The following is a 56,454-nucleotide window of genomic DNA, read 5'->3' on the forward strand; positions in this document are numbered from 1 at the left end:
AGTGCCACCGTCCCTCCAAAAAACGTCGAAGCTCAACGCTGAAACGTAAAGCGCATCCCGAAGGGACAGCGAGGGGAGAACGCCACCATCTCTCCACGCACCGCTTTTGAGCGCCGGATGGAAGAGCCCCGAGTCTCCATTCCGTAAGGAAAGGAGACGAGAAGGGCTGCTCCTTCACAATATGTAACTTTACCCAACTTAACTTGGTGCATCCTCCAATAATTGCGGGTGTCCAGAGGGTGCAACCCTTGGGGTCCTCCCCTTCGGGGAGGATTTAGGAGGGGCCCCACCCGAAGGCTCAAAAAAAATACCCCCCGAAAATCGGGAGGCCAAGGAGATATAAAAAGGTTAGAATTAACAATTTAATTGGATTGACTCTATTATAACCGATTTATTTTAATTTGTCACAGGGGCAGGGATAGCAGAAATGCATTCGTGGCAAACAATTTTTCCTTTGAAGTAGGTAACGTTCTCGGCGTTGCCGCAGAAAATGCAGGCGGGCTCGTATTTTTTCAGCATGATCCGCTCACCGTCAACGTAAATTTCCAGTGCATCTTTTTCACCAATACCCAGCGTACGGCGCAGTTCGATCGGAATGACAACCCGTCCCAGTTCGTCTACTTTTCTTACAATGCCAGTTGATTTCATCATAACAATCGTTGCTCCTCTCAATAATCAAAAAATGTCATCATTCGACAATCTTCTCTGTTTTATGGTACTCATAATACCAACCATTCCCAAAACAGTCAACCTGTTTTTAGCAGATGAATTATAGTGAGTGGGCACACTTCTTATGATTGGCGCTGTATTCTAATCCGAAGCAGATCATTTGCAGGTTATATTCTAAATGTCGAATTGGAAAATGAAAAAACGTATTTTTCGACAAAAAAAGAGGTTTTCTACTTTTCTTACTCTAATCAGAACCTGATAGGGTGAACAAAAAGGAGCTGATTCCATGCAGCAGCCGCTGTCCGAAGAAAAAGTATTCAAAGATCCGGTTCATAATTATATTCATGTGCAGGATGCGATTATTTGGCGTCTGATCAACACTGAGGAATTTCAGCGGCTGCGCCGCATCCGGCAGCTTGGCACAACCTTTCTTACCTTTCATGGGGCTGAGCACAGCCGGTTCTCCCATTCCTTAGGAGTTTATGAGATCACTCGCCGAATTATTTCCCAGTTTGAGCGAAGCGGGTACAAGGATTGGCTTCCGGAAGAGGGGCTGCTCACCCTGTGTGCGGCGCTGCTCCACGATCTGGGACATGGACCTTTCTCTCACTCGATCGAAGAGGCTTTTGAGATGGATCATGAGGACTGGACGTGCCGGATTATTCTGGAGAACACAGGAATTACTGAGATTTTGAAGGAAGTGTCGGAAGATTTTCCCGAGAAAGTCTCCTCCGTAATCTCCAAAAAGTATGAGCATGACATTGTTGTCAATCTCGTGTCCAGCCCGCTCGATGCAGACCGGATGGATTATCTGTTGCGAGACGCTTATTACACCGGCGTTAACTACGGCACGATCGACATCGACCGGATTCTGCGTGTGCTTCGCCCTTACAATGGAAGAGTGGTTGTCAAGGAATCGGGCATGCATGCGATTGAAGACTACCTGATGTCGAGATATCAAATGTACTGGCAGGTTTATTTCCATCCGGTGACCCGGAGCTCGGAAATCATTCTGCGGCAGGTATTCCGCCGGGCGAAGCAGTTGTATCTAGAAGGGTACGCCTTCCGTTTCATGGTGGAGCCTCTGACCGATTTGTTCGGGGGAGACATCCAGGTGCAGCAGTATTTGAAGCTGGATGAGGCGCTCGTGCAGGCGGCTTTTATGCAGTGGACCGGAGAGCAGGACGATCTGCTCAGTAACTTGTGCAGCCGTTTTATTCATCGTAAACTGTATAAATATGTAGAAATGGAGAGCCTCGATCTGGAGACTATCGACGAGATCCGCACAAGTTTCGCCTCGGCCGGGCTTCATCCGGAATATGACCTGGAGGTTGATTTTCCAACAGATCTTCCATATGATGTCTTCCATCCGGGAGAGGGCTTTCACGGCAAGCAGATTCTGCTGCTCGACCGCCAGGAACGGCTTCGCGAAATCTCTGAAGTGTCGGATATTGTGCGCTCGATCAGCGGCATTCACCGGGGGCGTTATCACCTCTATTACCCACAGGATAAGCTGAATGAAGCACGTTCCCGGCTTCCAAAATCGATACGTGAAATTTTTGATTTGACTTAAGTCATTATGCACTGAAAGGGGATAATGGATATGCAGCTTTTCGACACTCACACTCATTTGGATGCTCCGCAATTCGACGGCGACCGCGAGGAGACAATTGCCCGCGCCGTTGAGGCGGGAGTGACCCGGATGGTCAATATAGGGTTTAACCGCGAGACGATTCCCACGACTATGAAACTGGCGGAGACGTATGATTTCATCTACGCGGCTGTGGGCTGGCATCCTACGGATGCGATCGACATGAAGGATGAGGATCTGGACTGGATCGCTTCTCTGTGTGCCCATGACAAAGTGGTGGCAATCGGAGAAATAGGGCTGGATTATTACTGGGATACGTCACCTAAAGACATACAGCACAAGGTGTTTAGACGGCAGATCGGACTGGCGCGGGAACTGAACATGCCAATTGTGATTCATAACCGGGATGCGCATGAGGATGTGGTTCGGATTTTGCGAGAGGAGAAGGCTTCGGAGGTCGGAGGGATTATGCACTCGTTCTCGGGGAGCTGGGAGACGGCTAAAATTTGCCTGGATTTAGGCTTCAATCTCTCCTTCGGGGGACCGGTTACATTCAAGAATGCAAGAGTGCCCAAAGAGGTGCTGGCACAGGTTCCGCTCGACCGTCTTTTGATCGAAACGGACTCCCCGTATTTGACTCCACACCCATATCGTGGGAAGCGAAATGAGAGTGCACATGTCAGATTGGTGGCAGAGGCTGCAGCGGAAATTAAAGGAATAGAATTGGAAAAATTGGCTGAAATTACGTACGCGAACGGACTGGAACTATTTGGAATTAAGTGAAAACGGGAGAAAATCGGCTAAAAAAGTGAGCATGAACGAAGGATTAAAGAATTTTAACGAAAAAACAAAGGATTATTACAATAAATTAACCAAATTTTTGCGCAAATCTGGTTGAAACAACCTTTACAACATGCATCGAAACAGGATATCATCGTTTCAGTGCAGTGAGCTGTTGGTAATACAGAGACAGCTGCTGATTCATAGATCGTCTCGCTGAGTCTCCGTATGGAGAACGGGGGAACCAATACCGCCCTGACGAATGATTCTGTACTTCGGGTACACATCGATGTCGTCGCCATGGCCGTATTTGATTTCTTCACGTGGTCTTTGGGGTGAATGTGAAGGCAGCCGCCATGAGCGGTTGACCGGAGCTAGGGCGTCTCTCTTTCGTCCGAACCCGACAGCTAACCCCGTAAGCGCAAGTAAGAGAGGCAACCTCGTGCTTTGGCCGTCTATTCGGACATCCCAAGAAGCCACGAAAGAGTCCTCTGCCATTAGGCTCTTTATCAAGGCTTCTTTTTGTTTGGATTAAACGGATTCCTGTCCATGAACTGTTATATAACAGTTTGTCGGCGAAGGAATTGGCAAAGCCGGGCAGGCGATTTATGAAGCAGGATGCGAAGCCTCGCCATGTATCGCGTCCTGTGACAATCTCTAGTAGCAGGGTTGAAATCGATCTGTTCAAATTACGATTTTTTTACGATTTCAGCCGGGCTATGTAAGGAGGATGTAGAAGATGGGCGTATTCCAACCAGAAGTATCCCATGATTCACAATCATCCAGCAGGTTTAATGCATTACGGTTACGATTGGAGCACTTCAATCTCCGCGCTTGGGCGCTCGCCGGCGTAATCGGAGTAGCTGTAGCGCTGCTTATTATGCTGTATGTATACTCTCAGAGCAGCAAGCAAATCACTTTAGTCATAGACGGTCAGGTTCGCTCGCTCGAAACCCGTGAAGATCTGCTGGGCGAAGCGCTCGCCGCAGAGATGATTTCGCTGAAGCCCTATGATCAATTATCGGCAGGATTGGGCGACGAGATTAGTGATGGTGATCAAATCATCATCAAGCGGGCCAAAGAATTTACCCTGACCGAGAGCGGCACAACGCATACGCTCTATACGACCGAAGATACGGTCGGCCAGGCGATCAAGAACAGTGGGATTACCCTAGGGACCCACGACAAAATCTTTCCTTCGCTAGACTCCGCAATTACCGCCGACACGGAAGTCAAGGTGCTCCGCATCAACAAGCAAGTGGTGCAGCGGACGCAGAACCTGCCTTACCGGGTCATCAAGACGGCGGACCCTTCCCTGTATGTGGGAGATGTACGAGTAGCACAAGCAGGTAAACCGGGCGTCATGATCCAGCATATTGAGAAGACTTACCAGGACGGCAAGATGGTCTCGATGCGCATGATCGGCAAAGAAGTTCAAACGGTGACCAAGGATAAAGTCATTGCCGTTGGAACGAAAGCCAAGCCTCAACCCGCAGTAGCGAAAGTAAGCACTATCCCAACAAACACGATCAAACAGACCAGCGCTAAGATCAGTGCCAAGAGCAGCAATGTTGTAACAAAAGCCGGCGTGGATTTTGAGTACAAGAAAATAATCAAGAATGTGTCGATGACCGCCTATTCGTCTGAGGAGCCGGGCATTGGAACGCGTACTGCATCCGGAACCCGCGTGACGGAAGGACGGACCATTGCGGTCGATCCCGATGTCATTCCGATCGGCTGGTGGGTATATATCGAGGGGCTGGGATTCCGCCGTGCGGAAGATACCGGCGGTGCCATCAAAGGCAATAAGATCGATGTCTACTACGACTCCTTGAGCCATGCGCTTAACTTCGGGCGCAAAACACGGACCGTCTATGTCATCGGACCGGTTAAACCGGAGCTTGACTAGACCGCAGTAATCCCTTTTGCAAATTAGGCGGCAATACGCTATAGTGGTGTAAGCTCGCCCTGTATAACAAATTTAGCCAAAAAGAAGAGGAGCGAATCCTCTTCTTTTCTTTTTTTAAATAAAAAAGTATAAGCTTCGTGCTGAAAATTGAACTTTACAGGTTGTTGCATCGGCCAGGAGCAGGATGAGGCATCCGGGAGGAATACGGTAGGAATGATTAAGGAATTAATAGTGGTTGAGGGTAAAAACGACACGGCTGCCGTCAAGCGCGCGGTCGATGCCGACACGATTGAAACGGGCGGCTCGGCTGTTGACCGCCGCGTGATCGCCAAGATTGCGCTGGCCGCTGAACGGCGGGGGGTCATCATTCTGACAGATCCCGATCATGCGGGAGAGCGGATACGCAAAATCGTCTCGTCGAAGGTGCCAGGCTGCAAGCATGCGTTTATCCCGGAACGGGATGCCACCGACAAGGGCGATATCGGGGTGGAGAACGCGTCGCCCGAGGCGATCCGCCATGCGCTTGCGAATGTGCATACCGAGTTTGAAGGGGCGCCGATAGTGATTGGCATGGACGATTTGATCGCGGCGGGACTGATCGGCCATCCGAGCGCTGCCGAACGCCGAATGGTGCTGGGCAACATTCTGGGCATCGGGTATTGCAACGGTAAGCAGCTCTATAAGCGCCTCGCGATTTTTCGCATCACACCGGAAGAATTCGGGGACGCGCTGAGGCAAATGAATCAGGGAGGGCACACCCAATGAACGGCAGAGAAGAGATTTCGTCCCCCAGACGGACCAAAGAGATTATTGCCGCCCACGGCTTCTCTTTCAAGAAGAGTCTGGGCCAGAATTTCCTGATTGACCAGAATATTTTGAATAAAATCGTGGACGCCGCCGGTTTGGGCGGAGATACTGGGGTACTCGAGATCGGCCCAGGGATCGGCGCTCTGACAGAGCGCCTCGCCAAGGAAGCCGGAGCCGTAACGGCGGTGGAGATCGACCAGCGGCTGATCCCGATCCTGTCGGATGTGCTCGCACCCTACCCACATGTCAAGATCCGGCACGGCGATGTGCTGAAGGTGGATCTGCAGCAGCTGTTCGCCGAGGACTTCTCTGGAGTCGAAAGGGTCAGCGTCGTTGCCAATCTGCCTTACTATGTGACCACGCCGATTCTGATGAAGCTGCTGGAGGAGAAGCTGCCGCTGGCGAACATCGTGGTTATGATCCAGAAAGAAGTGGCAGACCGAATGGCGGCATCACCGGGAGGCAAGGATTACGGAAGCCTGAGCATTGCGGTCCAATACTATAGCGAGCCGGAGCTGATCTGTACGGTTCCGCATACGGTGTTCATTCCCCAGCCGAATGTGGAGTCGGCCGTCATCCGGCTGAAGGTAAGAGAGCGTCCGCCGGTTGAGGTGAAGGACGAGAACCATTTCTTCGAGGTGGTTCGGGCTTCCTTCACGCAGCGGCGCAAGACGATCTCCAACAATCTGAAGGCCCGTTTCTTTCCCAAGGAGGGCCGGGAGCGGCTGGAGGGGCTGCTCGCTGCGGCGGGGATCGAGCCATCCCGCCGAGGCGAGACGCTAAGTCTGGCGGAATATGCGCGGCTTAGCGATGTGCTGCTTGAAGCGGGCATTTCCTGAAAAATGAGAACCAACCGGTCTCTTAGCCCATACGATGGGAAAGAGGTGATGTTGGGATGAATATTGGAGATCTGGTCGTTCGGCGGTCTTACGGCGGCGACGTGACGTTCCGGGTGGAGCAGCTGACAAGAAATCAGGCGGTCATCAAAGGAACGGAATTCCGGTTGCTGGCGGATGCACCGCTAAACGATCTGGTCCAGGTGCCTCCCGCCGCTATGAGCGAGAGAGGGGAGCGTGCGCGGATCAAAGCTGCGGAGTCGCTGACCGAGCTGAACAGGAGCAGGCAGGAACGAAGCCGGCTGGGAATGAGCGGAATGCCCAGTCCGTGGGAGCAGTCCGCAAAGGGAAGCTCCTACTTTGAGCTTCCCGGAAAGGTGCTCCATTTGGATGGCGATCCGGCTTATTTGGGCAAGAGTCTCAACATGTACCAGCAGCTGCGCATTCCGGCCGAGGGCCATCATGTGCGCGAGCCGGAGATGGCTTCGGTGCTGTACCGCTTGCTGCCCAAGGTGCGTCCGAACATCGTGGTCGTCACCGGACATGACGGTGTGCTGAAGTCGCTGTCGTCCTACGACCTGAACAGTCTGCACAGCTATAAGAATTCGCAGAATTTCGCGGCCGCCATTTCGGTAGCCCGGGATTATGAGCGCAGCTACGACGCATTGACCATCGTAGCCGGCGCCTGCCAGTCGCATTTCGAGGCGCTGATCGGGGCGGGAGCCAATTTCGCGAGCTCTCCGGCCCGGGTGCTGATTCATGCGCTCGATCCCGTCTATATGGCGGCCAAAGCGGCCTTGACTTCAATCCGCGAGACCGTTGACCTGAACGACGTGCTTCAGCATACGATCAGCGGAGCCCAGGGCGTCGGCGGCATTGAGACGCGGGGCAGCTTCCGTATCGGCATGCCGGGATTGCATGACTTGTCCACACTGAAGGTAACACCCTCGGCGATCTGACCCGCCTCATTTTTCGTGTTCATTTCCCCAAAAAATATCGTTGACAAACATAATTGGCATCCACTATAATTATTTGTTTGATTTGACATTGATAATAAAAGGGGTTATAATGGACAAGGAAAGAGGTGGTCGTTAGGCAATGGCTAATAACACGCTGTTGGAAATTAAACGCAGTCTCGAAGCTCATGTCGGTTCCAAGATTACATTGCGGGCCAACGGTGGCCGCCGCAAGACGGTCGAACGCACCGGCGTCCTGGAAGAAACGTACCCTTCTGTATTTATCGTCAAGCTGGATGAGGAGCAGCAGTCCTTTAAGCGTGTCTCTTACAGCTATGCCGATATCCTTACCGAGACCGTTGAAATTACGGTCTGTGAAGACGATGTAGAACTGCCGCTTATGGTTGCAAAAGCGTAAATATTTTCATCATAAAACAGCCTTCCTTCATGAAGAGGGGAGGCTGTTTTGTTGGGTTAAGGATGTACAAGCTTGGCTCATACACAAGCCTTCCACTTCCCGGCAGTCTGAAAAATGCCCAAATGTATGCTCCGGCGGATGTCCAACCATACTAAGCGGGCAATCCCTAATTTCATTAAACCGAAGGAGGAATCCGTTGTGAGCCGCAGAAAACGGAGCATGATGTCTGAGGAGCTCAAGACCGAGCTGGCCAAGGAGCTGGGATTCTATGAGACGGTGGAGCGCGAAGGTTGGGGAGGCATACGGGCAAAGGACGCCGGCAACATGGTGAAACGGGCGATCCAGCTCGCCGAGCAGGCTGCGCGAAGATCCTGATCCTATCGCAGCCCGCATAGAAGGCCGTCCTCCGGGACGGCCTTCTTCATGAGGATTATGATTGCAGCTCTCCGCAAGGCTTGTCCAGACCGTGCTGCGCCACGGACAATGGACTTCAATCTCAGATTCCCCTATAATATGTTAAGCTGTTCGGTTTGGGAAAATGGAGAATAGGGTGAACGCCTTGAAAGTATATGAAAAAGCGCCGGCCAAAATCAACCTGATGCTCGATGTGCTGCGCAAGCGGCCGGATGGATTTCATGAGGTGGAAATGATCATGACTATGGTGGATCTCGCCGACAGGCTGGAGCTGTCCGAAATGAAGCGGGACACCATTATTATATCTAGCCAGGCTGGGTATATTCCGCTGGACGAGAAGAACCTGGCCTTTCAGGCGGCGAGGCTGCTTAAGGAACGGTACGGTATCAGCCGGGGCGTGCATATCCATCTGGATAAGCATATACCGGTTGCCGCCGGACTGGCTGGAGGAAGCAGCGACGCAGCGGCGACGCTTCGCGGGCTGAACCGGCTCTGGCGTCTTGGCCTGTCGCATACGGAGCTTCAGGAGCTGGGCTCCGAGCTGGGCTCCGATATTCCCTTCTGCGTAACAGGCGGGACGGCCCTCGCTACGGGAAGAGGAGAGAAGCTGGAGCCGATCTTCAGCATGCCGCAGTGCTGGGTGGTCCTGGCCAAACCGCCGATCAATGTCTCCACGGCCGAGGTGTACGGCAAGCTCCGGGCGGACCGCATTGTGAATCATCCTTCCGCTTCATTGATGCGGGAGGCGGTGGAGGCCCGCGACTTCCAATCGGTCTGCGGAAGACTCGGCAACGTCCTGGAGGAGGTAACCCTGAAGCTGCATCCCGAAGTGCTCCGTCTTAAGGAAGCCATGATCTCGCTGGGAGCCGACGGTGTGCTGATGTCCGGAAGCGGGCCGACCGTGTTCGGGCTCGTATCCAAGCAGTCGAAGGTGCCGCGGATTTACAACGGTCTGCGGGGATTTTGCAATGAGGTCTACGCCGTTCGTTCGTTGAGATGAAGGCTGAGTGGAATTTGGAGCCGTATCCCTTGTGTAAAGCCGTACAAAAGTGATATATTTTCTCTATAATATTCGGTTTTGACGAGGGAGCTTCCTGTGAAGAAACTTAAAAGAAGTCAGCGTTTAGTGGATATGACCCAATTTTTGCTGGAAAAGCCGCATGAGCTGCTGTCGCTTTCCACTTTTGCCGAACGGTACGGAGCGGCCAAGTCCTCCATCAGCGAGGATCTGGCGATTATCAAGGAAGTGTTCGAGGGCGAAGGTATCGGAGAGCTGCAGACGCTGGCCGGAGCGGCAGGCGGTGTGAAATACATTCCCATTATGCCTGGAGAGATGGCGCTGTCCTTCGTTCAGGATCTGTGCAGACAGCTTGAGCAGAGCGACCGCATTCTCCCGGGCGGTTATTTGTATATGTCCGACCTGCTGGGACAGCCGTCCCTCATGGAGCAGGCGGGCAAGATTATTGCGACGGCATTTTACGGAGTTCCGATCGACAGCGTCATGACAGTGGAGACCAAAGGCATCCCGCTGGCGTATGCGACGGCGGCGCAGCTGGGACTGCCGGTGGTGCTGGTGCGGCGCGACCACAAGGTGACGGAAGGCTCGGCGGTCAGCATTAATTATGTATCGGGCTCCCACAAGAGCATACATACGATGTCCCTGTCGCGCAGGGCGCTGAAGGAGAAGTCGCGCGTGCTCATCGTCGACGACTTCATGAAGGCGGGCGGAACCGTCGGCGGCATGGTAGATCTGCTGAAGGAATTCAATGCAGAGGTCGCAGGCGTCGGCGTTCTCGTGGAATCGGACGCGGTAGAGTCGGAGGAGCGCCTTTTGCATGATTATGTGTCACTCATTCGGCTGGGCGAGGTAGACCCCAAGGAACGGCGGGTATTGGCGTATCCGGGCAATTTCTTCAATAATCCTCAGCTATAAATATATGGCAATTTCGTGAATGATGGTGTGGAAAGAGATTAAAGCACACTAAAAACACCGTTTTGTCAAATTTATGGGATTATGAAAGGGATTTTATGCCACCAAAAAGAAGGAATTTGCCTGAGTGTGTGGAATTATACACCCAAGTCTCTTATGGAAAAAGGTGGTGAACACACACATGCAAATTACGGATGTCAGACTCCGCCGCGTTAACTCTGAGGGGAGAATGAAAGCAATCGCATCCATTACCATCGATAACGAGTTTGTCGTTCACGACATTCGCGTCATTGACGGCAACAATGGAATGTTCGTTGCTATGCCCAGCAAACGTACGCCGGATGGGGAATTCCGTGACATCGCGCATCCGATTTCTTCCGGAACGCGAGAGAAGATCCAGACTGCGGTGCTGGCTGAGTATGACCGCGCGGCAACGGAAGAAGAAGTGATCGAAGAAGGAGCGTAATCGCTCCGGGAAGTGCCCTTGCTTTTTGGACAGTGGTTTCGGCTATGTAAATTCGAATTGGGGTTCGAAGAAAAGAGAACCATCCTTGGGATGGTTCTCTTTTCTTTTTGCCGAGAATGAAGTATATTCAGTAATGAGTTTAGAGTAGGAGGTTGGCATTCTTGAAAAGAATGGCTGTTGTTTTGGCCGCGGGTCAGGGAAAGCGCATGAAATCGAAGCTGTATAAAGTGCTGCATCCCGTCTGCGGAAAGCCGATGGTAGGGCATGTGCTTGACACAGTCAGAGCAACCGGCTGCCAGCGCAATATTGTGGTGGTAGGACACGGAGCCGAGAGCGTACAAGCTTACTTGGGCGATTCGGTAGAGTATGTCCTTCAGGAAACCCAGCTTGGAACCGGCCATGCCGTTATGCAGGCCAAGGATATCCTGAGCGGGGAAGAAGGCACCCTGATTGTCGCTTGCGGAGATACACCGCTTGTGAAGCCGGAGACACTGGCCGAAATGATGGTGCTGCATGAGCAGCGGGGAGCAGCGGCGACGGTTCTGACCGCCGTAATGGACAATCCCGCGGGACTCGGACGCATTATCCGCACCGAAGACGGCGCGCTGCTGAAGATTGTGGAACAGAAAGACTGCACGCCGGAAGAGGATGCCATACGCGAAATCAATACCGGGATCTACTGTTTTGACAACGCCAAGATGTTCGCGGCGCTGCAGCAGGTGACGAATCAGAACGCGCAGGGCGAATATTACTTAACCGATGTTATCGGCATTTTGCGGGAACAGGGAGAGCTGGTGCTTGCTTTCCAGAGTAATGATGCAGCAGAGTCGATCGGCGTGAACGATCGCTTGGCGCTGTCCGAGGCTGAAAGCCAAATGCGCCTTCGCATCAACCGCCGTCATATGCTGAATGGAGTAACGATTATAGATCCCGCCTCAACCTATATAGAAGCCGACGTGACAATCGGCGCGGACACGGTGATTTACCCGGGTTCGGTACTGAAAGGCAAGACCGCTATCGGAGAGGGCTGCATCATTGGACCCTCCAGCGAAATTGAAGACAGCGCCATTTTGGACGGGGCCAAGATCAAGCATTCCGTCTTAAGCGGTGCCGAAGTCGGCGCACGGACTTCCGTTGGGCCTTTTGCCTATTTGCGTCCGGGCAGCGTCCTGGGTGAAGATGTGAAGATCGGCGACTTCGTGGAGATCAAAAAAGCCACCATCGGCGACGGCTCCAAAGTATCCCACCTGAGCTATGTGGGTGACGCCGTAGTTGGCAAGAACGTGAATGTGGGCTGCGGGGCGATCACGGTCAACTACGACGGATTTAATAAATCCCTGACGGAAATCGGGGACGAGGCTTTTATCGGCAGCAACGTCAACCTGATTGCTCCCGTCAAGGTCGGCAAAGGCGCCTATGTAGTAGCTGGCTCTACGATTACCAAGGCGGTCGACGAAGGTGATCTTGCGATCGCGAGACAGCGTCAGGAGAACAAGCCGGGTTATGCGGACAAGATCCGTGCCCGGGCCAAAGCAAAAAAAAGCCAGCGCCATCCATCGTAAGCGCGCGGGCAGCCAAAATTCCATTGAACCGTCACGGAGGTTTAACTTTTTATGGCTTATCTGGATTCCAAGTTAAAAATTTTCACCTGTAACTCCAATCCGAAGCTGGCTCATCAGATCGCCGATTATATCGGGATTCCAATGGGTGAGTCCCACACAACCAGTTTCAGCGACGGCGAAATTCAGGTCAAGCTGTCGGAGAGCGTTCGCGGCTGCCACGTCTACATCGTGCAGTCGACATGCGGTCCGGTCAACGACAACCTGATGGAGATGCTGGTTATGATCGACGCGCTGAAGCGCGCCTCGGCCAAGAGCATCAATGTCGTTATTCCGTATTACGGGTATGCCCGTCAGGACCGCAAGGCCCGTTCGCGCGATCCGATTACAGCCAAGCTGGTAGCCGACCTGATTGAACGTGCGGGCGCGCACCGCGTCATTACGATGGACCTGCATGCTATGCAGATTCAGGGCTTCTTCAATATCCCGGTGGATCATATGCTGGGCGTGCCGATTCTGGCGCAGTATTTCCGTTCGAAACAAATTCAGAATCCAGTCGTCGTATCTCCTGACCATGGTGGCGTGGTCCGCGCAAGAAAGCTGGCCGACTTCCTGAACGCGCCGCTTGCGATTATCGACAAGCGCCGTCCGGAGCCAAATGTCAGCGAGGTTATGAATATCATCGGTAACATCGAAGGCAAGACGGCGATCCTTATCGACGACATTATCGATACGGCCGGCACCATTGTCCTGGGCGCCAATGCTCTGATGGAAGGCGGCGTGAGAGAGGTATACGCCTGCTGTACGCACCCGGTACTGTCCGGACCTGCGCATGAGCGTCTGGAGAATTCGCCGATCAAAGAGGTTGTCGTCACCGACACGATTCCGATCCGCCACGAGAAGCCTACCAACAAGCTGAGAGTGTTGTCTGTAGCTCCGCTGCTCGGCGAGGCGATTATCCGCGTTCACGAGGAACTGTCCATCAGCAAGCTGTTCGAGATTGAATAAGAAGCGGGGACAAGGCCGAATGTCCGACAAAGGGTTACACCTCCTGAAGCAGGAGATGTAACCCCTTGTCGGTTTGGCGAAGATTGCATTGAAGCGGCAGAGCTAGAAGCCCGGCCGTGAGATGAAGGTGAACATACTTCGGTTATAGAGGGTGCCTTGGAGCTCGGCGAAGCTGCCGTCGACAGCCGTGAGAATACCGATATCGACATGCTCGTCGCCGCGGTACACCTCAACCGGAATGGCAAACTGAAGATGGTATTGGAAATGCCGGTGAAGCGTCAGAGGCTCACCCTGCTGAAGCATAGAAAGATCACCTGTCTTCTTGAAATGGATTCCGGGGTTTGAAGCACCCTTATGCTTCTATTGTACCAAGAAAGGGAAGGTTTACAAATGAAATGGATTGTCGGTCTGGGCAACCCGGGGCCGCAGTACGCCAAGACCCGGCACAATGTCGGCTTTATGGCTCTGGACGAGCTGGCGCGCCGCCACGGCATCTCCTTTAACCAGAACAAGTGCAAGTCCGTCATCGGGGAAGGAAATATCGGCGGAACCAAGGTCGTGCTGATCAAGCCGATGACCTTCATGAATCTTTCGGGCGAAGCGGTTCGCGCTTATATGGATTATTACAAGGTCGCCCTTGAGGATATGATCGTCGTCTATGATGATCTGGATACGGAAGTGGGCAAAATCCGGCTGCGCTACCAGGGCAGCGCCGGAGGGCATAACGGAATCAAGTCAATCATTCAGCATACCGGTACACAGAGCTTCAACCGGGTCCGCATGGGCATTTCACGGCCGGAGCCGGGCTATGCCATTATCGATTATGTACTGGGGACTTTCCCCAAGAAGGAAAGCGAGAAGCTGTCGGATATGATCGGCAGTACCTGCGATGCGCTGGAATTCAGTCTGGATCATACCTATGAACAGACGATGGCCAAGTTCAACGGCTAATTGCAGGCCTTGGGCTAGCAGGGGAGCAAACGGGGCATACTGAAGGTATATTCTACCTTCAGGAGGCATATTCATGGCAATACACTATGTGTGCAGACACTGCCGGACCGTTCTTGGGAGCATACCAAGAAACGCTGTCAGCGAGATGAAGCTGGGCCTTCATTCCTTGACCCCCGCAGAACGCAGAGATATAATAGCGTATGATTCGGAAGGCGGGATTACCGTAAAGGTAACCTGCGATTACTGCAAGGAAGCGCTGGAGTATAATCCGGAGCTGAGCCTGCTGGCCAACCCGCTTCAGTAGCGGGAGGCCGTTACCGATGTCACGCACAATCCGAAAGCCTTGGCTCAAAAGCTGAGGCTTATTTTGAAATGTAGAATGTATAAGCTTCGCCATTAATTTATATGATCAGGGGATAAGCCGGACGGCGTATCCTTGTTCTTCTATTTCCGGGTTTGCCGGATCTTTAAAAAATTTATTATTCCATGCGCGTTGAAGCGGCGGAAGAGCCCGCTCCGCTAGATGCGATTTGAGTAAGTGAGGTGCGCCTTTTGTTACAAGGTCTTATTGAGGCTTTTACCAAAGATTCCGATTTTCAGTCGGTAGCCAAGGGCGTCGCCGCCGGAATGAAAGAGCAATTGATCTCGGGTCTGTCAGGATCGGCGAGGCAGATCATGCTCGGCGCTCTGCATGAAGAGACTTCCCGGCCGATGCTTATCGTGACGCATAACATGTTCTCGGCACAAAAAATTGCCGATGACTTGCAGGAAGCGCTTTCCCCGGAACAGGTTCTGCTGTATCCGGCCAATGAACTTGTTGCGGCCGAAGCGGCGGTTTCAAGCCCAGAGACGGTGGCTCAGCGTATTGAGGTGCTGAACAAATGCTCGCAGGGATTCCGGGGCATTGTGGTCGCGCCTTATTCGGGCGTCCGGCGTCTGCTGCCGTCGCCGCAGGTCATGGCGTCCGCGCAGGTTACCGTTCAACAAGACGGGACGCTTGAACTGGAGTCATTCCTGATTGCCATGATTGAAATGGGCTACGAGCGTGTCGAACGAGTGGAGAATCGCGGAGAACTGAGCGTCCGGGGAGGCATCCTCGATTTCTATCCGATGAATACGCCGCTGGCGTACCGGGTCGAGCTCTTTGACGAAGAAGTCGATTCCATCCGGACATTCGATCCCGCCGACCAGCGGTCCATCGACAAGGTTAGAAGCGTGACCATCACGCCGGCCAGAGAGATTGTCGCCGGAGCGAAGCAGCTTGCCGCAGCGGCGGATAAGGCATCCGGCCTGCTGGAGCGCCAGCTGGAGAAGACGACCGACCGGCAGGCCAAGATCCGGCTGCGGGAAGAGATCGGGCGGGAGCTTGAGCTTCTGCGCGAGGGCACGTATTTTCCGGAAATGTATAAATATATTGCCTTGATCTATCCGGAACGCTGTCATCTCTATGACTACATGGAGAAAGACACCCTGCTTATACTGGACGAACCGGCGCGTCTGCTGGAAACGGCGAAGCAGCTTGAGCGGGATGAATCGGAGTGGAATCTGCATCTGCTGCAGAATGGCAAGACGCTCCCGGATCTCGAGCTATCGCTCGACAGTGATACAGTAATTTATCACCGCCCGTTCCAAAGCCTCTTCATGTCGATCTTCCTCCGCCAGGTTCCGCATGTGCAGCCGCAGAATATTCTAGGCTTCATCAGCCGGGGCATGCAGGATTTCCACGGCCAGATGAATGTGCTGAAATCGGAGATGGAGCGGTGGCATAAGTCGGGTGTGAAGGTCGTCATGCTTGCGGGCGGAGAGGACCGGATTGACCGGATTCGCCGCGTGCTGGACGATTACGGCATAGAGGAGCCGACAATTATGCTCGGAACGCTGGGTTCCGGCTTCGAGCTTCCCTCGATTCACCTGGCAGTCATTACCGAGAGTGAGCTGTTCTCGCAGAAGCAGCGCAAGACCCGCAAAAATTCGAAGCATATGGATAATGCGGAGCGGATCAAGAGCTATACCGAGCTCAAAATCGGTGATTATGTCGTGCACCAGAATCATGGTATCGGCAAATATATGGGCATCGGGACGTTGGAGGTCAGCGGCATTCACCGGGACTACATGCACATCATGTACGCCGGGGGAGACAAGCTGTCCGTTCCAATCGAGCAGATTGATCTGATTCAGAAATACGTCGGCTCCGAGGACAAGGAGCCGAAGATTTACAAGCTCGGGGGCAACGAGTGGACCCGGGTTACCAATAAGGTGCGTTCCTCCGTACAGGATATCGCTGACGATCTGATCAAGCTGTATGCCGAACGCCAGAGCGCGCCGGGCTATGGGTTCGAGAGAGATACGCAGGAGCAGAACGAGTTCGAGGGAATGTTCCCTTATGAGGAGACCCGGGATCAGCTGCGGGCGATCGAAGAGATCAAGAAGGACATGGAGCAGAACCGTCCAATGGACCGTCTCCTCTGCGGCGACGTGGGCTATGGCAAGACCGAGGTGGCGATTCGCGCCGCCTTCAAGGCTGCGATTGAGGGCAAGCAGGTGGCGGTGCTCGTACCGACCACGATTCTGGCCCAGCAGCATTACGAGACATTCCGCGAGCGCTTCGCTTCCTACCCGATAAATATCCAGGTGCTTAGCCGGTTCCGCAGTCGGAAGGAGCAGAACGAGACGATCAAGGGCGTTCGGCAGGGAACGGTAGACATCGTAATCGGAACTCATCGCCTGCTGTCCCAGGACCTTGTATTCAAGGATCTGGGCCTGCTGATCGTCGACGAAGAGCAGCGGTTCGGCGTCACCCATAAGGAGAAGCTGAAGAAGCTCAAGACCAACGTTGACGTCCTGACGCTGACAGCAACTCCGATTCCCCGTACGCTTCATATGTCGATGCTGGGCGTACGCGACTTGTCGGTTATCGAGACGCCGCCAGAGAACCGTTTCCCCGTGCAGACCTATGTTGTGGAATACAGCCAGACGCTGGTCCGCGAGGCGGTCGAACGGGAACTTGGACGCGGAGGACAGGTCTATTATCTGTATAACCGTGTACAGGGTATCCAGGAGATGGCCTCCCAGATCCAGATGCTCGTTCCGGAGGCGCGGGTCGGCATCGGTCACGGCCAAATGTCCGAGTCGGAGCTTGAGAAGACGATTCTCGACTTCCTGGACGGCGAGTACGACGTGCTGGTCAGCACAAGCATCATCGAGACCGGAGTCGATATTCCGAACGTCAATACGCTGATTGTCCATGACGCTGATAAAATGGGCCTGTCCCAGCTGTACCAGCTTCGGGGACGGGTTGGCCGGTCCAACCGGATCGCCTATGCCTATTTCACCTACCAGCGGGACAAGGTGCTGACCGAAGTCGCCGAGAAGCGGCTGCAGTCGATCAAGGAGTTCACCGAGCTCGGCTCCGGCTTCAAGATCGCGATGCGCGACCTGTCGATCCGCGGCGCCGGCAATCTGCTGGGCGCGGAGCAGCACGGGTTCATCGCTTCGGTCGGCTTCGACCTCTACTCCCAGATGCTGGCGGAAGAAATCCGCAAGCGCAAGGTGACCGTCCTCGGCGAAGAGGATCAGTCGCTCAAGGAAGGCAATACCGTCATCGATTTGGCAATTGACGCCTATCTGCCTTCCGAGTATATTTACGACAGTGTACAAAAGATCGAGATCTACAAGAAGGTTGCCGGCGTTGCGACCTTCGAAGACGAGGCGGAGCTGGAGGACGAGCTGCTTGACCGGTTCGGAGAGCTGCCTGAGTCGGTGGTGAACCTGTTGTCCGTCGCACGGCTTAAGCTATTCGGCAAAATGTACGGCCTGGATTCCATGAACCGGCGCGGCGACGAGGTGCTGCTCAGCTTCCACGAGGACCGGATCGCGATGATCGATACGCCGAAGCTTGCCAAAATTGGCAATGGTTTTGAAAGACGTGTACAATTTGAAAAGGATGCCAAAGCGGCGATCCGGATCAAAGCCAAAGGTCTTGACGACAAGGAACTGCTCGAACTGCTCGAGCGTTTCCTCAAGGAAGTCAAGCCTGCTTTTAAATCGAAGGGAGAATTACACAATGCGGTCAAATAAACCATGGAAGGTGCTGTTCGTCTCGTTGGCAGCGGCCCTTTCGTTATCCATGCTCTCGGCATGCAGCAGCGGCAAGAAAACTGCTGAAGACAACAGCACGGTGCTTGCCACCTACAAGGGGGGCGAGATTACGCAGAAGGAATTCGACACCGATGTGAAGGTAATGAAGCTCCTGTCTCCGGAGCAGGCGCAGTATCTGGATCTGGACGCCTTCAAGGAGACGATCCTGAAGCAGGAAGTCGCCTTCGAATATTTGGCGGCACAGGCGAACGACAAGGCGAAGCAGGAAGGCGAGAAGCAGGCCGACTCACAGATTGCATCGTACAAGCAGGGGCTTGGCGAAACCTATGAAAGCTCCTTGAAGGAGCAGGGCGTTACGGAAGATGAGATCAAGAATTACATGGTCCGCGTATTGACCGTGTACCAGGATATGATACAAAAGGTTACTGACGATGAAGTGAAGAAAGAATTCGAAGCGACCAAAGGCGATTTCACCGTGGCTTCGGTGCGTCATATTCTGGTCGGCTTCACCGATTCGAACAACAAGGAGCGCAGCAAGGAAGATGCGCTGAAGCGCGCCCAGGAAGTGAAGGCGAAGCTGGACGGCGGAGCGGACTTCGCGGCGACCGCCAAGGAATATTCGGACGACACAGGCTCCAAGGACAACGGCGGCCTGTATGAGAACAAGGAGCTTGGCACCTATGTCGAAGAATTCAAGAAAGCGGCCCAGACGCTTCCGCTGAATACGATCAGCGATCCGGTCGAGACGACCTATGGTTACCACATCATGAAGGTGGAATCCCGTACCGAGAAGACATTTGACCAGCTGACCGACCAGCAGAAGGAAACGATCAAGAGCACGGTCGCATCGAACAAGCTGCAGGAATTCATGGAGAAGAATCTGGACAGCATCATCGAAAAAATCAATCTGCCGAAGAGCAGCGCTGCTCCAGCCGCTTCCGCAGCACCGGCCGGTTCTCCGGCTGCTTCTGCCGCTCCGGCTGCTTCGCCAAGCGCGAGCGCAGGCGCCAAGTAAGCATGAACCTGGGCTGATTCCAATAACGATATTCAGGATTTTTCCAGCGGCACCGCCAACTTCGGCGGTGCCGTTTCGTGTTATGCATAAGGAACTGGGAACAGATGAATACTATGGTCAGACAACAAGGAACCAACGCCGGGATCATGGGGTCCCTCACCAAAGGCAGTAGTTGACACAATACTTCTTAAGAAAGCGGGGCAACAGGTGAATGAAAGCTACTGGCATTGTAAGACGTATCGACGACTTGGGACGGGTCGTTATTCCTAAAGAAATCAGACGGACACTTCGGATTCGAGAAGGAGATCCGCTTGAAATTTTTGTGGACCGCGACGGGGAGGTCATCCTGAAGAAATACTCCCCCATCGGCGAGCTGGGCGATTTCGCAAAGGAATACGCCGAATCGCTGTATGAAAGCACCGGACATATTACCCTTATATCCGACCGTGATACCTTTATCGCGCTTTCCGGCGGCTCCAAGAAGGATTATCTGGACAAGCCGGTCGGACAGCTGCTCGAAAAATGCATGGATGGCCGAAAGACGGTGCTGGAGACGAATAGCGGCACTTATGAAATCACGAAGGATTACCAGGATACCCTGTCTTCCTATGTGGCGGCTCCCATCATCTCGGGAGGCGACCCCATCGGGGCCGTGGTGTTGATGAATAAGGACGAGTCGGTCAAAATGTCGCAGATGGAAGTCAAGATGGCCGAGACGGCCGCAGGTTTTTTGGGCAAGCAGATGGAGCAGTAAGGGTCCTTTCCCACATCCCGCTTTTCGATTCCGGCATACGGACCGGAACGATGAAGGCGGGATTTTGTCGTTCCAGGGGAGGTTGCGGTATAATATAGAAATTCATTCGAAATCCAGTTCAGACGAAGTAGGGCTGATATGAAAAAAGAAGCGACGGGCTCGAAGCTGCTGCGGGGAGCGTTTATTTTGAGCGCCGCCGCTCTGCTGTCGAAGCTGATTGGAACGCTGCAAAAAATTCCGCTGCAGAATCTGGGCGGGGATGCCGTCTTTGGCATCTACAACACGGTATACCCGATCTATACGCTGCTCGTCACCGTAGCGATGCTGGGACTGCCGGCGGCGGTCTCGAAGTACGTCGCCGAGGACGAGGCCGGCGGCGGTACTCCGCAGAGCCGGCAGGTGCTGCGTCGCGCCTCGCTGACGACCACGGCGGCCGGGCTGCTGCTTGCCGCCGGCACGTATGCGGGCGCTCCGTTGATCGCCCGCTTCATCGGCAGCGGGCATATTGTGGCGGCGCTGCGGACCGCCGCGTTCGGCCTGGCGGTCGTGCCGCTGCTCGCCGCCCTGCGGGGCTATTTCCAGGGCCTCCAGAACATGCTGCCGACAGCGGTGTCGCAGATCATCGAGCAATCGGCCCGGGTGGCTGTCATGATCACGCTGCTGCTCCTGCTGACGCGGAGCGGAGCGGGCGCCGGCGAGATCGCCTCCGGCGCCATGCTTGGATCGGCCGGCGGCGGTCTGGCGGGGCTTGCCGTCATGCTGCTGTTCTGGCGCAGACACCGCCGGGGCAGCCGGAAGCCGGCGCCTGCACTGGAAGCCACAGACGCTATAACTGCGGCCTCCACAGCCGTAGCCACAATGCACGCGCCGGAAACCTCCGCGCCGATAACCGCAGCGGCGAGCGGGGATACGCTTGCCGAGACGGCCGCCGCGTCTTCGGCCGCTGCTCACAGCCGCTCCGGCAGCGTCCGGAGCCTGCTGGCCTACGGCGTGCCGGTCATGCTGGGCGGCCTCGCTGCGCCGCTGATCAGCCTCGTGGACGTGTTCACTATGCCGAGGCTGTTGGCTGACGTCGGCGGAGAGAGCCAGGCGATGGCTGATTTCGGCATTTACAACCGGGGGCTGCCGATCGTCCAGCTCGTGACGATGCTGGCGACCTCACTCACCGTCCTGTTCATCCCGGCGCTGGCGGAGTCGAAGTTTCGCGGCGACACCAGGGAGATCGAGAGCCGGTGCCGGCTGTCGCTGCGCTGGTTCTGGCTGCTCGGCCTGGCCGCCTCGGCGGGGCTCGCCGTACTCGCGGTGCCGATCAACATCGCCTTGTACGGCGACGCCGCCGGCAGCGGCACGATCCGCTGGCTGGCCTTCACCGCCGCTGGCGGAACGGTCAGCCTCATCTCCGCCGCGCTGCTGCAGGGCCTGGGCCATGTGCGCGCCCCTGCCCTGCATTTCCTGGCCGCCGCCGCGCTGAAGGCGGCGCTGAACCTGCTGCTCGTTCCGCAGCAGGGCATTATGGGCGCGGCCATAGCAGGCGTGGCCGCGCAGGCGCTGGCAGCCGGGCTGAACCTCCGGCTGCTGCGCAAGGCGGCGGGGCTTACGCTGCGCCCCGCCGAATGGCTCGGCAAGCCCGCGGCACTGATCGCGGGGCTTGCCGTCTCTGCGGCCGCCGCCGGCTGGGCTGGCGGCGCGCTGCTGGGCGCGGCCGGAGTGCATGGCCGCATCCAGGCGCTTGGGGAGAGCCTGCTTGGCGTGGCCGCAGGCTGCCTGGTGTTCGCCGCGCTGGCCGTGCGGCTGCGGCTGCTGGACGAAGGGGAGCTGATGCAGCTCCCGGGATTCGGCCCGAAGCTGGCCCGGAAGATCAAGAAATGGGGCCTGTTTCCTTAACGATCATGGACGTCAGGGAGACAGGCCCAAGGAATTCACGTCGCCTGCCGGGCTGGCAGGCGCGATAAGGAGAGAATCGGCATGAGCGCAAAATTAACGGTAGCGGGACTTGGCTCCGGCAGTCCCGACCGGCTGACGCTGGGCATCGTGAACAAGCTGAAGGCGGCTTCCCGGGTGTATGTGCGGACTGGGGAGCATCCGGCGGTCAAGGTTCTGGAGGAGCTGGAGATTCCCTATGAGTCTTTTGATCATTTGTATGAGTCCTTCTCTTCCTTTCCCGAAGTGTACGAAGCGATTACCCTGAAGCTGCTGGAGGAGGCACGCTCGGGGGAGCAGGGCGACGAGATCGTCTATGCTGTTCCCGGTCATCCGATGGTTGCCGAGTCGGCCGTGTCCAAGCTGCGGGCGCGCTGCGCGGAAGAATCCATCGAGCTGACGGTGCTGGGCGGCGAGAGCTTTCTCGACGAAGCGTTTCTGCGCCTCGGCTTCGATCCGATCGAGGGCTTCCAGCTGCTGGACGCTACCGGCATTACCCGTTCGCAGCTTCAGCCGGAGCTGCATACGCTGATTGGCCAGGTCTATGACACCTATACGGCTTCCGAGGCGAAGCTGTGCCTGATGGAAATCTATCCGCCTGAATATGAGGTAGTAGTGGGACATGCTCTTGGAGTGGAGGGCGAGGAACAGATTCTGCGCGTGCCGCTCTATGAGCTGGACCGCCAGGAAGGCTACGGCAATCTGTCGCTGATCTATATTCCGGCGGACCGCTCCGACCGGCTGCGGCAGCGCACATTCGCCCGGCTTCACGAAATCGTCGGCATCCTGCGCAGTCCGGGCGGCTGCCCTTGGGACCGGGAGCAGACGCATGACTCGCTTCGCAAGAACCTGATCGAAGAAACGTACGAGGTGCTGGAGACAATCGACGAGGACGATCCCGAGCATATGAAAGAGGAACTCGGCGATCTTATGCTGCAGATTATGCTTCATTCGCAGATGGAGGAAGAATTGGGCGCGTTCGACGTATTCGACGTAATCGAGGCGTTGAACGGCAAGCTGATCTTCCGTCATCCGCATGTGTTCGGTGACAAGGATGCGGCCGACGCGGAGGCGGCGCTGCAGAACTGGGAAGGCATGAAGGCCGAGGAGAAGCGCCGGAAGGGTATCGAGCTCGAGGAGCAGTCGGCGCTGGACGGCGTTCCCCGCGATCTGCCGGCTCTGATGAAGGCCTACAAGCTTCAGAAGAAGGCATCCAAGGTCGGCTTCGATTGGGGGAATGTCGGGGATGTGCTCGCCAAGGTTCAGGAAGAACTCGATGAACTGAAGGAAGCAATCGCCTCCGGCTCTCCGCAGGAGGAGCAGATGCTGGAGCTTGGAGACCTGCTGTTCGCGGCAACGAACGCCGCCCGGTTTATCGACGCTGATCCGGAGGAGGCGCTGACGCGCACCAATCGCAAATTTGTCGAACGGTTCCGGTATATTGAGCGCAGACTGCGAGAGCAGGGCACATCGCCCAAGGACAGCACTCTGGATGAAATGGAGGCGCTCTGGCAGGAGGCCAAAGGAGTCGAACGGGCCTGAAGCCCGGCACGGAGCTGCTCCGGGTAAGCACTGAATCGCTTGGACCTGCCAAATTCTGTCCGAAAAACGCAAGCTGCGGCAGGAATTTGACAAGGCATCCAGAATACCATTAAGATGGAACGGCGGTCTTCGTCAAAGCTTGGCTAAAGATCGAACGTTTCCTTATTTTTTTCATTTCCGGGAGGAACGCTAAGTTATGAACAAAACAGATCTGATCAACAACATTTCCGAGAAAAACGGCTTGTCCAAAAAAGACGTGGAGCTGGTGCTCAACGGCTTTCTTGGTGAAATTACGGAAGCCCTCTCCAAGGGCGATAAAGTCCAGCTGATCGGTTTCGGCACTTTCGAAACCCGCAAGCGCTCCGGCCGGACAGGCCGCAACCCGCAGACGGGCACGGTCATCGACATTCCTGAATCCAACGTCCCGGCGTTCAAGGCCGGCGGCAAGCTTAAAGAAGCCGTCAACTAATGCGCCTCGACAAATTTTTGAAGGTATCCCGTCTCATCAAGCGCCGCACGGTGGCGAAGGATGTGTCCGAGCAAGGCCGGGTGCTGATCAACGGCAAAGAATCGAAGCCGAGCGCTAGCGTGAAGATCGGCGATGAAATCACGGTCCAGTTCGGACAGAAGCTCGTGACGGTACGCGTCGAGAAGCTGGTCGAAACGACCCGTAAGGACGAAGCTGCCGGCATGTACACCGTGCTCCGCGAAGAGCCGATCCAGAAGAGCAACGGATTGGATTGGTAGACGGCCCCTTTTTTCTCGGAAGAAGCGTTCCCGCTTAAGCGGGGCGCTTTTTTTAATGTGCGGACTTCAAAGGCCCGGATTCCTGATCTTGCAAGAAAGACTGCTGCTAAAGAGGGGCTTGGCAACCTGATCGCTCCCAGCCTGGAAGTGCTGCGCAAAAGGACGCAGGCGGGCCTGTTCTAAACGGGTACGGATGGCCATATGCTAGGACTAGAAGGAGGGGTACAGGCCATGATCGAACCTGGAAAAAACGTCAAGCAGCATGATCTGCATATGCGCAGCCGCAAGGCGGTAGATCTGACGGGTGTGCAGAATGTGGAGAGCTTCGACAGCGGGGAGTTTCTGCTTCAGACGGAGCTTGGGACCTTAAGCATCCGCGGCAGCCATTTACATATCAAGAACCTCAGTCTGGAGAACGGGCTGCTGTCGCTGGAAGGGAATGTCCAATCGGTGGTTTATGTGGAACCGGGAGCGAAGGATAAGAATAAAGGGCTGCTCGGCAAGCTGTTCAAATGAATCCGGCTGTGCAGTGGATGACACTGCTGTACCTGGCGGGCGCCGGCGCAATGATGGGGTTCGCCTTTGACGCGTACCGGGTGCTGTCCCAGCGGCTGCGTTTTCCGGGATGGCTCATGGCCGTTCTCGACCTGCTCTATTGGCTTGCTTCGGCTCTGCTTGTCTTCCGCCTGTTGTACGAGGGCAATCAGGGCCAGCTTCGCTTTTACGCTTTTCTTGGATTGTTTCTGGGTGTATGGGTATATTTTTTAATCTTCAGTGTTACGGTCCAGAAATTTGTGGTAATGTTAATTCAGGTGGTTCAGCGGGTGTGGAGACTGCTGGTGAAGCTGCTGGGCATTGTGATTGGCATGCCGTTAATGGGAATATGGCGACTAACGCGCTGGACGCTGCGTCTGCTTGCGGCCGTGCTCTGGAAATTGCTGAAGCTTGTGCTGTGGCTGACCCGTCCGCTGTGGCATTTTCCCGTTAAATGGCTGACCCCTCTCTATGAACGGCTGCTGGGCAGCGCGCCGCTGACCAAATTGAAGGCTTGGATTGCCGCAAGAAAACAACGCTGACCTTTAATGGGAGGACCGCTCTAATGAACAGATTTTCTCCGGAAGAGAAGCAGGCTGGGGGGAGCGCCGCGGCGGGCGCGAAGAGAAGAAGATTTCTCTGGATGGCCGTGATGGCGGTGTTCTTCGGGTGGGCCGGCTACATATTCTTCGCCCAGGGTGCTTTGATTGCGGACAAGAGTGAGGACCTGGCCAAGAAGCAGGCTGCCGGTGAACAGGTGAACGCTTCACTGAATCAGCTGAAATATGAGGTGTCGCGTCTTAATGACGACGAGTATGTCGGCCAACTGGCGCGCAAGTGGTTTAACATCTATCCCAAAGGCGAGATTCCGATCCGGACCGAACAATCCGGCGAATGAGCCGTAAAGCCTTTCTCTTTTTAGAAAAAAGAGGCTTTTCGCTATGTTGCCTTGCAATGCGCTTTCCTGTATAATCAAATCACCGCAGACTGGATTTTTCTAATCTTAAGTCTGTATATTTTTAAGGGAGGATCATTTTATTCTATGGCAATTGAAGTGGGCACCAAGTTAGAGGGCAAGGTGACAGGCATCACGCATTTCGGAGCGTTTGTAGATCTGTCAGGAGGTGTCACAGGTCTCGTTCACATCTCGGAAATCGCCGATAATTACGTCAAGGATGTCAACGATCATCTGAAGATTAATGACGTGGTAACGGTTAAGGTGATCAATGTCGACAAGGACGGCAAGATCGGTCTTTCCATCAAGCAGGCAGTCGACAAGCCGGCTTCGGAGGCAAGACCGCCGAGAGCGCCAAGACCGGATCGTCCAGGCGGCGGTGACCGTTTCGGCGGTGGTGGTGGTGGCGGCTACAATCGTGAACGGGGAGGTCGTCCATTCAAGCCAGCAGCCGGTAAACCTTCATTCGAGGATAAAATGTCACGCTTCCTTAAAGACAGTGAAGAACGGATGTCTTCTCTCAAGAAGAATACGGAAGGTAAGCGCGGCGGCCGTGGAGCCAAACGCGTCTAATCCATAACATGCAACAACCGCAGGGGCATCAAGTCCGCTGCGGTTTTTTTCTTTTTCCCCGTCCGAACCTTCCATCTTCTCGTCTGAGCCCTCCCTCTGCGGGTTGTGGTCTAGGGGAAGCCGGGAATGAATAATGGCGTCAAAAGGCCCGGATTTGTCCCGGGTGGCGGTGAATTTGTCGGCTCGAAGGAAATTTGCGACAGCATCCAAGGCCATTCCACGAAAGCCCGCCCCATTCGCTGACGAATCGGGGACGCCGTTTGTCGGGGGTTACTGTTCTGGAGAACGCATGGACAAGCGCCGGGCAAGGGAAAGAGAGCGCTGACAAGCGTTCGGCATTCCGAACTTTTTTGTCGGAAATTTCTTGTGTCCGAGCCTCTTGTTCTGACAAACTTTCCAGAGTCATCCAGATATAATGGGTCCACCAAAAGGAAATCCAGGGCAGTCCTCCGGCAAGGGGCTTTGGATTTTACTCTTAAACGGGTGGTGCTTAATCGATGGAGAAGAGCAATGTGGTAAAATTCCCGGAATGGACAAGAGCAGAAAGCATTGGAGAAGAAGAGAAGTCAACCTGGTGGGAAAGCGTAAAAGCGTGGGGCAGCCGTCGGCGGGCTCTTCGCGGGCTGGAATCCAAAAAGTGGGTATTTCTCTTGAGCTGCATGGGATTTCTGCTGGGCAGAGCAATGATTCTGAATGAGCTGTCCCCATTCGCCGTGGCTTTTTTCGCTATTGTCGTCTTTATGCGAAGAGACAGCATCGTGCCTGTCCTCGCCGCGATTGTCGGCGGAGCATTCTTCACGCCGTTCCCCGGCGTGCTGGTGATCGCTGCGGAGCTTATCCTCTTCATTCTGCTGTACAAAGGGTTGAAGGCCTTTCAGCGGATCGACCTCGCCTATGCTCCGGTTATGGTCTTCGTCTCCTCGTTCATGGTCGGACTCTTCCAGAGCGTGATCGGGCCATCCCTTTCCTGGTACGCCTTAATGATGACAACACTGAATGCCCTTCTGTCTTTTGTGCTGACTCTCGTCTTCCTTCAGGCCCTTCCTGTTATGATCTACAAAACAAAAAGCCGGGCGCTGAGGAACGAGGAAATCCTCTGCCTGATTATTATGCTCGCCTCCATTATGACCGGACTGGTCGGCTGGAAGGTGGATGGGCTGTCCCTGGAGCATATTCTGTCGCGCTATTTGATTCTGCTGTTCGCTATGGCGGGAGGGGCTCCCCTTGGAGCCGCCGTCGGCGTCGTGACAGGACTGATCCTGAGTCTGGCCGATATCCACGCGATCTATCAGATGAGTCTGCTCGCCTTCTCGGGGATGCTTGCAGGCATGCTGCAGGGTGGGCGCAAAGGCGCCGTGTCGCTTGGCATGCTGCTCGGATCAAGCATTCTGTCCGTCTATTTCAGCGGGCCGGGCGATATGCTCCTATCCACCTGGGAGACCTGCGCGGCGGTGATTCTATTTATATTGACCCCGCGCAGCATCATCACCTCGATCGCCAGATATGTGCCGGGGACAAGCGACCACAGCCGCTCCCAGCATGAATATGCGCGGCGCATCCGCGATATTACCGCCGAGCGCGTGACCCAGTTCTCCCAGGTATTTCGGCAGCTGTCCACCAGCTTCGGCCAGATTTCGTCGGCCGGTCAGGTGGAAGCGGCGAATCGGGAGATGGAGCATTTCATGAATGCGGTGACCGAGGAGGCCTGCGCCAAATGCATCCGCCGTACCCATTGCTGGGATGCAAAATTTTATCAGACCTATAAATATATGACTGACATGATGACTGCCGTCGAGGATAATCCCGAGCTGTCGGCGGACAAGCTGCCCGCCGAATGGTCGCGGATCTGCGGCAAGACGGAGGAGGTTCTTGAGGTCATGCGCAGTGAATACAACCTCTACCAGCATGATATGCGGTGGAAGAGACAAATATACGACAGCCGCAAATTTGTAGCCGAGCAGCTGTCCGGCGTGTCGCAGGTCATGGAGGATCTGGCCCGGGAGATCAAGCGGGAAGGCCAGGCGATGTACCGTCAGGAAGCGCAGATTCGCGAAGCGCTGGAAGCGCTGGGTCTGTCCATTCAGGGCATCGATATCATCAGCCTCGATCCGGGCCGCGTGGAGATTGAAATTGTCCATGCCTATACCCGGGGGTTCGATGAATGCCGCAAAATGATTGCCCCCCTCCTGTCCGATATATTAGAGGAGAATATATCGGTGATCAGCGAGACGGCTCCTTACAGCCGGGAAGGGCTGGCGACGGTGATCTTCGGCTCCGCCAAAGCCTATGAGGTCAGCACCGGCATGGCGGAAGCAGCTAAGGGAGGGGATATGCTATCCGGCGACAGCTTCAGTATCTCCGAGCTGGGCAACGGGACATTTGCGGTGTCGGTGAGCGACGGCATGGGCAACGGGGAGCGCGCGCGAATGGAGAGCAGCGCAGCGCTCGGCATGCTGGAGAAGCTGCTTCAATCGGGCATGGACGAGCGGCTGGCGGTAAAGTCCGTCAATTCGATTCTGCTTCTGCGCTCGCCCGAGGAATTCTATGCGACGGTGGACATGGCGCTGATCGACCAGTATTCCGCCCAGACGACCTTCATGAAGATCGCCTCGGCGCCCAGCTTCATCAAGCGGGGAGGCGAGGTCCTTCCGGTCACCGCCAGCAATCTGCCGATCGGCATCATTCAGGACATCGAAGTCGAGTTCGTTACGATGCAGCTGCAGGCGGGCGACATCCTTATTATGATGACCGACGGCATTTATGACGCGCCCGGGTATGCGGTCAATAAGGAAATCTGGATGAAACGGATGATTCAGGAGCTGGATACAAGCGATCCCCAGGAGATCGCCGACAGCCTGCTGGAGAAAGTTATCCGTTATCAGGGCAATGAAATTCATGATGATATGACCGTTGTTGTCAGCCGGATCGACCACTACCGGCCAGAGTGGTCGACGCTGCACATTCCGGGACTCTCGCGCATGGAACGGCCGCGGACAGTTAGCTAACGGTAACGGCTCCGTCACTTTGATTTTGTCTTTCGCCCCCGTTTGGAATCTCTCTTCCTGGGACATACTAGAGAAGAGAGAGTTCATATAACGGGAGGTTAAGAGGATGAAACAAATTCTGCTGATTACAGATGGATGTTCCAATGTGGGCGACAGCCCGGTGATGGCGGCGGCACACGCATTTCAGGAGGGGGTTAGCGTCAATGTGATCGGCGTGGTGGACTATGGAACGATTGGCGAACTCGGGGGGAGGGAGATTGAGGATATTGCGAAGGCCGGCGGAGGTCTAAGCCGGATCGTCGGCTCGCCGCAGCTGGCGCAGACGATGCAGATGATGACCCGCAAGACGGTGGTTCAAACCATTCAGGTGGCGGTTAATAAAGAGGTGCAAAAAATATTGGGCGAAGGCTCGATCGAGGACCTTCCGCCCGCCAAGCGCTCCCAGATGGTGACTGTGGTGGACGACCTCAGCGAGAAGGCGCCGCTGCGGCTGGCGCTGCTGATTGACGCAAGCGCCAGCATGAAGCCGAAGCTTGCGGCAGTCGAGGAGGCTATCCGCGATCTGGCGCTTAGTCTTGAGGCCCGGGAAGGGACCAGCGAAATTTCCGTGTTCCATTTTCCCGGATCAGGGGGGGAGCCGGCCGTGATGGATATGGACTGGAGCCTCAATATAGCGGGCATCCGGTCGCTGTTCGGGAAGATCCGGATGAAGGGAACGACGCCTACGGGACCTGCCATTTTCCGGGTGCTGGATCAATTCCGGTATGATACACTAGATGAACATCAAGGCCGCCTGGCGGCTTACGCAGAAGAAGGAGAAGGGATGCCCGGTGGATACGTCGTCTAGACCTGTACGTTCTCCCGGGGAGATTATCGCCGGCAAATGGCGGGGGAACCGGTATGTGGTGGACAGGCTGCTTGGAAAAGGTGCGAATGGAACCGTATATCTGGTGAACCGGGAGAACAGACGGGAGAAATATGCGCTGAAGATCGGTTACGACACTCTCGATCTTCAGTCGGAGATCAATGTGCTGACCTCGCTTCAGTCCTGCCAGGCCAGGCAGGGGAAGCGGCCCGGGAAGCCGGAACCGATGTCCTTCTACTTTCTGGAGTCGGATGACGCTTCGGATGGCGAATTTCCCTTTTACGTGATGAGGTATGTCCAGGGCATGCCTATGCACCGCTTTCTCGCCAAGAAGGGCCCGGCCTGGCTGGGATTGATCGGAGTCAAGCTGCTGGACAGGCTGTGCGCCCTGCACGAGTGCGGCTTTATCTTCGGTGACCTGAAGCCGGAGAATGTCATTGTATCGGAGTACGGCGAAGCCGAATTGATCGATTTCGGCGGGGCGGGCCCGATCGGGCGAAGCGTGAAGCAGTTCACCGAGTGGCATGACCGCGGCTTCTGGAACGCGGGAAGCCGAGTCGGCGACGAGGCTTACGACCTGTTCGCCTTCGCCGTGCTCTGTCTTCGTCTTCTGGACGAGCCGGGGCTGAAGACCGCTGCCTCGCAGCTTCCCCAGATGCGAAGCGGGGAGGATCTGCTGAAGCTTGCGAACCGCCTTCCGGACCGGAAACTGGCCTCTTGGCTGAAGACCGCTATTAAAGGCGGCTTTGCCGCGTCCGCTGAAGCGAGAGAGGTCTGGAAGACGCATGTCTTCCGGGGAGGGCGGAACAAGCCTGAGCCGGTAGCGACTCCCGGCTGGCTCAAAGGGGCATTTGCGCTATCTTTGTGCCTGCTGGTTTTTACCGTATACTGGATTTATCATTTTTAATATTCTATGATTATACATAAGGACAGGCACGCCGATTGCCGTGCCGGCCGGCAGCCGCCCGCCGCGGCCAATAGCGGCTTAAGGGCAGGAAGGAAGCCTGATATTAATGAAGTGGAATGAACTGGTGGATTCGGTTATGGACGCAGCAGCCGAATATAAGCTGTGGAGCGCCGGAGACGCCATCGTAGTCGCAGTGTCCGGAGGGCCGGATTCTGTGGCTCTTTTGCATGTTCTGCATGAAATCTCCCGGACAAGAATGCCGCTATCCCTCATCTGCGCGCATGTGAATCACGGCTTTCGGGCAGAATCCACAATGGAGGCGGAGATGGTCCGGGACCTCGCGGAGAGCTTGGAGATTCCCTTCGAACTCGCCGAGTTCGATATCCCCGCTTATATGAAGGAAAGCGGTCTGGGACCGCAGGAAGCGGCACGCAATATGCGTTACCGGTTCCTGATTGATACCGCGCACCGGCGGGGCGCGGCGGCCGTGGCTCTGGCTCATCATGCCGATGACCAGGCCGAGACTGTACTGATGCATTTGCTTCGGGGAAGCGGCCTTTCGGGACTTGCCGGCATGCGCTGGAAAAGAACCGAAAGAAAGATGGAACTTGTGCGTCCCCTTCTTCGTATGAACAAGGCATCGCTCGTAGAAGCCTGCCAGGAGCGCGGTTTCCGGTATGCTGAGGATGCGAGCAATTCGCAGGTCAAGTACAAGCGAAACGCCGTGCGTCTGAAGGTTCTGCCCTTTCTGGAGGAGTTCAATCCCTCGCTGTCCCGTTCGCTGACGCAGCTGGCCGAAATCGCCGGTGCCGAGGATGATTATATGGAAGAAGCCGCCGCCCGCAGCTTCGCGGAAATCGTGCAGAAGGAACAGGGGAAATGCACACTTGAAGCGGCCGGTTTTACCGCCCTGCCGTCCGCTTTACAACGGCGTTTGATTAAACTAATATTAAATTATCTGTCGGCGGATACACCGGAAATCGATTTTCCGAAGGTTGAAGCTGTAAGGCGGGGAATACTGCAGGTGAGAAAGACGTCCTGGCATCTTGATTTGGGACGCGGACTGACCTGCATACGGCAATATCAGACGGTGTGTTTCCTTTCGTCTCCTCCGGATGGTCAGGCCAGCTATTCCTATTTGCTGTCTTCGCCGGAATCCCGGCTTGAGCTTGGGGAGATCAACAAGGTTCTCATCATGACAGCCCTCGGGAGCTCAGAAGGACTGGATTACAGCGGTTCCGGCAACCGGGCAGACGCCTGGTTCGATTCGGATCAGCTGGTCTTTCCGCTGACGATTCGCTCGCGGCTGCCTGGAGATACCATCAGGATCATGGGATTAAACGGAAGCAAAAAGGTAAAAGATATTTACATTGACGACAAGATACCTTCTGCTGAACGTTCACATATCCCTATCGTGTGCGACGGCCATGGCGAGATCATATGGATCCCCGGCGTCCGCCGCTCGGTTCATGCCGCTGTTGGCCAAGGCACGGTCTCGGTTCTGCTGCTGTCACTCGAAGACCTGGCTCCGGAATCATCCGTAATGGCCGCAGACAGTTTTTCATAGTATAACTTAGGAGGTTCACAGGTTGCAGAACGATATTCAAGAAGTTTTGATCAGCGAAGAGCAAATCCAGGAAAGAATCAAGGAGCTCGGCGCCAAGCTGAGCGATGTATATGAGGGTCGCACTCCTTTAGTCATCTGCGTGCTGAAAGGCGCGTTTATTTTTATGGCTGATTTGGTTAAAGTTATTACCGTACCTGTTGAGATGGATTTCATGGCTGTATCCAGTTACGGAGCCGCCACCAGATCTTCGGGCGTCGTTAAGATTATCAAGGATCTGGACGTTCCGGTCGAAGGCCGTGATGTGCTGATCGTAGAAGACATTATCGACAGCGGTCTTACGCTGAGTTACCTGATTGAACTCCTTCGCAATCGCAACGCCGCTTCGGTTTCGGTCGTTACCCTGTTCGACAAGCCGGCAGGCCGTACGGTAGAACTGGAGGCTGACTATACCGGTTTTGTTATTCCTGACGAATTTATTGTCGGGTATGGACTGGATTATGCCGAGAAATATCGGAATCTTCCTTATATTGGGATTCTGAAACCGGAGATCTATACCAAATAACCTTTTTCCAAGCCTTGCTTCCCCGGCTGCATTTCGGCCGGAAGCCCCTCTATTTGAGGTGTTCCGATAGGCTATGTTACAATAACTTAAGTGTTGCGAGAGGAGGTAGGGGATGAATCGGTTCATCCGGAATTCTGGTTTTTATTTGATTTTATTTCTTGTCGTGGTGGGCATCGTCCAATTCGTCAGCAATGGAAATGAAGCCGCCGATTTCCCTAGATACGACCAGTTACGGCAGGAGCTTAAGAATAATAATGTGAAGAATTTGACGGTTCAGTTCGAGGGCAATGCCTTTCTCGTAACCGGCGCTTACAAAGAGAAGCCGGACGGGGCTAAATCGGATAGCTTCTCCACTTATATTCCTCCTACGGATGCGGCTATCAATGAACTGACGGATGCCAGTGAAAGCAACAGTATTCCGTTCACCCAGAAGAAAATGGAGGGCGACAGCATCTGGCTGACCTTCCTGTCTTCCATTATACCGCTTGTGATCATGTTCATCCTGTTCTTCTTCCTGTTCAATCAGGCGCAAGGCGGGGGCGGCAAGGTCATGAACTTCGGGAAGAGCAAGGCCCGCCTCTACAACGAAGAGAAGAAGAGAGTCACATTCGAGGATGTGGCGGGAGCCGATGAAGAGAAGCAGGAGCTTGTCGAAGTCGTTGAATTCCTGAAGGACCCCCGGAAATTCGCCGCTGTTGGCGCGCGCATTCCTAAAGGCGTTCTGCTTGTGGGCCCTCCGGGTACTGGTAAAACCCTTCTTGCCCGCGCCGTTGCGGGCGAAGCGGGCGTTCCATTCTTCAGCATCTCCGGTTCGGACTTTGTGGAAATGTTCGTCGGTGTCGGCGCATCCCGTGTCCGCGACCTGTTCGAGAACGCGAAGAAGAACGCGCCTTGCATTATCTTCATCGACGAAATCGATGCTGTCGGACGCCAGCGTGGCGCCGGACTCGGCGGCGGCCATGACGAACGCGAGCAGACGCTCAACCAACTGCTCGTCGAAATGGACGGCTTCGGCGGCAATGAAGGCATCATCATCGTCGCGGCAACGAACCGCGCCGATATTCTCGATCCCGCGCTGCTTCGTCCGGGACGCTTTGACCGTCAGATTACGGTTGATCGTCCGGATGTGAAGGGACGCGAAGCAGTTCTGAAGGTTCACTCCCGCAACAAGCCGCTGACGAAGGACGTGAAGCTTGATGTAATCGCCAAGCGCACGACTGGCTTCACCGGCGCAGATCTGGAGAACCTGCTGAACGAAGCGGCCCTGCTGGCCGCTCGCCGCAACCGCAAGGATATCTCCATGCGGGAAGTTGATGAAGCGATCGACCGCGTTATCGTCGGCACCGAGAAACGCAGCCGCGTAATCAGCGACCGCGAGAAACGGATTGTCGCTTACCATGAAGCCGGCCACACCATCGCCGGATACTTCCTGGAGCATGCCGATATGGTTCACAAGGTTACGATTATCCCGCGCGGACGCGCCGGCGGATATGTCATCATGCTTCCGAAGGAAGACCGCATGCTCGTTACGAAACAGGAATTGCTCGATAAGGTTACCGGACTCCTCGGGGGCCGGGTTGCCGAAGAAATGTTCATCGGCGAAATCGGTACGGGCGCTTACAGCGACTTCCAGCAAGCAACCCGGATCGTCCGCAGCATGATCATGGAATACGGCATGAGCGATAAGCTCGGTCCGATGCAGTTCGGTACGAGTCAAGGCCAGGTGTTCCTCGGCCGCGATATCGGACACGAGCAGAACTACAGTGATTCGATCGCTTATGAGATCGACCAGGAAATGCAGCGCTTCACTAACGAATGCTACGAACGATGCAGAGCGCTTCTGCAGGAGCATTCCAAGGAAATGCACCTCATTGCGAACACGCTGCTTGAGAAAGAGACGCTTGAGCTTGAGCAGATTAAAGAGCTGATCGAGCAGGGCTACCTGACCGAGGACGGCAAGCCGGAAGGCGGCGAGGGAACGACTAATGACGGTGCGGAGCCGCTCATCGATTCCATCGGTGACGTCAAAGTCCGTATCCAGGGTAAATCCGAGGAGCAGAGCGCTACGCTTGGCGATGCGCCGAAGGATATACCGAACAATCCGCAGCAAGACGGCGGAGATAAAGACAATACCGATGGCAGCGGCGGCGGAAGCAGCCTAAGCTAACAATAAAGCAGAAGAAGCCCGGAGAACACGACGTTCTCCGGGCTTCTTTTTTCTTGTATAGAGCATGTATGATGACTTGACGCGTCCTGCCTCGCTTATCCCTACAGACTAATGCCAAAGCGTTTCAGCTCGATAAAAATTCCCTCCAGCTGCCGGCCCTTATCCGTCAAGCTGTACTCGACGCGAGGAGGAACCTCCGGATACACCTTTCGATTCACGATGCCGTGATCCTCCAGTTCCTTGAGCCGCAGAGAGAGCGTCTTGGGGCTAATTCCTTCCAGTGATTTCAGCAGATCGCTGAACCGGAGCGTCCCTTCGATCAGCAGATCGCGGATAATGAGAAAGGTCCACTTCGTTCCGATAATGTCCAGCGTTCTGGCGATCGGACAGGGCTCGCCCGGCGTTCCTTTCGTCAGCTCAATTATCTCCGGACCCGAAATATCCATTCGACAGCCTCCTCACCTATTTATTTCTGATAAATCCAATCATACCACAAAACTTCCCTTTCAGAAACTATATGAAATAAATATCACTACTTCCCAAAATGAACTATTGCATTTTATAATATCGACGAATGGCCATTCAAAATAACATTTGTTGTTTGAGAGGGAGTGAAGGCATTGAAGAATTTCCTCGTAATCAACGGGCACCAGAAATATGCCGGTGCGGAGGGAAGACTGAATCAGACGCTTGCCGATACAATAGCCGCCGAGTTAAGCGAACAAGGCGAGGTGCGGACCACAACGGTTCAGCACGGATACGACATTGAAGAAGAACGGAACAAGTTCCTGTGGGCAGATCTCGTTATTTTTCAGACCCCGATTTATTGGTTCAGCGTTCCGGGGCTGATGAAGACTTATATGGATGAAGTCTACGCCCCGGGAACGTTCTTCGAAGGAGCCGGATCTTATGGCCGGGGCGGTCTGCTGACCGGAACGAAGTATATGTTCTCCACAACCTGGAACGCTCCGGAGCAAGCCTTTGGCGATCCCGGCCAGTTCTTCAGAGGAGCCGATTTGGAAGAGGCGCTACGCCATCTTCACCGGGTTCAGGAGTATGTCGGGATGAAGCCGCTGAGAAGCTATGCCTGCTATGACGTGATCAAAAATCCGCGTATCGAAGATTATGTTACAGGTCTTCAGCGCCACCTGAATGAGGTAGTGACAGGCGCTTAACTTACCATTAACAATGGGATGGACAAAAAGGAGGAGCATTAAATGCCGAATGTAACGAATCAGAAGATTGTCATTATCGGTGGCAGCTCGGGAATCGGACTGGAAACGGCCAGACAGCTGCTGGCGCTTGGAAATCAGGTCGTGATCGCCAGCCGTTCAGCGGAGAAGCTGGAACAGGCGGTGGCAAGCCTGGGGCCGGGAGCGGAATCCCGTCAGGTTGATATGATGAAGGAGGAACAGGTGAAGCAGCTTTTTGACAGTATCGGCGTCTTCGATCATCTGGTGGTCAGCGCGGCTGAGACATCGGGCGGAGCGTTTCTTCAGACGGATACGGCGGCGGCCCGCCAGCTGTTCGACAATAAATTCTGGGGGCAGTACCTGGCGGTGAAATACGGCGTTCCCCATCTATCCGCGGGCGGATCGGTCACGCTGTTCTCGGGAGTCGTCGCCTATAAGGCGATGGTGGGTTCTTCGGTGCTGGGCGCCGTGAACTCCGCTGTATCGTCTCTCGGGCAGACCCTTGCGCTGGAGCTGGCTCCGATCCGCGTCAATGTGGTATCACCGGGCATTATTGATACGCCTTCGCGCAGCGGCATGCAGGAGGAGGCGCGGAGCCAATTCTATGAATCGGTTGCCGCCAAGCTTCCGGTAAAAAGGGTTGGCGCTGCCGAGGATGTCGCCAAAGGCGTCGTGTACCTGATCGGCAATGGCTTCGTAACCGGGACGGTGCTGCATGTGGAAGGCGGTCATATACTGGCTTAATGGAAGCCGCGGAAACGCCGGATTCGATATCCGGCGTTTCCGCGGCTTTTTTATATTAGGGAAGAATGCGCTTGTTCCCGCCTGCGGCGCGGCTGTCGCCGGGTGTTTCACCCGATTGACACGAAGTAGACAGTTGTGTACATTAGTGATAAATATTACGAAGTCTAATCTTTTTCATAAACCTGCTTCAGATTTAATAACCGGTTTACCGACAGATGGGCTGTGCTGCAGGCATAGCGTCAAGACATAAGGGGGAACGTGAACAGTGGAAGCTCTGGCGCTGGAACGTAGGCAGGAACAGAACCGTGAACTGCGTGAACGCTTGGAACAGCTCAAGAAGGAACGGAATGCCATTATTCTGGCTCACTATTATCAGCGCGATGAAATTCAGGAGGTTGCCGATTTCCGGGGAGACTCCTTTTTGCTGGCTCAAAAGGCGGCGGCGACCGATGCGGAAGTAATTGTATTCTGCGGTGTGCATTTCATGGGAGAAAGCGCCAAAATTCTGGCTCCGAACAAGACGGTGCTGATTCCGGACGAACGTGCGGGCTGCCCGATGGCCGATATGGTGAACGTAGACGGTCTTCGCAAGCTGAAGGCCAAGCATCCGAACGCGAAGGTTGTCACTTACATCAATTCTTCCGCCGAGATCAAGGCGGAGACCGATATTTGCTGTACCTCTGCCAACGCGGTGCGGGTGATTGAATCCGTGGACGCCGAGGAGATCATCTGGGTCCCCGACAAGAATCTGGGCCATTATGTTCAGGAGAAGACCGGCAAGAAGCTCATCATTTGGGAAGGCTACTGCAACACTCATGATATGCTGACCGTTAAGGATGTTGTGGAAATGAAGGCCAAGTACCCGAACGCCGAGTTCGTTGTACATCCTGAATGCCGTCCTGAAGTCGTGGCTATGGGCGATTTTGTCGGCAGCACCACCGCCATTATCGATTACTGCAAGAAGTCGGAGACTCGCGAATTTATCGTCGGAACCGAAGACGGAACGGGTTATCAGCTGCGAAATGACAGCCCGGACAAGGCATTTCATTTTGCTTCTAAATTCCTTGTGTGTCCGAACATGAAGGTCAACAATCTCAAAAAACTGGTGAAATGCCTGGAGACGATGAAGCCGCAGATTTATGTGCCGGAGGCTGTCGCAGACAAAGCCAGATTGTCCTTAGAGCGCATGCTACAAGTCAAGTAGCATGCGCTACTCTTTCGATTAGGAACAGGTGAAGAGCGGTCATGATTCCACAATATTTGGTTGATTTCGATCTCCGGGAGCTGCCGGTCGTCGAGACGGATTGCATCGTCATCGGCTCGGGCATTGCCGGATTATTCACGGCGATCAAGGCAAGCGAGGATCGCAGGGTCGTTATGCTCACGAAGAAATCGGTGATGGAGAGCAACACGCGCTATGCCCAGGGAGGCATAGCCGCCGTTATCGCCGAAGACGATTCTCCCGTCTATCATCGTCAGGACACGCTGATGGCCGGAGCGGGTCTATGCTCCTCGTCCTCTGTTGACGCGCTGGTGAACGAAGGGCCCGAAGGGGTCCGCGAATTGATTCGTCTCGGCACGCTGTTCGACAAGGAGGACGGTGTCCTTGCGCTGACCCAGGAGGGCGCCCACAGCCACCGGCGCATCCTGCATGCGAACGGCGACGCGACCGGCTATGAGATCGTACGGGCGCTGTCCGAGCAGCTTACCCGGCATCCCAATATCGAGGTATGGGACGATCATTATGTCATCGACCTCATTACCGAGGACGGGGAATGCGTCGGCGCGCTCGTTCAGAACCCAAGCGGCGAGCGCCTGTTCCTGAAGGGCGATGCGACTATTCTCTGTTCGGGCGGATCAGGCCAGCTGTACCGTTACACAACGAATCCCGATGTGGCGACTGGCGACGGTGTGGCGATCGCCTACCGGGCGGGTGCGCATATCCGCGATATGGAATTTCTGCAGTTCCATCCCACGGCGCTGAGTTATCCGGGCGCTCCCCGCTTCCTGATATCGGAGGCGGTGCGGGGCGAGGGCGCAGTGCTGCGGAACATTAACGGCGAGCGGTTCATGGAACGTTATCATGAGCTTCTGGAGCTGGCTCCCCGGGATATCGTGGCGCGGGCGATTCTCAGCGAGATGGACGAGACGAAATCGACCTTTGTCTATTTGGATATCACCCATGAATCTCCGGATATGGTGAAGCACCGTTTCCCTACGATTTATGAGACCTGCATCAGCTACGGTCTGGATATTACGAGCGACTGGATTCCGGTGGCTCCGGCTGCGCATTATATGATGGGAGGCATCAAGACCGACCTGAACGGCGAGAGCAGCATTCCGCGGCTCTTTGCCTGCGGGGAAGTGTCGTCTACCGGCGTTCATGGCGCGAACCGCTTGGCGAGCAATTCCCTGTCCGAAGCGATCGTCTTCGGCCGCCGCATTATCGAGCGCGTGCGCAGTCTGCCGAAGCTCAAGAATGGCCCGGTATCGGCGGGCTGCGATCTGGGCCGGCATGAGCATTCCACCCAGGCGATTGTAGAGCGGCGCTTGAAGCTTCAGAAGATTATGGTCCGGTACGCCGGTCTGCGCCGGAACGAAGAGATGCTGAACAAGGGGCTGGATGAATTGAAGCGTCAGCTTCCAATATTCAGCGGAGCGCTGACCAAGCGGGAAGAATATGAATTTGCCAATATGCTGACCTGCAGCCTGCTGATCACGGAATCGGCGCTGGCGCGTCAGGAGAGCAGAGGGGCCCATTACCGCGAGGATTTTCCGCAGCGGGACGATGAGCATTGGCGCAAACATTTGCTCCAGATTCGGGGCGTTGGCATTGTAGAGGAGAAAAGTGATGATGTTTAACGGATATAATGAACAGCTGGTAGAGTCCATCAAGGCATGGCTTCGGGAGGATGTCGGGTCCGGCGACGTGACCACCCAGACGACGATCCCCTCCGGACACCAGTCCAAGGGAATCATTCATGCCAAGGAAGGCGGGGTCGTCTGCGGCCTTCCGGTAGCGGAACTCGTATTCGAGGTGGTGGACCCTTCTCTGAGTTTCCTTCCTCGGGTTAAGGAGGGAGAGGTGATCGCCAAGGGCACCGTTCTGGCCGAAGTGGAAGGCAGCACGCATTCCATTCTGACCGGCGAACGGCTTGCGCTGAACCTCATGCAGCGGCTGTCCGGAATCGCGACCCGGACGGCTTCGTTCGTTGCGGCGCTGGAAGGGCTGCCGACCAGGCTGGTCGACACCCGAAAGACGACGCCGGGACACCGGATGCTGGAGAAATATGCCGTACGCGTCGGCGGTGGCGCGAACCACCGGTTCGGATTATACGACGCCGTAATGATTAAGGATAATCATATCAAGGGCGCAGGCGGCATTTCGCAGGCGGTCGGCCGGGCTCGGGCGCATATCCCGCATACAATGACGATTGAGGTCGAAACCGAGAGCCTGGATCAGGTAGAGGAGGCGCTGGCCGCAGGTGCGGATATTATCATGCTCGACAATATGTCCCATGAGATGATGACTGAGGCGGTGCGCCGGATCAAGACCAAGGCTTCGCATGTCAAGACCGAGGCCTCGGGCAATGTGTCGCTGGAGACCGTCCGCTCCATTGCCGAAACCGGCGTCGACGTGATCTCGGTCGGACGGCTGACTTACTCCTTCGCAAGCCTGGATATCAGTCTGGACTTGAATGCGAAGAAGGAGGGCGGCTTGTCATGATGCTGGCCGTGGATATCGGCAATACCAATATCGTGCTTGGCTTATACCGCGGGAAGGAGCTGCTGCACCATTTCCGGCTCAGTACGGCAAGGCAGGCGACCGCGGATGAATACGGAATTATGATTCATAATTTGTTTGATATGTCGGGACTCTCGGTTAAGGATGTGGAGGGGGTTATTATCTCCTCCGTCGTTCCGCCGCTCGTGCATGTCATTGTAGAAATGTGCCGTAAGTATGTCGGCAAAGACCCTTTGCTGGTTGGGCCCGGGATCAAGACCGGGCTCAATCTGCGTTATGAGAATCCACGCGAGGTGGGGGCGGACCGGATCGTCAACGCCGTTGCGGCGATTGAACGCTACCAGTGCCCGCTGGTCGTGGTGGATTTCGGAACGGCAACGACGTTCGACTGCATCGACGGAAGCGCCAATTATTTGGGAGGCTGCATCGTGCCGGGCATCGGGATTTCGACCGAAGCACTGTATCAGCGGGCATCCAAGCTGCCCCGCATCGAGCTGGAGAAGCCCAAGAAGGTGATCGGCCGCAACACGGTGCACGCGATGCAGGCCGGGATTATTTTTGGCTATGCGGGACAGGTCGAGGGCATTGTAAGACGAATCAAGGCGGAGATGAACGCGCCTGAACTGAAAGTTATCGCGACAGGCGGATTGGCTTCCATGATCGCGGGCGAGACGGATTGTATCGACGAGGTCAATCCAATGCTGACGCTGGAAGGACTGCGGATCATCTACGATCGCAACCAATAACAAAAGATATACCTTTAATTGGAGACAGGAGGGCCCATGACCTATGCAGAATAAAAAAGACCGGTTGGTGAGAGGCACGGCGCTTGGCGGGAGAGTGCGGGCGTTCGCGGTTCGTACGACCGGGCTGGCTGCCGAGCTGCAGCGCAGACACGACACTTACCCTACAGCAACCGCCGCGCTCGGGCGCACGGTTACCGCAGCCGCCATGATGGGCGCTATGCTCAAGGGCAGAGAAATGATTAACATCCAGGTTAAGGGCAACGGTCCGTTGGGGCAAATTGTGGCGGAAGCCAACGCTGAGGGCGAGGTCCGGGGTTACGTCCAGAATCCCCATGTTCATCTTCCGAGCAACAGCCTCGGCAAGCTGGATGTGGCGGGAGCGGTCGGCACCGAGGGCTTTATCCATGTCATCAAGGATCTGGGCCTGAAGGAGCCTTACCGCGGCAGCGTTCCGATTGTTTCGGGTGAGCTGGGCGATGATTTCACCTATTATTTTGCCATATCGGAGCAGACCAACTCCGCTGTGGGGCTCGGCGTGCTGGTAGAGGCCGACAACAGCGTCAAGGTGGCGGGCGGCTTCATCATTCAGCTGCTGCCGGGCTTAAGCGATGAGGAAATTACGGAAATTGAAAAAAATCTGGGTGCGACTCCATCGGTTACAGCGCTGCTGGATCAGGGGCTTGAGCCGGAGGATATGCTGCGCCGGATTTTGCCGGATACGGAAGTGCTGGATGAGATGGAGATCCGGTTTCAATGCCATTGCTCCAGAGAGCGGGTGGAGCAGACGCTGGTCAGCCTGGGCAAATATGAGCTTGAGCAGATGATCGAGGAAGACGGACAGGCGGAAGTGGTCTGCCACTTCTGCAACGAGGCCTATACTTTCAACAAGGAAGAGCTTCAGGAAATTCTGAATCAGGCGAGGTAGGAATGAAGCGGCCATGACGAGACAGGAGAGCGCATTGCGCAAAGCCGTTCTTATTCTGGCCGGCCTCGCGCTGGTACTCGGGGCGCTGCTTGTATGGCAATGGCGCAGAGCCGGGAAGGCGGACCCAAACGGGGATGGCAGTAAGACGGTCGCGAAAATTGCGGACCAGAGGATCACCGAAGACCAGTGGTTGGACGAGCTTCGCCGTAAGCATGGCAACGAGGTACTGCTTGCGATGGTGAACCGGATTGCCGCAGAGAAGGAAGCGGAAGCTCTGGGCATATCCGTATCGGAGCAGGATGTGGACCGTGAAGTGGAGGAAGCGGCCTCCGGCTATGACTCGGAAGAGCAGTATTACGCACAGATGGAGTCAGAGCTGGGTCTGTCCAAGGAAGAAGTGCGCAAGGAAGCGAAGTACCGGGTCATGCTGGAGAGCATCGCGACCGCCGGAATCAAGATAAGCGAGGATCGGATTGACGAATATCTTCAAGAGAATCCAGGCAAGCTCCATCCGCCGAAGAAAATCGAGCTGTCCATCATCAAGCTGGCCTCCTACAAGGAGGCGGAGCGTGCAATGGACCGGCTGGAGAACGGCGAGGATTTTGCTGCACTGGCGGAGGAACTGTCGATTGATGAGGATACCCGGCATCAAGGAGGGCGGGTTGGGGTCGTCGAAGAGGATGACCCCTTCTGGCCTCAGGAGCTGCTGACGGCAGCGGCAGGACTTGAAGCCGGCGATATCGCCGGCCCATTCCAGATCGACGAGGATTACGCGGTGATCCGCACGGACAAGATCATCATTCCGCAGGCTCCTGACGAGCAGGAGGTACGGAAGCAGGTGCGCCGTGAATTGGCCTTGGAGCAGGCCCCTTCGCTGGAGCGGGTCAAGGATGACCTTCGGACTAAATACGAGGCTTCAATAAGTGTTGACAAGGGACTTCAAGATTGATAATATTGGATTAACAGTAATACCTACTGAATTAGTCGGAATATCGGCGGCTCCCAGAGACGCCGTAGAAGCGCCCGACTTGGGGCGCGGCGCCAGCTGCCAACTTCGGAGCGGTCCGGCATGACCGATCGGATACATAATCGGACATTCCTGATGAACCGGGGAGCAGAATGCTGAAGACTACAGTCACAAGCCCTGTTTTCATTATTCTCGTTTATTATTCCAAGGAGGTTTCTGCTCATGGCCAAAGTCGTTAATAATGTAACTGAACTTATCGGGGGAACACCGCTTGTTCGTCTGAACCGGATCGTACCGGAAGGCGCAGCGGAAGTTTATGTGAAGCTGGAGTATCAAAATCCGGGTTCGAGCGTTAAAGACCGTATCGCGGTCAGCATCGTGGAAGAAGCGGAGAAGGACGGCCGTCTGAAGCCGGGAGATACAATTCTGGAAGCGACTAGCGGCAACACCGGTATCGGTCTTGCTATGGTAGCAGCGGCGAAGGGCTACAAAGCGATCATCGTTATGCCGGAAACCATGAGCTTGGAGCGCCGCAACCTGCTGCGCGCTTACGGCGCAGAGCTTGTGCTGACACCGGGATCGGAAGGCATGAACGGCGCGGTCAAGAAAGCCGAAGCCATTCTGGCTGAGAACCCCAGCTACTTTGTGGCCGAGCAGTTCAAGAATCCGGCCAACGTGAAGATTCACCGTGAAACGACCGGACCGGAAATCGTGGAAGCGATCGACTCCATCGGCGGTTCCCTGGATGCGTTCATCGCCGGTATCGGAACAGGCGGAACGATCACTGGCGCAGGCGAAGTGCTGAAAGAGAAATATCCGGACATCAAGGTCTATGCGGTAGAGCCTGCGGCATCGCCAATTCTGGCCGGCGGCAAGCCGGGTCCTCATAAGATTCAGGGTATCGGAGCCAACTTTATCCCTGAGATTCTGAATCAGAACGTGTACGACGAAATCATTCATGTCGAGAATGACGAAGCTTTCGAAACGGCGCGCCGTGTAGCCAAGGAAGAAGGCATTCTGTCCGGCATCTCTTCCGGCGCAGCAATCTTTGCAGCCATCAAAGTGGCCAAGGAACTGGGCGCAGGCAAGCGTGTCGTAGCGATCGTGCCAAGTAACGGCGAACGTTATCTCAGCACACCGCTGTACAATTTCGAAGCTTAATCAGCTCGGCTATCTTCAGAAATTGAAGTCATATCCATGAACGGGTAGGGCCTCTGTCCTTGCGATTGCAAAGGGCGGAGGCTTTTTTCATTGGTGACGCATAAGCTGCTGCGTATCTGGAGACCTCGCTAACTTCGGGTAAACACTCGGCTTGAGGGCAAGTGGAGCGATGATGTCAATCCTTATAGAGATACGGCTCGGACTGAAGCTTATAATCCAATGGTTAATAAAGCGAATGGCGGGGAAGGCTTTTCAAACAAGGGGACATACAGTATACTGACATGCAAACAGTCAGGAGAGAGACATAGGAGGATGAACTTGGAGATTGTCGCGGGGTGGAAGGAATGGGAGCGCTGGGCTGAGCAAGGCTGGAACGTCCTTCCCTTGGTTATCAAATCGGGAGCGGGGATGAGCGGTCTGCCGTCTTCCTGGAAAAAGGCCTGGGCGGCCGCATCCCCCTATTCCGTGCTGCTGGAGAGCGGCAAGGGCGGGCGTTACACGTATCTCGGACTTCGGCCTTCATCGGTGCTGACAGGGAAGGGACAAACGGCAAGGGCCGTTCAGTTGAAGGGAGACGCCGCTTCGACGGGACTGCAAGGGGCGGATAATCTTGCAGAAACCATTGACTTTGAAGGTCCGCCAATCCATGTGCTCCGGCAGTGGATGCAGCCCTTCGCGGGACCGCGTGTGGAAATTTCCGGCCTGCCCCCGTTTATCGGCGGCTGTGCCGGCTTTCTCGCTTATGATGTTGTCCGTTCCCTGGAGCGTCTGCCCGAGACGGCCGAGGATGCCCCCGGCTTCCCTGATTATCTCTGGATGATGCTGCCCGAGCTGTGGATTTACGACCACGAGCAGGACGAGCTGTATTGCGCTGTTCATTGTAAATGGCCGGCGGCCGGCGGCATCACCCCGGTTAGGACCGCCACGGACAGCAACGCCCTAGATGGCATTGCCCCGGACGGCATCACCCCGGTTAGCACCGTCTCGGCCAGTACCGCTCCGGACAGCAACGCCCCAGACTGCGCTTCCTTGGACGGCAGACTCATCAGCGCTTCAGCCGGGAATGCCGATGCCGCTCCTTCGCCCCGGTCTACAGCTGAGCTCGAACAGCTCTATCAATCGGCCTTGGCCAGGGCCGAAGGGATGCTCCGGCTGTGGCGGGAGCTGGGCGCCGCTGATAATGAGGCCGGAGACATCGCATTCGCGGATGTCCCGCCTCTGTCCGGCGCCGACTCCGGAGAATGGCCGGGTTCATCCTCGGCGTTCACGCAGAAGAAGTTTCAGCAGGCGGTACAGGCCATCCAGGACTATATCCGCCAAGGCGACGTCTTCCAGGTGAACCTGTCCCTGCGGCAGGAAGCACCGCTGTCTTCTTCGCCGGAGGAGGTCTACGAATGGCTGCGCCGCCTGAACCCGTCCCCATACATGGGGCTGCTGCGCTCGCCCGGCTTCGCGCTCTCCAGCGCTTCGCCGGAGCTGCTGGTCAAGCTGCATGGGGACGAAGTCAGCGCGCGGCCGATCGCCGGCACCCGGCGAAGGGGCCACACTCCCGCGGAGGACGACGCCATGGAGGCGGAGCTGCGCGGGAGCGAGAAAGAACGCGCCGAGCATATCATGCTCGTCGATCTGGAGCGCAACGACATCGGCCGTGTCGCTGCGTACGGGACGGTCCATGTGCCGGAGCTCATGACCGTGGAGCGCTACTCGCATGTCATGCATCTCGTATCCCAGGTGAACGGGCGGCTCGCGGACGAGAAGGATGCCTATGATGTCATCGCCGCCCTGTTCCCCGGAGGAACGATCACCGGCGCGCCAAAGGTGCGGACGATAGAAATCATCGAGGAACTGGAGCCGGTGCGGCGCGGACCCTATACCGGATCGATGGGCTGGATTGACTACAGCGGGAATATGGAATTAAATATTATTATACGAACGTTGGTTGTACAGGACGGCATCGGCTATATCCAGACGGGAGCGGGCATTGTGATCGACTCAGACCCGTACCGCGAATACCGGGAATGTCATAATAAGGCCAAGGCCATCGTGAAGGCGGTGCTCTGCAGCGAAGCGGCACACGTCCAGCCTGGCAGCGGCGCGGAAGGGGCGAATCGTACATGATTTTGGTTATCGACAACTATGACTCTTTTACCTATAACCTGGTGCAGTATTTGGGAGAGCTTGGCGAGAAAGTGGAGGTCCGCCGGAACGATGAAATCAGTCTGGAAGGCATCGAGAAGTTGGCGCCCGATCATATTCTCATTTCCCCGGGGCCCTGCACGCCGAATGAAGCGGGCATCAGCCTTGCGCTGATCGACCGGTTCAAGGGAGAGATTCCGATATTCGGCGTATGTCTGGGGCATCAGGCGATCGGACAAGCCTTTGGCGGGAATGTCATTCGCGCCGAGCGGCTGATGCATGGCAAGACGTCGCCGATCCATCACAAGGGCGGCTCCGTATTCGAGGGCCTGGAATCGCCGTTCACGGCGACCCGGTATCATTCGCTGCTGGTTGAGCGGGAGAGCCTGCCGGACTGCCTGGAGATTACGGCCGAGACGGAAGAAGGCGAGATTATGGGCCTTCGCCACAAGGAATATCCGATTGAGGGCGTGCAGTTCCACCCAGAATCGATTATTACCGATCATGGTCATACCATGCTCCGCAATTTCCTGAAGCGCAAAGCCGGAACGACGGCATGACCTTTATAGGAATGAACGGCGCCGTTCTCGGCGCGGAAGAGGCCGTGGTTTCCGTCAGGGATCACGGTCTTTTATATGGAGTCGGTTTGTTCGAGACTTTCCGCACCTACGGAGGCACGCCTTTTTTGCTGGATCGCCACTTAAAACGCATGGAGGAAGGCTGCCGTGATCTGGGTATCCCGCTCCAACCGGATGCGGAGAGGTTAAGGGAGTGGATCGCAAGGCTGATGGAGCGGAACGGGCTTCAGGAGGCCTATATCCGTTATACGGTGACCGCCGGAGAGGATATTATTGGCCTCCCGGCAGGCGATTACAAGAACCCGAACCATGTGCTGTTCGCAAAAGCTCTTCCCGCCCGGCCACAGGAGCTGGATACGAAGGGCAGGGAGCTTCAGCTTCTGAAGCTGCGGCGCAATACGCCCGAGGGGCGGGTTCGGTTTAAATCTCTCCATTATATGAACAATATATTGGCCAAGCGCGAGCTGTCGGGATATCCCAGCGCCTCAAGCGGCGCGGAAGGGCTGATGCTGACGGAACGGGGTTATGTGTCCGAGGGCATTGTAAGCAATATCTTTTTCGTCAAAAACGGACAGCTTCTTACACCGGATGAGACTACCGGCATTCTTCCGGGAATTACCCGGGAAATGGTCATGGATCTGGCGGAGGAGCTGGGCATACCGGCGGAGTCCGGGTTATATGACTGGCAGACGCTTGAAGGCGCGGACGAGATCTTTTTGACCAATTCGATTCAGGAGATCGTCCCGGTTACAGCACTATGGGAAGAACAGACGCGCAGGGTGATAGGTGACGGTTTGGCTGGACCACTTACCACTAAGCTGCTGCTGAAATACCGGGAACAAACGGGGGTTAGCGAATCATGAAGCCGAAGCTGTACCAAAGAACCTACGCATGCGGACCCGCCCAGTTCAAGCTTGGGGACCGTACGCTCATTATGGGTATTCTGAATGTGACGCCCGATTCATTCTCCGACGGGGGGATGTGGGACAAGCCGGATGACGCGGTTCGGCATGCTCTGCAGATGGCGGAGGAAGGGGCGGACATTATCGATATCGGTGGCGAATCGACGCGTCCAGGACATGTGCAGATCAGCGTTGAGGAGGAATTATCCCGAATTCTGCCCGTCATTGAGGCGATTCACCGTGATGTGCCCCATCTTCCGCTGTCTGTCGATACGTACAAGGCGGAGGTAGCTCGTCAGGCATTGGCCGCCGGCGCTCATATTATCAACGATATTTGGGGGTTCAAGGCCGATCCCGATATGGCACAGATCGCCGCCGACGCCGGATGCCCCGTCATTCTGATGCATAACCGTCATGACCGGAATTACCGGGAGCTTGGAGACGACATGGTTGCCGATCTTGAGGAGAGCATCAATCTTGCGGTCTCTGCGGGTGTGAGCCCCGAGAATATCATTCTCGACCCCGGCATCGGTTTTGCCAAAGATTACGAAGAGAACCTCCGGGCGATGATGCTGCTGGACCGGCTGACGGAAATGGGCTATCCGGTGCTGCTGGCAACTTCCCGCAAACGTTTCATCCGCACCGTGCTGGATCTGCCCGCAGACGATGTGGTGGAAGGAACCGCCGCGACGGTCGCATTCGGCATTGCCCAAGGCTGCCAGATTGTGCGTGTTCATGATGTGCGGCTGATCAAGCGGACCGCTGCGATGTGTGACGCCATGCTGTACTCGAACCGGTAAGACTAGATAAGGAAGGACGACTGTTGTCATGGATAAAATGAAGCTGCATCGCATGGAATATTACGGCTATCACGGCGTATTTGAAGAAGAACGGAAGCTGGGTCAGCGCTATTACGTAGATCTGGAATTCGAGATGGATTTAAGCGCGGCAGGGCTTAGTGACGATTTGGAACTGACGGTCAATTATGCCGAAGCGCATGCTCTGGTTAAAAAAATTGTCGAACAGGAGTCCTTTAAGCTGATCGAAGCTTTGGCCGAACGTATTGCATCTGCGGTACTGGACACTTATACTATTATCAATGCCGTTACCGTCAAGGTAACGAAGCCTCATCCGCCATTCGACGTTCATTTTCAGGGAGTAACAGTGGAGCTGCGGAGAACAAGAAAGAGAGACGTTTGATGAACAACCATTCCACCTCTGAATACTCAGAGGCTTATATTGCTTTAGGGGCTAATTTGGGTGACCGGGAGCGCAGCTTAAGAGAAGCATTGACGCTGCTTGACTCCCAGCAAGGAATTGAAGTGACACGCTGTTCGAGAGTCTATGAGACCGACCCGGTCGGATATCTGGATCAGCCGGAATTCTTGAATATGGCGGCGGCTCTGCGAACTTCATTGGAGCCGGAATGCCTGCTGTCGATCATGCTGGAAACCGAGAACCGACTGGGCAGAGTCCGTCATATTCCGAACGGCCCGCGGACCGTAGATTTGGATCTGCTCTGGATGGAAGGGAGAAGGCTGGATAGCACGCATTTGACGCTGCCTCATCCCCGGATGATGGAACGGGCATTCGTGCTGTTCCCGCTCCATGATATCGTTCCGCAGGATGAGACATCGGGATTGCGGCAGCTTGTCGACAATGCGCTGAAGAAGTTAGACGGAGAGGATGGAATTACATTGTGGACAGCAGACGTCTGGGACGGCGGATCCGAGCCTTCCGCAAACTGAAGGGCTATACGCAGCAGGAACTAGCGGACCGCGCAGGGATTTCACTTGCTGTGCTCGGTGCGGTGGAGCGGGGAAACCGGCGTTCAGAAGATCAAATTTTAGATAAAATTGCAATGGTTCTGGGAGTCGGCGTGGATGAATTGACCGACTCACCTTCTATATAAGGAAGTGAATATCATGCTTAAAATCGGCAACATCGAAATGAAGAATCAGGTCGTGCTGGCACCAATGGCCGGTGTGTGCAATCCGGCTTTCCGGTTGATCGCCAAGGAGTTCGGGACGGGTCTTGTATGCGCTGAAATGGTGAGCGACAAGGCGATTGTCCACGGCAACAAGCGAACGCGCGAAATGCTGTTTGTCGACGAGCGGGAGAAGCCGCTCAGCTTGCAGATTTTTGGCGGGGATCGCGAGTCGCTCGTGGCGGCTGCCAAGGTCGTCGATAAGGAAACCAACGCCGATATTATCGATATCAATATGGGCTGTCCGGTGCCGAAGGTCACCAAGTGCGATGCCGGAGCCCGCTGGCTGCTTGAGCCAAGCAAAATCTATGAAATGGTGTCCGCAGTGGTTGACGCCGTTGAGAAGCCGGTTACCGTCAAAATGCGGATCGGCTGGGACAGCGAGCATATCTTCGTCGTGGAGAATGCGCAGGCTGTCGAACGGGCGGGCGGACAGGCCATCAGCGTTCATGGCCGCACGCGCGAGCAGCTGTATACGGGACATGCGGACTGGAGCTATATTCGACAAGCCAAGGAAGCCGTATCGATTCCGGTTATCGGCAACGGCGATGTGCTGACGCCGCAGGATGCCAGAGCGATGCTGGATCAGACCGGCTGCGATGGCGTGATGATCGGACGCGGCGCGCTCGGCAATCCGTGGATGCTGTATCGGACCGTTCAATACCTCAATACCGGCGAGCTCATGCCCGATCCGTCTCCGCTGGAGAAGATCGAAGTCGCCATTTTGCATATGGATCGTCTGGTCGCTCTGAAAGGTGAAGCGGTGGCTGTCCGTGAAATGCGGAAGCATCTGGCTTGGTACCTGAAGGGACTTAAAGGCGCCGCCCGCGTCAAAGACGTTATTATGGAAGAGACGAAGCGGGATGAAATGGTACGGATTTTGAATGATTTTGTCGACCAGCTTTCCGGGGAGCAGAGTGAAGAAGAAGAGGTGTCGGAGGCCTCCGCATCCGCGGTTTGATGCCTGTCTGAGCGTTAAATTTGGAGGCACCGTATGGGCCGAAGGCTGTCATTGACATTTTGTAACGGTTCCCATATAATTTCACAGTATAAATTCGCCGTTGCAAAAAGCATTGCAGGGAAAGGGTTCTGATCCTTTCGGTTTCGCATATAGTATGGTGTTTTCTATAACGTAAATGACAGGAGAATCGGTTGAGATGAGTGATAAAGAAGTTATTCTTACCCCGGACGGGCTGAAGCGTCTGGAAGAGGAATTGGAGAACCTCAAATCCGTCAAGCGCCGCGAAGTTGCCGAGCGGATTAAAGTGGCAATCGGATATGGGGATATAAGCGAGAACTCGGAGTACGAAGATGCGAAGAACGAACAGGCCTTCATTGAAGGACGCATCATTACTCTGGAGAAAATGCTTCGCAACGCCCGCATTATCAACAGCGACGAGATTGATACCGAGACGGTAAGTGTCGGCGTCACCGTATCTGTGGAAGATATGGAATTCGGAGATATTATGGAGTACACGATCGTCGGCACCGCCGAATCCGATCCGCTCAACAACAAGATCTCCAACGAGAGTCCGGTAGGCAAGGCCATCATCGGCAAGAAGAAGGGTGCCATTGTTGACGTTAACGTGCCAGCAGGCGTTATCCAATATAAAATCATCGATATCAAAATGAAATAATCTCGGCCGAAAGCGTCTACGTGGGATTGGGACATGCCAGGCAATCTGACCAACTGGCGTATGCTGCCGGTGTCCGTATGGAGAAAGCTTCCTTAGGGAAGCTTTTTTCCAAGATGGAGAGGATTGTCCAAGGGGGCCCGCCCCGGCCTTATTTGTTGACAAGAAACGCACGGCCGTCCGGAAGGCGCCGATTGGCGTTTCTTCTTGTGTCTGCGAGAGATTTAAATTTGGAATTGAAGGAGACTAGAGCATGAGTGAAGAAATCGGCAATTCAACCGGTACCGAGAGCGAGCTTAGCGAGCTGTTGAAGGTACGCCGTGCCAAGCTGGACGAGCTTCGGAGCCTTGGAATCGACCCGTTCGGCAAAAAGTATGAGCGCACCCACAGCGCCGCAAGCATTCTGTCCAAATACGACGGAATGACCCATGACGAACTGGATGAGCAGGCGGTTGAGGTCAGCGTGGCGGGACGTATTATGGCTAAGCGCAAAATGGGCAAAGCCAGCTTCTCCCATATCCAGGATCTTTCGGGCAAAATCCAGATCTATGTGCGTCAGGACAGCATTTCGGAAGTGCAGTATGCGGCGTTTGATGTGCTTGATCTCGGCGATATTATCGGGGTGAAGGGAACCGTCTTCAAGACGAAGACCGGTGAAACGACGATTAAAGCCAGCGAGATTGAAGTGCTGTCGAAGTCGCTCCTTCCGCTGCCGGACAAGTATAACGGTCTGAAGGACGTAGAGCTGCGCTACCGCCAGCGCTATGTCGACCTGATCATCAATCCTGAGGTTCAGCAGACTTTTATTACCCGCTCCCGGATTATTCAGTCGATGCGCCGCTATCTGGACTCGCTAGGTTATCTCGAAGTTGAAACGCCGACTCTTCACTCCATCGCGGGCGGAGCGGCGGCCCGTCCGTTCATCACCTTCCATAATACGCTTGAGATGGAGCTGTATATGCGGATCGCGATCGAGCTGCATCTGAAGCGGCTCATTGTCGGCGGTCTGGAGAAGGTATATGAAATCGGCCGCGTATATCGCAATGAGGGTGTATCTACCCGCCATAACCCGGAATTCACCATGATTGAGCTGTATGAAGCGTACGCGGACTACAAGGATATCATGAAGCTGACCGAGAATCTGATCTCGCATATTGCCCAGGAAGTACTCGGTACGCAGAAGATCAACTATCAGGGCCATGAAGTCGATTTGACGCCGGAATGGCGCCGCGTATCGATGGTTGATGCCGTCAAGGAAGTTACGGGTGTGGACTTTGGCGTTCACATGACGGATGAGGAAGCTCATCGTCTGGCGAAGGAGCACCGCGTGCCGGTTGAGAAGCATATGACCTTTGGACATATCCTCAATGCGTTCTTTGAGCATTTTGTCGAAGAGACACTGATTCAGCCGACTTTTGTTACCGGACATCCTGTCGAGATTTCGCCGCTGGCCAAGAAGAATGATCATGATCCCCGGTTCACAGACCGCTTCGAGCTGTTCATCGTGGCGCGCGAGCACGCCAATGCGTTCAGCGAGCTGAACGATCCGATCGATCAGCGTCAGCGTTTTGAAGCGCAGCTTCTGGAGAAGGCGCAGGGCAATGATGAAGCGCATGAGATGGATGAAGATTTTATCCGGGCGCTTGAATATGGCATGCCGCCGACCGGTGGCCTCGGAATTGGAGTTGACCGTCTGATTATGCTGTTGACCAACTCTCCGTCGATCCGTGATGTGCTGCTGTTCCCGCATATGCGGAACCTGTAGAACTCACCAATTGAAGTTTGATATACGAAAAAAGGGAGAAGACGCACAGGCGCCTTCTCCCTTTTTATATTTTTACGCTGACGACGATGAGGGCTCTGGGCTAAATCTGTTGCTCCCGGTTCGCGCTCTCGCTGCATAAAGACTTGACGTAGAGCTCAAGAAGCTCACTTATCCGTGATGGGGGCATCTGATCCGGATACAGCAGGCCGTGCAGGGCAAGTCCGTCGATGTATACGAGCATGGGCTCACTCTCTCTGTCTGCATGTAGTCCCGGGCGTGCCTCTCCACTCTCGATTAGCGACAAGATGAGCCCCTCCATAACGGCTTTCATCTCGGAGCGAACGCGTATGGCAAGCTCTTGCAGAGAGGGTTCAGTCAGCGACTTGACCTTAAAAGCAAGCCAAACCTCCATCTCCGCTTGTCTCTCTTCATCTAAAGGCAAAAACACGCCGAGCACCCAGAGCATATTGGCCAGCGGTGTACCGTCAAACGGGTAACTTTCGATTCGCCGCCGTACTCTATCCGAGACAAGATTCATGGCATAGGCCAGCAGCTCGCTCTGGCTGGAGAAGTAATGGCGCATGAAACCCGGAGAGAAGCCGGCTTCCTGGGCGATTTGGCGTACAGTAGCGTTTTCCATCCCCGCTTTGCGGATAACTCTCCATGTTGCTTCGGCCACTTTTATTTTTTGTTGTTCATGATCTACAATTTTCGGCATGCGCTTATTATACCATATCCCGATTGGCAGTCGACTTTTCAGTACGGTCGTGCTATTATTTTTATAATACAGTTGTATTTTAAAAAGGAGGCGCGAAATGATCGGTTGGCTGATTGTCGCGTGTGAAATCGGTTTTTGGGTAATGATCCTGAGCGGCCTGATTGTACGTTACGTCTTTAAGAAACGCCGTGCCGGAATCTTGCTGTTGCTGTTGACGCCGCTGATTGATTTAACCCTCCTCTTGGCGACGGTATGGGATATTCGGTCGGGAGCGGCTGTAAGCTATCTGCATGGATTAGCGGCCATTTATATCGGCGGAACGGTCGCTTACGGCCACAGGATGATCAATTGGGCGGACTCGCAATTTGCGTATCGCTTTGCCGGCGGAGCACGACCGGCTAAGCCGCCGAAGACAGGTGCTGCGCATGCCTTGGTAGAGCGAGCGGGCTGGTACAGGCATCTCCTGGCATGGGTGATTGGAAGCGCGCTGCTCGCAGCGATGATTCTGATGATCGGCCAGCCTGAGCGAACACGCATCTTTGAAAGTATAGTTAAGGGCTGGGGTTTGGTCCTGATGATCGATTTCGTTATCAGCTTCAGTTATACGCTATGGCCAAGAAGGTCGACAGGCAAATAATATTCTAATTATTCCGAGAAACTCTTGCCTTCTTGATTCACACATGGTATATTCTAATTCCGGCCAAGAAATACGAGCTGCTGAGTCATGAATAAGAAATAAAAAAGCTTGCATTTATAACTTGGCTGTGATAAGATATAAAAGTTGCTGATGCAAAACATAAGCGACGATGAAAGTCTTAAATGAAGCTTGATCTTTGAAAACTGAACAACGAGTGAGTATTAAAGAGAAGAAATTCTCGTCAGTTTCAAAATGAGCAAATCAGCTTTTCTTTAATGGAGAGTTTGATCCTGGCTCAGGACGAACGCTGGCGGCGTGCCTAATACATGCAAGTCGAGCGGAGTTATGAAGGAGCTTGCTCCGGATTAACTTAGCGGCGGACGGGTGAGTAACACGTAGGCAACCTGCCCTTCAGACTGGGATAACTACCGGAAACGGTAGCTAATACCGGATAATTCCTTTCTNCTCTTAGAGTAACTGCTAAGAGAGTGACGGTACCTGAGAAGAAAGCCCCGGCTAACTACGTGCCAGCAGCCGCGGTAATACGTAGGGGGCAAGCGTTGTCCGGAATTATTGGGCGTAAAGCGCGCGCAGGCGGCGATTTAAGTCTGGTGTTTAAACCATGGGCTCAACCTGTGGTCGCATCGGAAACTGGATGGCTTGAGTGCAGAAGAGGAAAGTGGAATTCCACGTGTAGCGGTGAAATGCGTAGAGATGTGGAGGAACACCAGTGGCGAAGGCGACTTTCTGGGCTGTAACTGACGCTGAGGCGCGAAAGCGTGGGGAGCAAACAGGATTAGATACCCTGGTAGTCCACGCCGTAAACGATGAGTGCTAGGTGTTAGGGGTTTCGATACCCTTGGTGCCGAAGTTAACACAGTAAGCACTCCGCCTGGGGAGTACGGTCGCAAGACTGAAACTCAAAGGAATTGACGGGGACCCGCACAAGCAGTGGAGTATGTGGTTTAATTCGAAGCAACGCGAAGAACCTTACCAGGTCTTGACATCCCCCTGAATCGCCTAGAGATAGGCGCGGCCTTCGGGACAGGGGAGACAGGTGGTGCATGGTTGTCGTCAGCTCGTGTCGTGAGATGTTGGGTTAAGTCCCGCA

The 56,454-nt window shown here is 55.0% G+C and carries 57 protein-coding genes, 1 rRNA gene and 1 riboswitch; of the genes, 54 read left to right on the forward strand and 4 right to left on the reverse strand.

What is annotated here, in order from left to right; genetic code table 11:
- Positions 1-396 precede the first annotated feature (396 nt).
- Positions 397-651 carry an AbrB/MazE/SpoVT family DNA-binding domain-containing protein gene (locus KIH86_RS20800; protein WP_025332575.1) on the reverse strand — a complete coding sequence of 85 codons (255 nt, stop codon included), beginning with the start codon at positions 649-651 and terminating at the stop codon, positions 397-399.
- A 304-nt stretch (positions 652-955) separates the two neighbouring features.
- Between KIH86_RS20800 and KIH86_RS20805 the strand changes: the two genes are divergently transcribed.
- From KIH86_RS20805 to KIH86_RS20865, 13 genes are all read left to right on the forward strand, one after another.
- Positions 956-2,242 carry an HD domain-containing protein gene (locus KIH86_RS20805; protein WP_223088648.1) on the forward strand — a complete coding sequence of 429 codons (1,287 nt, stop codon included), beginning with the start codon at positions 956-958 and terminating at the stop codon, positions 2,240-2,242.
- A gap of 30 nt (positions 2,243-2,272) precedes the next feature.
- Positions 2,273-3,043: a TatD family hydrolase gene (locus KIH86_RS20810; RefSeq protein ID WP_223088647.1), complete on the forward strand. Its 771-nt coding sequence runs from the start codon at positions 2,273-2,275 to the stop codon at positions 3,041-3,043.
- 201 nt (positions 3,044-3,244) lie between these two features.
- A riboswitch (cyclic di-AMP (ydaO/yuaA leader) is annotated at positions 3,245-3,477 on the forward strand.
- Between the two features lie 302 nt (positions 3,478-3,779).
- Positions 3,780-4,949, forward strand: a complete 1,170-nt coding sequence (locus KIH86_RS20815; protein ID WP_223088646.1) for a 3D domain-containing protein — start codon at positions 3,780-3,782, stop codon at positions 4,947-4,949.
- Positions 4,950-5,162: 213 nt separating this feature from the next.
- Positions 5,163-5,714: a ribonuclease M5 gene (gene rnmV, locus KIH86_RS20820; RefSeq protein ID WP_223088645.1), complete on the forward strand. Its 552-nt coding sequence runs from the start codon at positions 5,163-5,165 to the stop codon at positions 5,712-5,714.
- Positions 5,711-6,595 carry a 16S rRNA (adenine(1518)-N(6)/adenine(1519)-N(6))-dimethyltransferase RsmA gene (gene rsmA / locus KIH86_RS20825; protein ID WP_223088644.1) on the forward strand — a complete coding sequence of 295 codons (885 nt, stop codon included), beginning with the start codon at positions 5,711-5,713 and terminating at the stop codon, positions 6,593-6,595. Before rnmV ends, rsmA begins: the two co-directional genes overlap by 4 nt.
- A gap of 56 nt (positions 6,596-6,651) precedes the next feature.
- Entirely contained in the window at positions 6,652-7,551 is a 900-nt protein-coding gene (gene yabG / locus KIH86_RS20830) for a sporulation peptidase YabG (protein ID WP_223088643.1), read from the forward strand.
- Between the two features lie 139 nt (positions 7,552-7,690).
- Positions 7,691-7,966 carry a biofilm formation stimulator Veg gene (veg, locus tag KIH86_RS20835; RefSeq protein ID WP_038692834.1) on the forward strand — a complete coding sequence of 92 codons (276 nt, stop codon included), beginning with the start codon at positions 7,691-7,693 and terminating at the stop codon, positions 7,964-7,966.
- Between the two features lie 198 nt (positions 7,967-8,164).
- Entirely contained in the window at positions 8,165-8,341 is a 177-nt protein-coding gene (locus KIH86_RS20840) for a small, acid-soluble spore protein, alpha/beta type (protein ID WP_313640505.1), read from the forward strand.
- Positions 8,342-8,525: 184 nt separating this feature from the next.
- Positions 8,526-9,380, forward strand: a complete 855-nt coding sequence (gene ispE, locus KIH86_RS20845) for a 4-(cytidine 5'-diphospho)-2-C-methyl-D-erythritol kinase (RefSeq protein WP_223088661.1) — start codon at positions 8,526-8,528, stop codon at positions 9,378-9,380.
- Positions 9,381-9,476: 96 nt separating this feature from the next.
- Complete coding sequence (gene purR, locus KIH86_RS20850; protein WP_223088642.1) at positions 9,477-10,313, forward strand: pur operon repressor; 837 nt, start codon at positions 9,477-9,479, stop codon at positions 10,311-10,313.
- Between the two features lie 178 nt (positions 10,314-10,491).
- Positions 10,492-10,776, forward strand: a complete 285-nt coding sequence (gene spoVG, locus KIH86_RS20855) for a septation regulator SpoVG (RefSeq protein WP_025332586.1) — start codon at positions 10,492-10,494, stop codon at positions 10,774-10,776.
- Between the two features lie 161 nt (positions 10,777-10,937).
- Positions 10,938-12,338, forward strand: coding sequence for a bifunctional UDP-N-acetylglucosamine diphosphorylase/glucosamine-1-phosphate N-acetyltransferase GlmU (gene glmU / locus KIH86_RS20860; protein ID WP_316503406.1), 1,401 nt, complete (start codon positions 10,938-10,940; stop codon positions 12,336-12,338).
- 51 nt (positions 12,339-12,389) lie between these two features.
- Complete coding sequence (locus KIH86_RS20865; protein WP_223088641.1) at positions 12,390-13,343, forward strand: ribose-phosphate diphosphokinase; 954 nt, start codon at positions 12,390-12,392, stop codon at positions 13,341-13,343.
- 102 nt (positions 13,344-13,445) lie between these two features.
- Here KIH86_RS20865 and KIH86_RS20870 read toward each other — a convergent pair whose 3' ends face one another.
- A complete protein-coding gene (locus KIH86_RS20870; protein WP_223088640.1) occupies positions 13,446-13,646 on the reverse strand; it encodes a hypothetical protein in 201 nt (66 codons plus the stop codon).
- An 87-nt stretch (positions 13,647-13,733) separates the two neighbouring features.
- On the opposite strand from KIH86_RS20870, the gene pth reads away from it, so the two are divergent.
- The 20 genes from pth to ftsH all read left to right on the forward strand — a co-directional run bounded on the left by pth (position 13,734) and on the right by ftsH (position 35,505).
- A complete protein-coding gene (gene pth, locus KIH86_RS20875; RefSeq protein WP_223088639.1) occupies positions 13,734-14,294 on the forward strand; it encodes an aminoacyl-tRNA hydrolase in 561 nt (186 codons plus the stop codon).
- 73 nt (positions 14,295-14,367) lie between these two features.
- The gene (locus tag KIH86_RS20880) at positions 14,368-14,598 is read left to right on the forward strand and encodes an anti-sigma-F factor Fin family protein (protein ID WP_223088638.1); all 231 of its coding nucleotides are present in this window, start codon (positions 14,368-14,370) and stop codon (positions 14,596-14,598) included.
- A 248-nt stretch (positions 14,599-14,846) separates the two neighbouring features.
- Positions 14,847-18,371 (forward strand): transcription-repair coupling factor, encoded by a 3,525-nt coding sequence (gene mfd / locus KIH86_RS20885; protein WP_223088637.1) that lies wholly within the window; start codon positions 14,847-14,849, stop codon positions 18,369-18,371.
- Positions 18,358-19,407, forward strand: a complete 1,050-nt coding sequence (locus KIH86_RS20890; RefSeq protein ID WP_223088636.1) for a peptidylprolyl isomerase — start codon at positions 18,358-18,360, stop codon at positions 19,405-19,407. Before mfd ends, KIH86_RS20890 begins: the two co-directional genes overlap by 14 nt.
- Positions 19,408-19,618: 211 nt before the next feature.
- Entirely contained in the window at positions 19,619-20,161 is a 543-nt protein-coding gene (gene spoVT / locus KIH86_RS20895; protein ID WP_223088635.1) for a stage V sporulation protein T, read from the forward strand.
- 138 nt (positions 20,162-20,299) lie between these two features.
- Complete coding sequence (locus KIH86_RS20900) at positions 20,300-22,045, forward strand: putative polysaccharide biosynthesis protein (protein WP_223088634.1); 1,746 nt, start codon at positions 20,300-20,302, stop codon at positions 22,043-22,045.
- An 81-nt stretch (positions 22,046-22,126) separates the two neighbouring features.
- On the forward strand, positions 22,127-23,623 hold the full coding sequence (gene yabN / locus KIH86_RS20905; RefSeq protein WP_223088633.1) for a bifunctional methyltransferase/pyrophosphohydrolase YabN: 1,497 nt from the start codon (positions 22,127-22,129) through the stop codon (positions 23,621-23,623).
- 196 nt (positions 23,624-23,819) lie between these two features.
- The gene (locus tag KIH86_RS20910) at positions 23,820-24,092 is read left to right on the forward strand and encodes an HU family DNA-binding protein (RefSeq protein WP_038692847.1); all 273 of its coding nucleotides are present in this window, start codon (positions 23,820-23,822) and stop codon (positions 24,090-24,092) included.
- Positions 24,092-24,370 carry an RNA-binding S4 domain-containing protein gene (locus tag KIH86_RS20915; RefSeq protein WP_038692848.1) on the forward strand — a complete coding sequence of 93 codons (279 nt, stop codon included), beginning with the start codon at positions 24,092-24,094 and terminating at the stop codon, positions 24,368-24,370. The genes KIH86_RS20910 and KIH86_RS20915 overlap by 1 nt, the downstream gene beginning before the upstream one ends.
- Before the next feature lie 57 nt (positions 24,371-24,427).
- Positions 24,428-24,553 carry a hypothetical protein gene (locus KIH86_RS29885; RefSeq protein WP_262416674.1) on the forward strand — a complete coding sequence of 42 codons (126 nt, stop codon included), beginning with the start codon at positions 24,428-24,430 and terminating at the stop codon, positions 24,551-24,553.
- Between the two features lie 48 nt (positions 24,554-24,601).
- Complete coding sequence (gene yabP, locus KIH86_RS20920; RefSeq protein ID WP_223088632.1) at positions 24,602-24,886, forward strand: sporulation protein YabP; 285 nt, start codon at positions 24,602-24,604, stop codon at positions 24,884-24,886.
- Entirely contained in the window at positions 24,883-25,446 is a 564-nt protein-coding gene (gene yabQ / locus KIH86_RS20925; RefSeq protein ID WP_223088631.1) for a spore cortex biosynthesis protein YabQ, read from the forward strand. The genes yabP and yabQ overlap by 4 nt, the downstream gene beginning before the upstream one ends.
- 23 nt (positions 25,447-25,469) lie before the next feature.
- The gene (locus tag KIH86_RS20930) at positions 25,470-25,802 is read left to right on the forward strand and encodes an FtsB family cell division protein (RefSeq protein WP_223088630.1); all 333 of its coding nucleotides are present in this window, start codon (positions 25,470-25,472) and stop codon (positions 25,800-25,802) included.
- 144 nt (positions 25,803-25,946) lie between these two features.
- Positions 25,947-26,432, forward strand: coding sequence for a S1 domain-containing RNA-binding protein (locus KIH86_RS20935; protein ID WP_223088629.1), 486 nt, complete (start codon positions 25,947-25,949; stop codon positions 26,430-26,432).
- A 497-nt stretch (positions 26,433-26,929) separates the two neighbouring features.
- A complete protein-coding gene (gene spoIIE / locus KIH86_RS20940) occupies positions 26,930-29,437 on the forward strand; it encodes a stage II sporulation protein E (protein WP_223088628.1) in 2,508 nt (835 codons plus the stop codon).
- Positions 29,438-29,543: 106 nt separating this feature from the next.
- Positions 29,544-30,284: a vWA domain-containing protein gene (locus tag KIH86_RS20945; RefSeq protein ID WP_223088627.1), complete on the forward strand. Its 741-nt coding sequence runs from the start codon at positions 29,544-29,546 to the stop codon at positions 30,282-30,284.
- On the forward strand, positions 30,268-31,209 hold the full coding sequence (locus tag KIH86_RS20950; RefSeq protein WP_235775523.1) for a serine/threonine protein kinase: 942 nt from the start codon (positions 30,268-30,270) through the stop codon (positions 31,207-31,209). The genes KIH86_RS20945 and KIH86_RS20950 overlap by 17 nt, the downstream gene beginning before the upstream one ends.
- A 106-nt stretch (positions 31,210-31,315) precedes the next feature.
- Positions 31,316-32,776 carry a tRNA lysidine(34) synthetase TilS gene (tilS, locus tag KIH86_RS20955; RefSeq protein WP_223088625.1) on the forward strand — a complete coding sequence of 487 codons (1,461 nt, stop codon included), beginning with the start codon at positions 31,316-31,318 and terminating at the stop codon, positions 32,774-32,776.
- 22 nt (positions 32,777-32,798) lie between these two features.
- Positions 32,799-33,338, forward strand: a complete 540-nt coding sequence (gene hpt, locus KIH86_RS20960; protein ID WP_223088624.1) for a hypoxanthine phosphoribosyltransferase — start codon at positions 32,799-32,801, stop codon at positions 33,336-33,338.
- A 112-nt stretch (positions 33,339-33,450) separates the two neighbouring features.
- On the forward strand, positions 33,451-35,505 hold the full coding sequence (gene ftsH / locus KIH86_RS20965) for an ATP-dependent zinc metalloprotease FtsH (RefSeq protein WP_223088623.1): 2,055 nt from the start codon (positions 33,451-33,453) through the stop codon (positions 35,503-35,505).
- A 101-nt stretch (positions 35,506-35,606) separates the two neighbouring features.
- Here ftsH and KIH86_RS20970 read toward each other — a convergent pair whose 3' ends face one another.
- Positions 35,607-35,951 carry a winged helix-turn-helix transcriptional regulator gene (locus KIH86_RS20970; protein ID WP_223088622.1) on the reverse strand — a complete coding sequence of 115 codons (345 nt, stop codon included), beginning with the start codon at positions 35,949-35,951 and terminating at the stop codon, positions 35,607-35,609.
- Between the two features lie 174 nt (positions 35,952-36,125).
- Between KIH86_RS20970 and KIH86_RS20975 the strand changes: the two genes are divergently transcribed.
- The 19 genes from KIH86_RS20975 (at position 36,126) to lysS (ending at position 53,988) form a co-directional block, all read left to right on the forward strand.
- On the forward strand, positions 36,126-36,680 hold the full coding sequence (locus tag KIH86_RS20975; protein WP_223088621.1) for an NAD(P)H-dependent oxidoreductase: 555 nt from the start codon (positions 36,126-36,128) through the stop codon (positions 36,678-36,680).
- 42 nt (positions 36,681-36,722) lie between these two features.
- The gene (locus KIH86_RS20980; protein WP_223088620.1) at positions 36,723-37,442 is read left to right on the forward strand and encodes an SDR family oxidoreductase; all 720 of its coding nucleotides are present in this window, start codon (positions 36,723-36,725) and stop codon (positions 37,440-37,442) included.
- A gap of 265 nt (positions 37,443-37,707) precedes the next feature.
- Positions 37,708-38,646: a quinolinate synthase NadA gene (gene nadA, locus KIH86_RS20985; RefSeq protein WP_223088619.1), complete on the forward strand. Its 939-nt coding sequence runs from the start codon at positions 37,708-37,710 to the stop codon at positions 38,644-38,646.
- Positions 38,647-38,687: 41 nt separating this feature from the next.
- Positions 38,688-40,304, forward strand: a complete 1,617-nt coding sequence (gene nadB / locus KIH86_RS20990; protein WP_223088618.1) for an L-aspartate oxidase — start codon at positions 38,688-38,690, stop codon at positions 40,302-40,304.
- A complete protein-coding gene (gene nadC / locus KIH86_RS20995; RefSeq protein ID WP_223088617.1) occupies positions 40,294-41,169 on the forward strand; it encodes a carboxylating nicotinate-nucleotide diphosphorylase in 876 nt (291 codons plus the stop codon). Before nadB ends, nadC begins: the two co-directional genes overlap by 11 nt.
- A complete protein-coding gene (locus KIH86_RS21000; protein ID WP_223088616.1) occupies positions 41,166-41,933 on the forward strand; it encodes a type III pantothenate kinase in 768 nt (255 codons plus the stop codon). The genes nadC and KIH86_RS21000 overlap by 4 nt, the downstream gene beginning before the upstream one ends.
- 43 nt (positions 41,934-41,976) lie before the next feature.
- Positions 41,977-42,858, forward strand: coding sequence for an Hsp33 family molecular chaperone HslO (hslO, locus tag KIH86_RS21005; RefSeq protein WP_223088615.1), 882 nt, complete (start codon positions 41,977-41,979; stop codon positions 42,856-42,858).
- A 13-nt stretch (positions 42,859-42,871) separates the two neighbouring features.
- A complete protein-coding gene (locus KIH86_RS21010; RefSeq protein WP_223088614.1) occupies positions 42,872-43,807 on the forward strand; it encodes a peptidyl-prolyl cis-trans isomerase in 936 nt (311 codons plus the stop codon).
- Between the two features lie 240 nt (positions 43,808-44,047).
- Positions 44,048-44,986, forward strand: coding sequence for a cysteine synthase A (gene cysK, locus KIH86_RS21015; protein WP_038692867.1), 939 nt, complete (start codon positions 44,048-44,050; stop codon positions 44,984-44,986).
- 318 nt (positions 44,987-45,304) lie between these two features.
- Positions 45,305-47,104, forward strand: a complete 1,800-nt coding sequence (locus KIH86_RS30015; RefSeq protein WP_316503402.1) for an anthranilate synthase component I family protein — start codon at positions 45,305-45,307, stop codon at positions 47,102-47,104.
- Positions 47,101-47,682, forward strand: a complete 582-nt coding sequence (pabA, locus tag KIH86_RS21025) for an aminodeoxychorismate/anthranilate synthase component II (protein ID WP_223088612.1) — start codon at positions 47,101-47,103, stop codon at positions 47,680-47,682. The genes KIH86_RS30015 and pabA overlap by 4 nt, the downstream gene beginning before the upstream one ends.
- Positions 47,679-48,563 (forward strand): aminotransferase class IV, encoded by an 885-nt coding sequence (locus KIH86_RS21030; protein ID WP_223088611.1) that lies wholly within the window; start codon positions 47,679-47,681, stop codon positions 48,561-48,563. Before pabA ends, KIH86_RS21030 begins: the two co-directional genes overlap by 4 nt.
- Positions 48,560-49,402: a dihydropteroate synthase gene (folP, locus tag KIH86_RS21035; RefSeq protein WP_223088610.1), complete on the forward strand. Its 843-nt coding sequence runs from the start codon at positions 48,560-48,562 to the stop codon at positions 49,400-49,402. The genes KIH86_RS21030 and folP overlap by 4 nt, the downstream gene beginning before the upstream one ends.
- 28 nt (positions 49,403-49,430) lie before the next feature.
- The gene (gene folB, locus KIH86_RS21040; protein WP_223088609.1) at positions 49,431-49,802 is read left to right on the forward strand and encodes a dihydroneopterin aldolase; all 372 of its coding nucleotides are present in this window, start codon (positions 49,431-49,433) and stop codon (positions 49,800-49,802) included.
- Positions 49,802-50,350: a 2-amino-4-hydroxy-6-hydroxymethyldihydropteridine diphosphokinase gene (folK, locus tag KIH86_RS21045; RefSeq protein ID WP_223088608.1), complete on the forward strand. Its 549-nt coding sequence runs from the start codon at positions 49,802-49,804 to the stop codon at positions 50,348-50,350. Before folB ends, folK begins: the two co-directional genes overlap by 1 nt.
- Positions 50,302-50,514, forward strand: a complete 213-nt coding sequence (locus KIH86_RS21050) for a helix-turn-helix domain-containing protein (protein ID WP_223088607.1) — start codon at positions 50,302-50,304, stop codon at positions 50,512-50,514. The genes folK and KIH86_RS21050 overlap by 49 nt, the downstream gene beginning before the upstream one ends.
- Positions 50,515-50,527: 13 nt before the next feature.
- The gene (dusB, locus tag KIH86_RS21055) at positions 50,528-51,550 is read left to right on the forward strand and encodes a tRNA dihydrouridine synthase DusB (RefSeq protein WP_223088606.1); all 1,023 of its coding nucleotides are present in this window, start codon (positions 50,528-50,530) and stop codon (positions 51,548-51,550) included.
- A gap of 196 nt (positions 51,551-51,746) precedes the next feature.
- Positions 51,747-52,226: a transcription elongation factor GreA gene (greA, locus tag KIH86_RS21060; RefSeq protein ID WP_223088605.1), complete on the forward strand. Its 480-nt coding sequence runs from the start codon at positions 51,747-51,749 to the stop codon at positions 52,224-52,226.
- A 250-nt stretch (positions 52,227-52,476) separates the two neighbouring features.
- The gene (lysS, locus tag KIH86_RS21065) at positions 52,477-53,988 is read left to right on the forward strand and encodes a lysine--tRNA ligase (protein WP_223088604.1); all 1,512 of its coding nucleotides are present in this window, start codon (positions 52,477-52,479) and stop codon (positions 53,986-53,988) included.
- A 100-nt stretch (positions 53,989-54,088) separates the two neighbouring features.
- Here the strand turns inward: lysS and KIH86_RS21070 are convergent, their stop codons facing one another.
- A complete protein-coding gene (locus KIH86_RS21070) occupies positions 54,089-54,667 on the reverse strand; it encodes a TetR/AcrR family transcriptional regulator (RefSeq protein WP_235775522.1) in 579 nt (192 codons plus the stop codon).
- Positions 54,668-54,803: 136 nt separating this feature from the next.
- Here KIH86_RS21070 and KIH86_RS21075 point away from each other — a divergent pair, with 136 nt between their 5' ends.
- Positions 54,804-55,343 carry a hypothetical protein gene (locus KIH86_RS21075; protein ID WP_223088602.1) on the forward strand — a complete coding sequence of 180 codons (540 nt, stop codon included), beginning with the start codon at positions 54,804-54,806 and terminating at the stop codon, positions 55,341-55,343.
- Between the two features lie 272 nt (positions 55,344-55,615).
- A 16S ribosomal RNA gene (locus KIH86_RS21080) occupies positions 55,616-56,454 on the forward strand; the annotation flags it as partial.

The organism is Paenibacillus sinensis, from assembly GCF_019904155.1.
Lineage (GTDB): Bacteria > Bacillota > Bacilli > Paenibacillales > Paenibacillaceae > Paenibacillus_AQ > Paenibacillus_AQ sinensis.

Excerpts from the sequence above, each read along its gene's own strand:
- KIH86_RS20815 (WP_223088646.1), top strand. The coding sequence starts at position 3,780 with ATGGGCGTATTCCAACCAGAAGTATCCCATGATTCACAATCATCCAGC.
- cysK (WP_038692867.1), top strand. The coding sequence starts at position 44,048 with ATGGCCAAAGTCGTTAATAATGTAACTGAACTTATCGGGGGAACACCG.
- KIH86_RS20800 (WP_025332575.1), bottom strand. The coding sequence starts at position 651 with ATGATGAAATCAACTGGCATTGTAAGAAAAGTAGACGAACTGGGACGG.
- spoVT (WP_223088635.1), top strand. The coding sequence starts at position 19,619 with ATGAAAGCTACTGGCATTGTAAGACGTATCGACGACTTGGGACGGGTC.
- yabP (WP_223088632.1), top strand. The coding sequence starts at position 24,602 with ATGATCGAACCTGGAAAAAACGTCAAGCAGCATGATCTGCATATGCGC.
- rsmA (WP_223088644.1), top strand. The coding sequence starts at position 5,711 with ATGAACGGCAGAGAAGAGATTTCGTCCCCCAGACGGACCAAAGAGATT.
- KIH86_RS20930 (WP_223088630.1), top strand. The coding sequence starts at position 25,470 with ATGAACAGATTTTCTCCGGAAGAGAAGCAGGCTGGGGGGAGCGCCGCG.
- lysS (WP_223088604.1), top strand. The coding sequence starts at position 52,477 with ATGAGTGAAGAAATCGGCAATTCAACCGGTACCGAGAGCGAGCTTAGC.
- KIH86_RS20945 (WP_223088627.1), top strand. The coding sequence starts at position 29,544 with ATGAAACAAATTCTGCTGATTACAGATGGATGTTCCAATGTGGGCGAC.
- KIH86_RS20805 (WP_223088648.1), top strand. The coding sequence starts at position 956 with ATGCAGCAGCCGCTGTCCGAAGAAAAAGTATTCAAAGATCCGGTTCAT.
- hslO (WP_223088615.1), top strand. The coding sequence starts at position 41,977 with ATGCAGAATAAAAAAGACCGGTTGGTGAGAGGCACGGCGCTTGGCGGG.
- spoIIE (WP_223088628.1), top strand. The coding sequence starts at position 26,930 with ATGGAGAAGAGCAATGTGGTAAAATTCCCGGAATGGACAAGAGCAGAA.
- veg (WP_038692834.1), top strand. The coding sequence starts at position 7,691 with ATGGCTAATAACACGCTGTTGGAAATTAAACGCAGTCTCGAAGCTCAT.
- yabG (WP_223088643.1), top strand. The coding sequence starts at position 6,652 with ATGAATATTGGAGATCTGGTCGTTCGGCGGTCTTACGGCGGCGACGTG.
- KIH86_RS20890 (WP_223088636.1), top strand. The coding sequence starts at position 18,358 with ATGCGGTCAAATAAACCATGGAAGGTGCTGTTCGTCTCGTTGGCAGCG.
- KIH86_RS20980 (WP_223088620.1), top strand. The coding sequence starts at position 36,723 with ATGCCGAATGTAACGAATCAGAAGATTGTCATTATCGGTGGCAGCTCG.
- pth (WP_223088639.1), top strand. The coding sequence starts at position 13,734 with ATGAAATGGATTGTCGGTCTGGGCAACCCGGGGCCGCAGTACGCCAAG.
- KIH86_RS20910 (WP_038692847.1), top strand. The coding sequence starts at position 23,820 with ATGAACAAAACAGATCTGATCAACAACATTTCCGAGAAAAACGGCTTG.
- KIH86_RS20915 (WP_038692848.1), top strand. The coding sequence starts at position 24,092 with ATGCGCCTCGACAAATTTTTGAAGGTATCCCGTCTCATCAAGCGCCGC.
- folP (WP_223088610.1), top strand. The coding sequence starts at position 48,560 with ATGAAGCCGAAGCTGTACCAAAGAACCTACGCATGCGGACCCGCCCAG.
- ftsH (WP_223088623.1), top strand. The coding sequence starts at position 33,451 with ATGAATCGGTTCATCCGGAATTCTGGTTTTTATTTGATTTTATTTCTT.
- KIH86_RS20880 (WP_223088638.1), top strand. The coding sequence starts at position 14,368 with ATGGCAATACACTATGTGTGCAGACACTGCCGGACCGTTCTTGGGAGC.
- folK (WP_223088608.1), top strand. The coding sequence starts at position 49,802 with ATGAACAACCATTCCACCTCTGAATACTCAGAGGCTTATATTGCTTTA.
- nadB (WP_223088618.1), top strand. The coding sequence starts at position 38,688 with ATGATTCCACAATATTTGGTTGATTTCGATCTCCGGGAGCTGCCGGTC.
- rnmV (WP_223088645.1), top strand. The coding sequence starts at position 5,163 with ATGATTAAGGAATTAATAGTGGTTGAGGGTAAAAACGACACGGCTGCC.
- folB (WP_223088609.1), top strand. The coding sequence starts at position 49,431 with ATGGATAAAATGAAGCTGCATCGCATGGAATATTACGGCTATCACGGC.
- spoVG (WP_025332586.1), top strand. The coding sequence starts at position 10,492 with ATGCAAATTACGGATGTCAGACTCCGCCGCGTTAACTCTGAGGGGAGA.
- yabQ (WP_223088631.1), top strand. The coding sequence starts at position 24,883 with ATGAATCCGGCTGTGCAGTGGATGACACTGCTGTACCTGGCGGGCGCC.
- pabA (WP_223088612.1), top strand. The coding sequence starts at position 47,101 with ATGATTTTGGTTATCGACAACTATGACTCTTTTACCTATAACCTGGTG.
- KIH86_RS21010 (WP_223088614.1), top strand. The coding sequence starts at position 42,872 with ATGACGAGACAGGAGAGCGCATTGCGCAAAGCCGTTCTTATTCTGGCC.
- tilS (WP_223088625.1), top strand. The coding sequence starts at position 31,316 with ATGAAGTGGAATGAACTGGTGGATTCGGTTATGGACGCAGCAGCCGAA.
- yabN (WP_223088633.1), top strand. The coding sequence starts at position 22,127 with ATGAGCGCAAAATTAACGGTAGCGGGACTTGGCTCCGGCAGTCCCGAC.
- KIH86_RS21075 (WP_223088602.1), top strand. The coding sequence starts at position 54,804 with ATGATCGGTTGGCTGATTGTCGCGTGTGAAATCGGTTTTTGGGTAATG.
- KIH86_RS20900 (WP_223088634.1), top strand. The coding sequence starts at position 20,300 with ATGAAAAAAGAAGCGACGGGCTCGAAGCTGCTGCGGGGAGCGTTTATT.
- greA (WP_223088605.1), top strand. The coding sequence starts at position 51,747 with ATGAGTGATAAAGAAGTTATTCTTACCCCGGACGGGCTGAAGCGTCTG.
- nadC (WP_223088617.1), top strand. The coding sequence starts at position 40,294 with ATGATGTTTAACGGATATAATGAACAGCTGGTAGAGTCCATCAAGGCA.
- KIH86_RS20810 (WP_223088647.1), top strand. The coding sequence starts at position 2,273 with ATGCAGCTTTTCGACACTCACACTCATTTGGATGCTCCGCAATTCGAC.
- KIH86_RS21030 (WP_223088611.1), top strand. The coding sequence starts at position 47,679 with ATGACCTTTATAGGAATGAACGGCGCCGTTCTCGGCGCGGAAGAGGCC.
- KIH86_RS20970 (WP_223088622.1), bottom strand. The coding sequence starts at position 35,951 with ATGGATATTTCGGGTCCGGAGATAATTGAGCTGACGAAAGGAACGCCG.
- KIH86_RS20870 (WP_223088640.1), bottom strand. The coding sequence starts at position 13,646 with ATGCTTCAGCAGGGTGAGCCTCTGACGCTTCACCGGCATTTCCAATAC.
- KIH86_RS20865 (WP_223088641.1), top strand. The coding sequence starts at position 12,390 with ATGGCTTATCTGGATTCCAAGTTAAAAATTTTCACCTGTAACTCCAAT.
- KIH86_RS20935 (WP_223088629.1), top strand. The coding sequence starts at position 25,947 with ATGGCAATTGAAGTGGGCACCAAGTTAGAGGGCAAGGTGACAGGCATC.
- KIH86_RS21000 (WP_223088616.1), top strand. The coding sequence starts at position 41,166 with ATGATGCTGGCCGTGGATATCGGCAATACCAATATCGTGCTTGGCTTA.
- dusB (WP_223088606.1), top strand. The coding sequence starts at position 50,528 with ATGCTTAAAATCGGCAACATCGAAATGAAGAATCAGGTCGTGCTGGCA.